Annotated in this window: 42 protein-coding genes; 21 read left to right on the top strand and 21 right to left on the bottom strand. The window is 61.0% G+C overall.

Features of this window, described 5'->3' with window-relative positions:
• Positions 1–161: 161 nt before the first annotated feature.
• The gene (gene tyrS / locus GIW02_RS18010; RefSeq protein ID WP_236410657.1) at positions 162–1,361 is read right to left on the bottom strand and encodes a tyrosine--tRNA ligase; all 1,200 of its coding nucleotides are present in this window, start codon (positions 1,359–1,361) and stop codon (positions 162–164) included.
• A gap of 209 nt (positions 1,362–1,570) precedes the next feature.
• Between tyrS and GIW02_RS18005 the strand changes: the two genes are divergently transcribed.
• Entirely contained in the window at positions 1,571–2,989 is a 1,419-nt protein-coding gene (locus GIW02_RS18005; RefSeq protein WP_236410658.1) for a peptidoglycan DD-metalloendopeptidase family protein, read from the top strand.
• Positions 2,990–2,992: 3 nt separating this feature from the next.
• A complete protein-coding gene (locus tag GIW02_RS18000) occupies positions 2,993–4,084 on the top strand; it encodes an anhydro-N-acetylmuramic acid kinase (protein ID WP_236410659.1) in 1,092 nt (363 codons plus the stop codon).
• A gap of 74 nt (positions 4,085–4,158) precedes the next feature.
• Here the strand turns inward: GIW02_RS18000 and erpA are convergent, their stop codons facing one another.
• Complete coding sequence (gene erpA, locus GIW02_RS17995; protein ID WP_003176443.1) at positions 4,159–4,509, bottom strand: iron-sulfur cluster insertion protein ErpA; 351 nt, start codon at positions 4,507–4,509, stop codon at positions 4,159–4,161.
• A 165-nt stretch (positions 4,510–4,674) separates the two neighbouring features.
• Positions 4,675–5,709 carry an N-acetyl-gamma-glutamyl-phosphate reductase gene (gene argC, locus GIW02_RS17990; protein ID WP_003210935.1) on the bottom strand — a complete coding sequence of 345 codons (1,035 nt, stop codon included), beginning with the start codon at positions 5,707–5,709 and terminating at the stop codon, positions 4,675–4,677.
• A 135-nt stretch (positions 5,710–5,844) separates the two neighbouring features.
• Here argC and hemJ point away from each other — a divergent pair, with 135 nt between their 5' ends.
• From hemJ to coq7, 6 genes are all read left to right on the top strand, one after another.
• Positions 5,845–6,273, top strand: a complete 429-nt coding sequence (hemJ, locus tag GIW02_RS17985) for a protoporphyrinogen oxidase HemJ (RefSeq protein WP_236410660.1) — start codon at positions 5,845–5,847, stop codon at positions 6,271–6,273.
• A 24-nt stretch (positions 6,274–6,297) separates the two neighbouring features.
• Positions 6,298–7,260: an NAD(P)H-dependent flavin oxidoreductase gene (locus tag GIW02_RS17980; RefSeq protein WP_236410661.1), complete on the top strand. Its 963-nt coding sequence runs from the start codon at positions 6,298–6,300 to the stop codon at positions 7,258–7,260.
• Between the two features lie 69 nt (positions 7,261–7,329).
• Positions 7,330–8,292: a DUF805 domain-containing protein gene (locus GIW02_RS17975; protein WP_236410662.1), complete on the top strand. Its 963-nt coding sequence runs from the start codon at positions 7,330–7,332 to the stop codon at positions 8,290–8,292.
• Positions 8,293–8,353: 61 nt separating this feature from the next.
• A complete protein-coding gene (locus GIW02_RS17970; protein WP_236410663.1) occupies positions 8,354–9,142 on the top strand; it encodes an SDR family NAD(P)-dependent oxidoreductase in 789 nt (262 codons plus the stop codon).
• A 46-nt stretch (positions 9,143–9,188) separates the two neighbouring features.
• On the top strand, positions 9,189–9,527 hold the full coding sequence (locus GIW02_RS17965) for a histidine triad nucleotide-binding protein (RefSeq protein WP_116626665.1): 339 nt from the start codon (positions 9,189–9,191) through the stop codon (positions 9,525–9,527).
• Positions 9,528–9,645: 118 nt separating this feature from the next.
• A complete protein-coding gene (gene coq7 / locus GIW02_RS17960; RefSeq protein WP_017739622.1) occupies positions 9,646–10,293 on the top strand; it encodes a 2-polyprenyl-3-methyl-6-methoxy-1,4-benzoquinone monooxygenase in 648 nt (215 codons plus the stop codon).
• Between the two features lie 56 nt (positions 10,294–10,349).
• On the opposite strand, the gene GIW02_RS17955 is transcribed toward coq7, so the two are convergent.
• Entirely contained in the window at positions 10,350–10,772 is a 423-nt protein-coding gene (locus GIW02_RS17955) for an OsmC family protein (protein ID WP_005792019.1), read from the bottom strand.
• A 246-nt stretch (positions 10,773–11,018) separates the two neighbouring features.
• On the opposite strand from GIW02_RS17955, the gene crp reads away from it, so the two are divergent.
• Positions 11,019–11,663, top strand: coding sequence for a cAMP-activated global transcriptional regulator CRP (gene crp, locus GIW02_RS17950; RefSeq protein WP_099585649.1), 645 nt, complete (start codon positions 11,019–11,021; stop codon positions 11,661–11,663).
• On the opposite strand, the gene GIW02_RS17945 is transcribed toward crp, so the two are convergent.
• From GIW02_RS17945 to GIW02_RS17880, 14 genes are all read right to left on the bottom strand, one after another.
• Entirely contained in the window at positions 11,660–12,355 is a 696-nt protein-coding gene (locus tag GIW02_RS17945) for a lipoyl protein ligase domain-containing protein (protein WP_236410664.1), read from the bottom strand. The genes crp and GIW02_RS17945 overlap by 4 nt on opposite strands.
• A gap of 889 nt (positions 12,356–13,244) precedes the next feature.
• The gene (gene trpC, locus GIW02_RS17940) at positions 13,245–14,081 is read right to left on the bottom strand and encodes an indole-3-glycerol phosphate synthase TrpC (protein WP_236410665.1); all 837 of its coding nucleotides are present in this window, start codon (positions 14,079–14,081) and stop codon (positions 13,245–13,247) included.
• Positions 14,078–15,127, bottom strand: a complete 1,050-nt coding sequence (gene trpD / locus GIW02_RS17935) for an anthranilate phosphoribosyltransferase (RefSeq protein ID WP_236410666.1) — start codon at positions 15,125–15,127, stop codon at positions 14,078–14,080. The genes trpC and trpD overlap by 4 nt, the downstream gene beginning before the upstream one ends.
• A gap of 9 nt (positions 15,128–15,136) precedes the next feature.
• Positions 15,137–15,730, bottom strand: coding sequence for an aminodeoxychorismate/anthranilate synthase component II (locus GIW02_RS17930; RefSeq protein ID WP_236410667.1), 594 nt, complete (start codon positions 15,728–15,730; stop codon positions 15,137–15,139).
• A gap of 10 nt (positions 15,731–15,740) precedes the next feature.
• Positions 15,741–17,222 (bottom strand): anthranilate synthase component I, encoded by a 1,482-nt coding sequence (gene trpE, locus GIW02_RS17925; RefSeq protein WP_236410668.1) that lies wholly within the window; start codon positions 17,220–17,222, stop codon positions 15,741–15,743.
• A gap of 70 nt (positions 17,223–17,292) precedes the next feature.
• Complete coding sequence (locus tag GIW02_RS17920; RefSeq protein ID WP_236410669.1) at positions 17,293–18,111, bottom strand: phosphoglycolate phosphatase; 819 nt, start codon at positions 18,109–18,111, stop codon at positions 17,293–17,295.
• Positions 18,108–18,782: a ribulose-phosphate 3-epimerase gene (gene rpe, locus GIW02_RS17915; RefSeq protein WP_236410670.1), complete on the bottom strand. Its 675-nt coding sequence runs from the start codon at positions 18,780–18,782 to the stop codon at positions 18,108–18,110. Before rpe ends, GIW02_RS17920 begins: the two co-directional genes overlap by 4 nt.
• Positions 18,783–18,865: 83 nt before the next feature.
• The gene (locus tag GIW02_RS17910) at positions 18,866–20,014 is read right to left on the bottom strand and encodes an iron-containing alcohol dehydrogenase (protein ID WP_236410671.1); all 1,149 of its coding nucleotides are present in this window, start codon (positions 20,012–20,014) and stop codon (positions 18,866–18,868) included.
• 201 nt (positions 20,015–20,215) lie between these two features.
• A complete protein-coding gene (locus GIW02_RS17905) occupies positions 20,216–21,040 on the bottom strand; it encodes an ABC transporter permease (RefSeq protein WP_017739612.1) in 825 nt (274 codons plus the stop codon).
• A 12-nt stretch (positions 21,041–21,052) separates the two neighbouring features.
• Positions 21,053–22,300 (bottom strand): ABC transporter permease, encoded by a 1,248-nt coding sequence (locus GIW02_RS17900; protein WP_236410672.1) that lies wholly within the window; start codon positions 22,298–22,300, stop codon positions 21,053–21,055.
• A 163-nt stretch (positions 22,301–22,463) separates the two neighbouring features.
• Positions 22,464–23,504, bottom strand: a complete 1,041-nt coding sequence (locus GIW02_RS17895) for an ABC transporter substrate-binding protein (RefSeq protein ID WP_236410673.1) — start codon at positions 23,502–23,504, stop codon at positions 22,464–22,466.
• 44 nt (positions 23,505–23,548) lie between these two features.
• The gene (locus GIW02_RS17890) at positions 23,549–24,661 is read right to left on the bottom strand and encodes an ABC transporter ATP-binding protein (RefSeq protein ID WP_101273252.1); all 1,113 of its coding nucleotides are present in this window, start codon (positions 24,659–24,661) and stop codon (positions 23,549–23,551) included.
• Between the two features lie 214 nt (positions 24,662–24,875).
• Positions 24,876–25,505 (bottom strand): response regulator, encoded by a 630-nt coding sequence (locus GIW02_RS17885; protein WP_032883847.1) that lies wholly within the window; start codon positions 25,503–25,505, stop codon positions 24,876–24,878.
• Positions 25,506–25,517: 12 nt separating this feature from the next.
• Complete coding sequence (locus tag GIW02_RS17880; protein ID WP_236410674.1) at positions 25,518–27,518, bottom strand: sensor histidine kinase; 2,001 nt, start codon at positions 27,516–27,518, stop codon at positions 25,518–25,520.
• A 77-nt stretch (positions 27,519–27,595) separates the two neighbouring features.
• Here GIW02_RS17880 and GIW02_RS17875 point away from each other — a divergent pair, with 77 nt between their 5' ends.
• Positions 27,596–28,570, top strand: a complete 975-nt coding sequence (locus tag GIW02_RS17875) for an alpha/beta hydrolase family protein (RefSeq protein WP_236410675.1) — start codon at positions 27,596–27,598, stop codon at positions 28,568–28,570.
• 144 nt (positions 28,571–28,714) lie between these two features.
• Here GIW02_RS17875 and GIW02_RS17870 read toward each other — a convergent pair whose 3' ends face one another.
• Genes GIW02_RS17870 through GIW02_RS17860 form a run of 3 tightly spaced genes read right to left on the bottom strand, consistent with a single transcriptional unit; the run spans position 28,715 to position 31,180 of the window.
• Positions 28,715–29,482: a TerB family tellurite resistance protein gene (locus GIW02_RS17870; protein ID WP_236410676.1), complete on the bottom strand. Its 768-nt coding sequence runs from the start codon at positions 29,480–29,482 to the stop codon at positions 28,715–28,717.
• A 1-nt stretch (position 29,483) separates the two neighbouring features.
• Positions 29,484–30,158, bottom strand: a complete 675-nt coding sequence (gene murU / locus GIW02_RS17865) for an N-acetylmuramate alpha-1-phosphate uridylyltransferase MurU (protein WP_236410677.1) — start codon at positions 30,156–30,158, stop codon at positions 29,484–29,486.
• Positions 30,155–31,180, bottom strand: a complete 1,026-nt coding sequence (locus GIW02_RS17860; RefSeq protein WP_236410678.1) for a phosphotransferase — start codon at positions 31,178–31,180, stop codon at positions 30,155–30,157. Before GIW02_RS17860 ends, murU begins: the two co-directional genes overlap by 4 nt.
• A 130-nt stretch (positions 31,181–31,310) precedes the next feature.
• Here GIW02_RS17860 and GIW02_RS17855 point away from each other — a divergent pair, with 130 nt between their 5' ends.
• The 11 genes from GIW02_RS17855 (at position 31,311) to GIW02_RS17805 (ending at position 45,314) form a co-directional block, all read left to right on the top strand.
• Positions 31,311–34,085 (top strand): LPS-assembly protein LptD, encoded by a 2,775-nt coding sequence (locus GIW02_RS17855; RefSeq protein ID WP_236410679.1) that lies wholly within the window; start codon positions 31,311–31,313, stop codon positions 34,083–34,085.
• Positions 34,060–35,400 (top strand): peptidylprolyl isomerase, encoded by a 1,341-nt coding sequence (locus GIW02_RS17850; RefSeq protein ID WP_236410680.1) that lies wholly within the window; start codon positions 34,060–34,062, stop codon positions 35,398–35,400. The genes GIW02_RS17855 and GIW02_RS17850 overlap by 26 nt, the downstream gene beginning before the upstream one ends.
• Positions 35,397–36,386: a 4-hydroxythreonine-4-phosphate dehydrogenase PdxA gene (pdxA, locus tag GIW02_RS17845; RefSeq protein ID WP_236410681.1), complete on the top strand. Its 990-nt coding sequence runs from the start codon at positions 35,397–35,399 to the stop codon at positions 36,384–36,386. The genes GIW02_RS17850 and pdxA overlap by 4 nt, the downstream gene beginning before the upstream one ends.
• Complete coding sequence (rsmA, locus tag GIW02_RS17840; protein WP_236410682.1) at positions 36,383–37,195, top strand: 16S rRNA (adenine(1518)-N(6)/adenine(1519)-N(6))-dimethyltransferase RsmA; 813 nt, start codon at positions 36,383–36,385, stop codon at positions 37,193–37,195. The genes pdxA and rsmA overlap by 4 nt, the downstream gene beginning before the upstream one ends.
• Positions 37,196–37,298: 103 nt before the next feature.
• Positions 37,299–37,679 (top strand): Co2+/Mg2+ efflux protein ApaG, encoded by a 381-nt coding sequence (apaG, locus tag GIW02_RS17835; RefSeq protein WP_236410683.1) that lies wholly within the window; start codon positions 37,299–37,301, stop codon positions 37,677–37,679.
• Positions 37,679–38,527 carry a symmetrical bis(5'-nucleosyl)-tetraphosphatase gene (locus GIW02_RS17830; RefSeq protein ID WP_236410684.1) on the top strand — a complete coding sequence of 283 codons (849 nt, stop codon included), beginning with the start codon at positions 37,679–37,681 and terminating at the stop codon, positions 38,525–38,527. Before apaG ends, GIW02_RS17830 begins: the two co-directional genes overlap by 1 nt.
• Positions 38,528–38,536: 9 nt before the next feature.
• Positions 38,537–38,866 (top strand): thiosulfate sulfurtransferase GlpE, encoded by a 330-nt coding sequence (gene glpE / locus GIW02_RS17825; RefSeq protein WP_236410685.1) that lies wholly within the window; start codon positions 38,537–38,539, stop codon positions 38,864–38,866.
• Positions 38,867–39,151: 285 nt separating this feature from the next.
• The gene (locus GIW02_RS17820; RefSeq protein ID WP_003194732.1) at positions 39,152–41,074 is read left to right on the top strand and encodes a PrkA family serine protein kinase; all 1,923 of its coding nucleotides are present in this window, start codon (positions 39,152–39,154) and stop codon (positions 41,072–41,074) included.
• A 113-nt stretch (positions 41,075–41,187) separates the two neighbouring features.
• Positions 41,188–42,459, top strand: coding sequence for a YeaH/YhbH family protein (locus GIW02_RS17815; protein WP_017138057.1), 1,272 nt, complete (start codon positions 41,188–41,190; stop codon positions 42,457–42,459).
• A complete protein-coding gene (locus GIW02_RS17810) occupies positions 42,456–44,021 on the top strand; it encodes a SpoVR family protein (protein ID WP_236410686.1) in 1,566 nt (521 codons plus the stop codon). The genes GIW02_RS17815 and GIW02_RS17810 overlap by 4 nt, the downstream gene beginning before the upstream one ends.
• Before the next feature lie 63 nt (positions 44,022–44,084).
• Positions 44,085–45,314 carry a multifunctional CCA addition/repair protein gene (locus tag GIW02_RS17805; RefSeq protein ID WP_236410687.1) on the top strand — a complete coding sequence of 410 codons (1,230 nt, stop codon included), beginning with the start codon at positions 44,085–44,087 and terminating at the stop codon, positions 45,312–45,314.
• Positions 45,315–45,431: the final 117 nt, after the last annotated feature.

Genomic DNA, 45,431 nt, shown 5'->3' with positions numbered 1-45,431 from the left:
CACCGCTCTACCAACTCCTTCTGGGCTTGAATGAACTCAAGCAACTCGCTGTCGAATCTCGCATAACTCTTTGTTTACCAAGGAGTTTTCCGTTTCGACTGCGCCGGAAGTGGGGCGAATTATAGACAGATATAAATCGCCGTCAACAGTTAATTTCAGGTTTATTCGGATTTGAGCGTAATACGCGCAAATGCCTTCTTGCCTGCCTGGCAAACGTGGGTAGCGCCCAGCTGGTATATAAAGGTGCGATCAACAACCTCACCATCTATACGCACACCGCCAGAACCCAGAAGGTCACGGGCAACTGCCGAGTTCTTCACCAGGCCCGCCTTATTAAGGACAGCAGCAATCGGCATTGCCTCAGCCGCTGTCAGCTCGATCTCCGGCAGGTCATCCGGCAACTCGCCATCCTTCATACGATTACCCGCTGCACGGTGAGCATTGGCTGCTGCCTCTTCACCATGGAAGCGCGCAACGATCTCTTCCGCCAGCTTGATCTTCACATCACGCGGGTTCGCACCCGCCTCGACGTCAGCCCGCAGTGCATTGATCTCATCCATCGAACGGAAGCTGAGCAGTTCAAAGTAGCGCCACATCAATGCATCTGGAATCGAAACCAGCTTGCCGTACATCACGCCCGGCGCTTCCTGGATACCGACATAGTTACCCAGGGACTTGGACATTTTCTTGACGCCATCCAACCCTTCCAGCAACGGCATGGTCAGGATGCACTGCGCTTCCTGCCCATAGGCACGCTGCAGTTCACGCCCCATCAGGAGGTTGAACTTCTGGTCAGTGCCGCCCAACTCGACGTCAGCACGCAACGCAACGGAGTCATACCCTTGAACCAGCGGGTACAGGAACTCATGAATTGCGATCGGCTGGTTGGTCGAATAGCGCTTGTCGAAGTCATCACGCTCAAGCATGCGTGCCACGGTGTACTGGGAAGTCAGGCGAATAAAGTCCGCAGGCCCCATCTGGTCCATCCAGGTGGAGTTGAAGGCCACCTCGGTTTTAGCCGGGTCGAGAATCTTGAACACCTGAGTCTTGTAGGTCTCGGCATTATCGAGGACTTGCTCACGAGTGAGCGGCGGGCGCGTTGCGCTCTTGCCGCTCGGATCCCCGATCATCCCCGTGAAGTCACCTATAAGGAAGATGACCTGATGCCCCAGCTCCTGGAACTGGCGCAGCTTATTAATAAGCACGGTATGACCCAGGTGCAGATCCGGCGCCGTCGGATCAAAGCCGGCCTTGATACGCAGGGGCTGGCCACGCTTGAGCTTTTCGATCAGCTCCGCCTCGACCAACAGTTCTTCCGCACCACGTTTTATCAGCGCTAGCTGCTCTTCAACCGACTTCATAACAGACCCGCAAGGCTCAGATTCAAAAGGGAACCAACCATACAAGATCAGGGACTAATTACAAGTTTTGCCCTGCGCACGGACACCGTTCAGCAAGCCCGGCATTCGCGAGCTTGCGCCACAGATGATTTGGTTATATTTTATACAGTTATTTCATCTTCATCATGTCATTCATCTTTTCCATTTCATCTTCAAAGTCAAAATTACTTATGACCACAGAACCGTCTAAAGCGCCGCCGCTTTACCCTAAGACCCACTTGCTTGCCGCAAGTGGTATCGCAGCCCTTCTCAGCCTGGCGCTCCTGGTATTCCCTTCCAGTGACGTAGAAGCCAAACGAACATCCCTGAGCCTTGACTTGGAAAGTCCGGTTGAACAACTGACACAAGATCAAGACGCTTCCGACGCTCAACAAGCCACAAATGCAACCGGCGAATCGCCGTTCGCTCAGATCGACAACAGCCCGGAAAACTCGCAGCAAGCCACTCAAACTCCACCAGCGCCTACTGTCGACGCGGCCAAGAACCCTCAGCACCGCGAAGTAATCGTGGCCAGAGGCGACACCCTGTCGACCCTGTTCGAGAAGGTCGGTCTCCCCGCCTCTACCGTTAACGACGTGCTGGCCAGCGACAAGCAAGCCAAGCAATTCACCCAGCTCAAACACGGCCAGAAGCTTGAATTCGAGTTCAGCCCCGACGGCCAGTTGAACAACCTGCACAGCAACCTCAACGACCTCGAAAGCATCACCCTGACCAAAGGCGCCAAAGGCTTTGCGTTCAACCGCATAACCACCAAGCCTGTGACGCGCTCCGCCTACGTGCATGGCGTGATCAACAGCTCGCTGTCGCAGTCCGCGGCTCGCGCTGGCCTGTCCCACAGCATGACCATGGACATGGCCAGCGTGTTTGGCTACGACATCGACTTCGCCCAGGACATCCGCCAGGGTGACGAATTCGACGTGATTTACGAACAGAAAATGGCCAACGGCAAGGTGGTCGGCACCGGCAATATTCTTTCCGCGCGTTTCACCAACCGCGGCAAGACCTACACCGCCGTGCGCTACACCAACAAGCAGGGCAACAGCAGCTACTACACGGCTGATGGCAATAGCATGCGCAAGGCGTTCATCCGTACCCCGGTTGACTTCGCTCGTATCAGCTCGCGCTTCTCCATGGGCCGCAAGCATCCCATCCTGAACAAGATTCGCGCCCACAAAGGCGTCGATTATGCCGCCCCGCGCGGTACGCCAATCAAGGCGGCCGGTGACGGCAAGGTACTGTTGGCCGGGCGTCGCGGCGGTTACGGCAACACCGTGATCATCCAGCATGGCAACACCTACCGTACGCTGTATGGCCACATGCAAGGCTTTGCCAAAGGCGTGCAGACTGGCGGCACTGTGAAGCAAGGCCAGGTGATCGGTTATATCGGCACAACAGGCCTGTCCACCGGGCCGCACTTGCACTACGAGTTCCAGGTCAACGGCGTACACGTTGATCCGCTGGGCCAGAAGCTGCCGATGGCCGACCCGATCGCCAAGGCCGAGCGTGCGCGCTTCATGCAACAGAGCCAGCCGCTCATGGCGCGTATGGATCAGGAGCGCTCCACCCTGCTCGCCTCGGCGAAGCGTTAAGGTATGCCGCTCTATATCGGTGTGATGTCCGGGACCAGCCTCGATGGCCTGGACATCGCCCTGATCGAGCAAGGCCCGGCGGTCAACCTGATCGCCACGCACTACATCCCCATGCCGCAAGCACTGCGCACCGAGCTGCTTGGCCTGTGCGCCAGCGGCCCGGACGAAATCGCACGCTCGGCAATTGCCCAGCAGAACTGGGTACAGCTTGCCGCACACGGCATTCACGCCTTGCTCGACCAGCAAAACCTCAAACCTCAGGACATTCGCGCGATTGGCAGCCACGGCCAGACCATCCGCCACGAACCTGCGCGCGGCTTTACCGTGCAGATCGGCAACCCGGCGCTACTTACCGAGTTGACCGGCATCACGGTGGTCAGTGATTTCCGCAGCCGCGACGTGGCTGCCGGTGGTCAAGGTGCTCCACTGGTGCCAGCGTTCCATGAAGCCTTGTTTGGTGAGCGCACCGGTAACCGCGCTGTATTGAACGTCGGAGGTTTCAGCAATCTCAGCCTGATCGAAACCGGCAAGCCTGTAGCCGGCTTCGACTGCGGGCCGGGCAATGTGTTGTTGGATGCCTGGATTCATCAACAACGCGGCGAACACTTTGACCGCGATGGCCAGTGGGCCGCCGGTGGCAAGGTAGTACCTCAGCTTCTCACCGCACTGCTGAGTGACCCGTTCTTCGTGACCCAAGGCCCGAAAAGCACCGGGCGTGAAGTGTTCAACCTGGAATGGTTGCAGCAACACCTTGGACGCTTACCCGCTTTCGAGCCCCAGGACGTACAGGCCACTTTGCTGGAACTGACCGCGCTGACCATCATCGAGTCCCTGCAAACCGCACAAGCCCACACCGAAACCCTGCTGGTGTGCGGCGGCGGCGCCCACAACGGCACACTGATGCGCCGCCTGGCCGCGCTGCTCCCTGCCACTCAGGTCAGCAGCACCGCCACTTACGGTGTGGACCCGGACTGGGTCGAGGCCATGGCCTTCGCTTGGCTGGCCCATTGCTGCCTGGAAGGCATCGCCGCCAACCGCCCGAGCGTCACCGGCGCACGCGGGCTGCGGGTACTGGGCGCAATCTACCCGGCCTGATCTGCTGAATCTGCAGACAGCAAAACGCCGCTTGGCCGATCAAAGCCAAGCGGCGTTCTTGTATCCGCTGTCGATCAGATCGAGAACGAAGACCCGCAACCACAGGTAGTCGTGGCGTTAGGGTTCTTGATCACGAAACGCGAACCCTCCAGACCTTCCTGGTAATCCACCTCGGCACCTGCCAGGTATTGGAAGCTCATCGGGTCCACGACCAGGCTTACGCCCTCGCGCTCAACGATGGTGTCATCGTCGGCCACATCTTCATCGAAGGTAAAACCGTACTGAAACCCTGAACAACCGCCGCCCGTAACGAATACGCGCAGCTTCAAGCGATCATTACCCTCTTCATCGACCAGGCTCTTCACCTTGTGCGCAGCACCGTGGGTGAATTGCAAAGCCGTGGGGGTGAAGGATTCAACGCTCATGCTGATAATCTCCCGGCGTAACGCCGCCATATGCGTAATGGGCGGCATTATCCGCTTCTCCTAGAAAAGCGGTCAACTATTGTTACGGTATATCAATCTGCACAGCCGCCATTAAAAACACAAAAGGCCCGATCAACGGGCCTTTTGCGCAACCGCCAAGCAGCGTTAAGGCAGCATGCCGGCGTGGGACAAGCCCAGCTTTTCATCCAGGCCAAACAGGATGTTCATGTTCTGTACCGCCTGGCCCGACGCGCCCTTGACCAGGTTATCGATCACCGACAGCACCACGACCAGGTCGCCATCCTGCGGACGGTGCACCGCAATGCGGCACACATTGGCGCCGCGCACGCTGCGGGTTTCCGGGTGGCTGCCGGCCGGCATTACATCGACGAACGGCTCGTTGGCATAGCGTTTTTCAAACAGCGCCTGCAGATCAACCGAACGATCCACCACGGTTGCGTACAACGTGGAGTGAATACCGCGAATCATCGGCGTCAGGTGCGGCACGAAGGTCAGGCCCACGTCCTTACCCGCTGCACGACGCAGCCCTTGGCGGATTTCCGGCAAGTGGCGATGCCCTTTTACCGCATAGGCCTTCATGCTTTCCGACGTCTCGGAATATAGCGAGCCGACCGCCGCGCCACGACCGGCGCCGCTCACACCCGACTTGCAGTCCGCGATCAGACGCGAGGCATCCGCCAGCCCGGCTTCGAGCAATGGCAGGAAACCCAGCTGCGTCGCAGTCGGATAGCAACCCGGCACGGCGATCAGGCGCGCTTGCTTGATCTGCTCACGATTGACTTCCGGCAGGCCATACACCGCCTCCTCCAGCAACTGCGGCGCACCGTGCGGCTGGCCGTACCACTTGGCCCACTCATCGGCATCCTGCAAGCGGAAGTCGGCCGAGAGGTCGATCACCTTGGTGCCGGCGGCCAGCAGCTCGCCGGCCAGCGCATGGGCCACACCGTGCGGGGTGGCAAAGAACACCACGTCACAGGCGCCCAGGGTCTTGATGTCCGGCACGCTGAACGCCAGGCCGTCGTAGTGGCCTCGCAGGTTCGGGTACATATCGGCCACGGCCAGCCCGGCCTCGGATCGAGAGGTGATGACCACCACCTCAGCTTGCGGATGCTGAGCCAACAGACGCAGCAATTCGACACCGGTGTAACCCGTGCCGCCGACGATACCGACCTTGACCATAAACCTGCCCTCAACGAACCCACTGGAAAGCCGTCGATAATAGGGGCCGTATCGTCCTGCGACAACCGTCAACGTGACGTACGGGCGCATGAGCCACTACTATCTTGGCTACCGTGAACCTGGGAATAACTAGAAATGCTCTATCTATGGATCAAAGCCTTCCACATCATCAGCATCGTCTGCTGGTTTGCCGGGCTGTTCTACCTGCCGCGCCTGTTCGTCTACCACGCCCAAAGCGAGGACACCGTCAGCAAGGAACGCTTCAGCCTCATGGAGCGCAAGTTGTACCGGGGCATCATGGGCCCGGCGATGATTGCCAGCCTGATATTCGGCGGCTGGCTGATCTACCTCAACCCCGCCATCTTCCAATCCGGCGCGTGGATCCACGCCAAGCTGACCCTGGTGGTGCTGCTGATCGGCTACCACCACATGTGCGGCGCGCAGGTAAAACGTTTCGCCCGTGGCGAAAACACCCGCAGCCATGTCTTTTATCGCTGGTTCAATGAGGTGCCCGTTCTGATATTGCTGGCTATCGTAATTTTGGTCGTGGTCAAACCGTTCTAATTTCAATTACTCGGGGTACCTCCAATGTCACTGCCCGCTTTGCTCGAACAACGTCTGCGCCTGCCCGTGGTGGCTGCGCCGATGTTTCTGATTTCCAACCCGCAACTGGTCCTGGCCTGCTGTCGCAATGGGGTGGTCGGCAGCTTCCCGGCGCTCAACCAGCGCGAGAGCAGTGGCTTCAAGGCCTGGCTGGAAGAGATCGAAGCGGGCCTGGCGCAGCTGGACAACCCCGCGCCGTATGCCGTCAACCTGATCGTGCACAACAGCAACCCGCGGCTCGAAGCCGACCTGGCGATCTGCGTCGAGCACAAAGTGCCGATCGTCATCACCAGCCTGGGCGCGGTCAAGGAACTGGTGGATGCCGTGCACAGCTATGGTGGCCTGGTGTTCCACGACGTGACCACACGGCGCCACGCCGAGAAAGCCGCTGAAGCCGGCGTGGATGGCCTGATTGCCGTGGCCGCCGGCGCAGGTGGCCATGCTGGCACCTGGAGCCCGTTTTCGCTGATCGCCGAGATTCGTCAGTTCTTCGACAAAACCCTGCTGCTGGCCGGTTGCCTCAACCATGGTCATGAGATACTCGCCGCCCAACTGCTGGGCGCCGACCTGGCCTATTTCGGCACGCGCTTTATCGGCACCACCGAAAGCCACGCCCCGGATGCCTATAAAGAGATGCTGCTCACATCGCGCGCCGCCGACATCGTGCACACTCCCGCTGTCTCCGGTGTGCCCGCAAGCTTCATGCGCCAGAGCCTGGAGAACGCCGGGTTTGACCTCGCCGCGCTGCAAGGCAAAGGCGAAGTCAACGTTGGTTCCAAGCTCAAACCGCTGAGCGACGAAGCCAAGGCTTGGAAGACCGTATGGTCGGCCGGCCAGGGCGTCGGCGAAATTGATGATTTGCCCAGCGTCGATGAACTCGTTGCGCGCCTGGATGCCGAATACCGCAAGGCGCGCGAGCAGGCGGCACAGCTGCGCTGGCCACGTTGACCCAACCGCACGGCCCGCCGTTTGAGCAGGCCTGCACAACCCTCCTGAATAAGTGACAAGGATGCCTGCATGAGCGACAACCGTTTCAAGATTGTGTTTGATGGGGCCTTGCTCCCAGGCGTCGAGAGCACCACTGCCAAACTCAATCTGGCTGAGCTGTTCAAGAGCGATGTCGAGGCCATCGAGAAGCTCTTCACCGGCCGCCCGGTCGCACTGAAACGCGACTTGTCCCGCCCCGATGCCGACACCTATCTCACTGCGCTGAAAAACGCCGGGATCGACGCACGTATCGAAGCCGAACAACCCGTGGCCTTCAGCCTTGCCGAAACCCACGAGACGGAATCCGCGGCCTCTGACTTCTCCCGCCCGGCCGCCTCACCCTATGCACCGCCGCGTGCAGCCGTGGGCGATGACCTGCCCGAGTACGCCGCCCTCAAGGTGTTCACTATTCACGGGCGCATCGGCCGCCTGCGCTACCTGGCCTGGACGCTGGTTTTGACCCTGGCCATGCTCGTTGCCGGCGGCATCATCAGTACCGTGAGCTTCGCCGTGGCAACCGCTTCCCCAACTGCAGGCACCATCCTTGGCGTGCTGCTGGGTCTGGCGCTGTTTGTGGCGCTGGTCTGGGTCAGTGTGCAAATCGGTGTGCAGCGCCTGCACGACCTGGGCTGGTCAGGCTGGCTGTACTTCCTCAACCTTGTACCGCTGGTGAACAGTGTTTTCCCGATCCTGCTGCTGGTATTGCCGGGCAATGCAGGCGCCAACCAGTACGGCGCGCCACCACCGCGCAACTCCACCGCCGTCAAAGTGCTGGCCACCCTGTGGCTGGCGTTTATTCCGGTGATGCTGGCCATCGTGGTCACGCTGGGGATGAACGGTTACCTGGACCAGCTCGAAGCCAATATGGACAGCGGCTACGAAAACAGCTCCATCACCTCCGATGAAGACTACGACCAAGGCGCCACAGTCGAGGAAGACGAAGCGCAAAGTGCTGACGAAGCGGCCGAACCTGTAGACTCTGCGCAACAGTGAGAAACGCCCGCCGCCTGTGATGCCCCATCACAGGCCCGGCGGCGTTGCGATGGAGAAAGGCATGACCCGTTACGCTCTGATCACCGGTGCCTCCAGCGGCATCGGCCTGGCCTTGGCCGAAGCACTGGCCCGGCGTGGCCGCAGCTTGATTCTGGTGGCCCGCCAGCGTGATCAGTTGGAAAACATTGCAATCGAATTGACCCAACGGTTTGGCGTCGAGGTGCTGTTTCGGGCCTGCGACTTGGGCGAACCGCTGCGCTTGTCCGGGTTCCTGCTGGAACTTGAAGAAGGCGAACGGCAGATCGACCTGCTGGTGAACTGCGCCGGCATCGGCACCAGCGGGCCCTTCCTGGCCCAGGACTGGATGACCGAGCAAGACCTGATCGAAGTCAACGTCCTGGCCCTGACTCGCATGTGTCATGCCCTCGGTAATGCCATGGCGCTGCATGGCGGTGGGCAGATCCTCAATGTGGCGTCGGTGGCGGCGTTCCAGCCCGGCCCGTGGATGAGCAGCTACTACGCCAGCAAAGCCTACGTGCTGCACTTTTCCGAAGGCCTGCGTGAAGAACTCAAGAGCTGTGGCATCAAGGTGTCGGTGCTGTGCCCCGGCCCTACGCGCACTGCATTCTTCGGCACCGCGCAGATGGACACCGCCAAGCTCGAGCGCAGTGACGCACTGATGAGCCCTGAAGAGGTGGCGCTTTACACGGTGCGCGCGCTGGAAAAAAACAAAGCCATCATCATTCCCGGTCGGCGCAATCGCTGGCTGGCCTTCAGCCCACGCCTGAGCCCACGCTGGCTGACGCGCAAGATCGCCGGGGCCATCAACAAGGCCTATTGCCCGCGCTGACCGGCTGAGTACACTGACCCTGCACTTTCATAATGGAGAAACAGCTGTGGATACTCTGTTCACCAAGATCATCAACAGAGAAATACCCGCGGATATCATCTACGAAGATGATCAAGTCCTGGCCTTCAAGGACATCGCTCCGGCGGCGCCTGTGCATTTCCTGGTCATCCCCAAGAAACACATCCGCACCCTCAATGACCTGACCGAGGAAGACAAAGCCCTGGCCGGTCATATCCTGTTCACCGCCCAGCGCCTGGCCGTGGAACAAGGCTGCGAGGAAGGCTTCCGCGTGGTGATGAACTGCAACCCCAAAGGCGGGCAGACCGTTTATCACATCCATATGCATGTGCTGGGTCAGCGCCAGATGAACTGGCCGCCGGGCTGATACCCACGTGCAGGGTCGCCGCCAAACCCGGCATGCGACCCTATGGCCTTGACTCAGCGCAAACGCTTGGCCCTCTCTTGCGGTAAACTGGCCGCCGAGATTCTTCCCGGAGGTCAGCATGACTACCCAACGTCACTACTCGCCGATTGACCGTCTGTTGCTGCAAGCCGACATGGCCATGCGCACGCTGCTGCCGTTCAGCGGCCAGCCGTATCGCCCGTCGCCCGCCATCGTGCAGCCCGACGCACAGATGAGCGAGACCGATACCCGCCACGTCGCCGGCCTGATGCGTATCAACCATACCGGCGAAGTCTGTGCCCAGGCGCTGTACCAGGGCCAGGCCCTGACCGCCAAGCTGCCGCAGGTGCGCGCGGCGATGGAGCATGCAGCCGAGGAAGAGATCGACCACCTGGCCTGGTGCGAACAACGTATCCGCCAACTCGGCAGCCACCCGAGCGTGCTGAACCCACTGTTTTATGGTTTGTCGTTTGGTATCGGTGCCGCTGCCGGCTTGATCAGCGACAAAGTCAGCCTCGGTTTTGTCGCCGCCACCGAACACCAGGTGTGCAAGCACCTGGATGAGCACCTGGAGCAACTGCCGGCCGAAGACGAAAAGTCCCGGGCGATTCTTGAGCAGATGCGCATCGACGAAGAACACCACGCGGAAAGCGCACTGGATGCCGGCGGGTTCCGCTTCCCCGCACCGGTGCGGTTTGGCATGAGCCTTTTGGCCAAGGTCATGACCAAAAGCACGTATCGAATCTGAGCCACAAAAAAGGGCGCTTTCAACGCGCCCTTTCTTTTTGCCTGCCGCCCCTGGGATCAACCCAGCTCGATGATTTCGTAATCATGGGTGATGGCCACACCGGCCGCACCCAGCATGATCGATGCCGAGCAGTACTTCTCGGCCGACAGCTCGATGGCGCGCTTTACCTGAGCTTCTTTCAGCGCCCGGCCCTTGACCACGAAATGCATGTGGATCTTGGTGAACACCTTGGGGTCTTCAGTGGCGCGCTCGGCTTCCAGGAAGGCTTCGCAGCTTTCCACGGCCTGGCGGGATTTCTTCAGGATGCTGACCACGTCGAAATTGCTGCAACCGCCTACACCAAGCAGGAGCATTTCCATCGGGCGTACGCCCAGGTTACGGCCACCGGCTTCCGGCGGGCCGTCCATGACCACAACATGGCCACTGCCCGACTCACCGAGGAACATGGCTTCGCCCGCCCATTGGATGCGTGCCTTCATCGCCCAGACTCCACTGCTAAAAAAGGGTCGCCAGCTTAGCACAGGGCCTGGCCACGGCAGCGTTTCCCATGAAAGCGACCAATAACGCCGCTCGCCCAGTAAATTGGCTAATCGAGACAGAATGTGTCTGTTAAGCTGGCGCCAAATCGATGGCGTATTGCCACCCTTTATACAACGTGTATCAATGCCGATACCGATGAATACAAAAACTCAAACCACTTCGCGCTGCCTTTTCGGGATACAACCATGGTTGCTCTTACTCCCATACCCAAGATCAAGAATCTCGACAAGCTGCTGATGCACTGCCAGCGCCGCCGCTATCCGGCCAAGCACAACATCATCTGCGCGGGCGAGCGCTCCGAAACACTGTTCTTCATTATCAAAGGCTCGGTCACCATCCTGATCGAGGACGAAGACGGCCGCGAAATGATCATCGCCTACCTCAACACCGGGGATTTCTTTGGGGAGCTGGGCCTGTTTGAACAAGCCGGCAAAGAACAGGAACGCAGCGCCTGGGTACGCGCCAAGGTCGAGTGCGAAGTGGCCGAGATCAGCTACACGAAGTTTCGCGAACTGGCCCAGCACGACCCCGACATCCTCTACGCCCTGAGCGGCCAGATCGCCCAACGCCTGCGGGACACGACGCGCAAGGTCGGCGACCTGGCGTTCTTCGACGTTACCGGTCGCGTTGCCCGCTGCCTGCTGGAGCTGTGCAAGCAGCCCGACGCCATGACCCACCCCGATGGCATGCAGATCAAAGTCACCCGCCAGGAAATCGGGCGCATCGTCGGCTGCTCACGGGAGATGGTCGGCCGCGTGCTCAAAGATCTCGAAGAGCGCAACCTGGTGCACGTCAAAGGCAAGACGATGGTGGTATTCGGCACCCGTTAAACCGGCAGGAAGCTGGCCAGCATTTGACGGTAGAGGCTGTCCAGCCTGCTGATGGCGTCTGGCGCGGGGAACGCTTCGTGCAGGGCGATATGGCTGTCGGCGCGCACCCGCTGCTCAAGACCGCAGGCTTCATTGAAGCGGTTGACCGCCGCAATCAATTCCTCACGGTCGTTTTCCAGCAACAACGCACCGTGTACCAACCCCACCGGGCGGCCACCGCTCTGCCGCCAGCGCTGAGCGGTGCCGACCATCTTGCGGCCATTGAGGTTGACGTTATAGCGACCGTCGCAGAAAGCCCCGTCGATCTCGCCGACGGAAGCATCGCCGCCCAGCTCGAGCAGAAAATCGCAGATCGGCTGGCATAGGCGCTGGTAACCGGTTTCGATACGGCCCTGATCGCCTTCACTGCGCGGGGGCGCGTAGACCAAGGCGATATTGACCGTGGCATTCGACTGCGGCACCGGTTCGCCGCCGGTTTCGCGCAGCAACACTGGCCAACCGGCGTCGGCGGAGACTTGGCTGGCAGTTTCGAACGCCGGTAGGCGGCTCAAACGACGCGGCATGACCAGGGCTTGATCGCTGGGTTGCCAGAAGAGCAGGCCGAATTCCCTCTCACCGGCGCAAACGGCGGCCAGCAGGTCTTGCTCGGCGGCAAGGCCTGCTTCGACAGTCATCAGTACCGGCTGAGTCATCTACACATACCTCTCTGGATAAACACAAAAACCAAATGTGGGAGGGGGCTTGCCCCCGATGGCAGTGTGTCAGGTTCAAATGTGTTAATTGACCCTCCGCTATCGGGGGCAAGCCCCCTCCCACATTTTGACTGCATTTCAAATGTTGACCGTGTTTCCGATCAATCGAGAGACCGGCGCGAACGGCGGCCAGCAAGTCCTGCTCGGCGGCAGCCCTGCTTCGACAGTCATCATTACCGGCTGAGTCATCTACACATACCTCTCTGGATAAACACAAAAACCAAATGTGGGAGGGGGCTTGCCCCCGATGGCAGTGTGTCAGGTTCAAATGTGTTAACTGACCCTCCGCTATCGGGGGCAAGCCCCCTCCCACATTTTGACTGCATTTCAAATGTTGACCGTGTTTCCGATCAATCGAGAGACCGGCGCAAACGGCGGCCAGCAAGTCCTGCTCGGCGGCAGCCCTGCTTCGACAGTCATCATTACTGGCTGAGTCATCTACACATACCTCTCTGGATAAACACAGAACCAAATGTGGGAGGGGGCTTGCCCCCGATGGCAGTGTGTCAGGTTCAAATGTGTTAACTGACCCACCGCTATCGGGGGCAAGCCCCCTCCCACATTTTGACTGCATTTCAAATGTTGACCGTGTTTCCGATCAATCGAGAGACCGGCACAAACGGCGGCCAGCAAGTCCTGCTCGGCGGCAGCCCTGCTTCGACAGTCATCATTACTGGCTGAGTCATCTACACATACCTCTCTGGATACACACAGAACCAAATGTGGGAGGGGGCTTGCCCCCGATGGCAGTGTGTCAGGTTCAAATGTGTTAACTGACCCACCGCTATCGGGGGGCAAGCCCCCTCCCACATTTTGATCGCATTTCACATCAATCGAGAGTGGAACCACTCACAGCCACACCACGCTCCGGGAAAAACAGACGCTGCAACTCCGCACCCGGGTTCTCGGCGCGCATGAAGGTTTCGCCGACCAGGAACGAATACACGCCGCTGATTTCCATCAACTCCACATCGGCACGGTTGACGATGCCACTCTCGGTGATCACCAGGCGGTCGCGCGGGATACGCGGCAGCAGGTCGAGGGTGTTTTCCAGGCTGACTTCGAAGGTGTGCAGGTTACGGTTGTTAACCCCCACCAGCGGTGTGTCGAGGGTTTTTAGTGCACGCTCCAGCTCATCGCCGTCGTGCACTTCGACCAGCACGTCCAGGCCAACGCTTTTGGCCACGGCCGCCAGCTCAGCCATCTTCACATCATCCAGTGCGGAGACGATCAGCAGCACACAATCGGCGCCCAAGGCGCGGGCTTCGACGATCTGGTACGGGTCAACCATGAAATCCTTGCGGATCACCGGCAACTTGCACGCAGCGCGGGCCTGCTGCAGGAACAGGTCGGAACCCTGGAAGTAGTCGATATCGGTCAGCACCGACAGACACGTCGCCCCGCCCTTCTCATAGCTCTTGGCAATGTCTTCGGGGATGAAGATCTCGCGAATCACGCCCTTGCTCGGCGAAGCCTTCTTGATTTCAGCAATAACGGCCGGCTGCTTGAGCTTGGCCTGGGCGATCAACGCGTTGGCAAAACCACGTGGTGCATCAGCCAGCTTCGCCTGGTTTTCCAGCTCAGCGAGGCTCACGCGGGCACGGCGCTCGGCGACTTCTTCGGCTTTGCGGGCCAGAATCTTTTCCAGAACGGTCGGGACACTCATCCTTCATTCTCCATCTTGAATACTGCGGTGAATGCTCCCAGCTCTTCGAGCTTTTCGCGAGCCAGCCCGGTGTGCAGCGCATCGTGGGCCAACGCGACACCTTCCTTGAGACTATAGGCATGGTCGGCTGCGTAAAGTGCCGCGCCAGCATTCAAAACAATCATTTCCGCAGCTTTTTGACCGTTCTCGGTCTTGCGACGCCCCAAGGCATCGCGAATCAGCTCCAGCGAGGCGGCCGGGCTTTCCACCGCCAGACCGTGCAGGCTCTGGCTCTTCATGCCCAGGTCTTCTGGCTCGACCCAGTATTCGCTGATCTGGTCGTTCTTGAGCTCCGCCACGAAGGTCGGTGCCGCCAGGCTGAATTCGTCCAGGCCGTCTTTGGAATGCACCACCAGCACATGTTTGCTGCCCAGGCGTTGCAGCACTTCGGCCAACGGGCGGCACAGTGCCTGGCTGAACACGCCGACCACCTGGTGTTTCACACCGGCCGGATTCGTAAGCGGGCCGAGCATGTTGAACAGGGTACGCAGGCCAAGGTCCTTGCGCGGGCCGGCGGCGTGCTTCATCGCACCGTGGTGGGATTGGGCAAACATAAAGCCGATGCCGACACTGTCGATGCAGCGCGCCACTTGTACCGCCGTCAGGTTCAGGTAGATGCCGGCCGCCTCCAGCAAGTCGGCGCTGCCGCTCTTGCCGGACACCGCACGGTTACCGTGCTTGGCCACGGTGCAACCCGCCGCCGCCACCACAAAGGACGAAGCCGTCGACACGTTGAAAATATTCGCGCCGTCACCGCCGGTGCCGACCACATCGACCACGCCGTCGAGGGTCTTGAGCTCAACCTTGTCCGCCAACTCACGCATCACCGAGACGGCGCCGACGATTTCGTCGATGCTCTCGCTCTTCATGCGCATGGCCATCATGAACGCGCCAATCTGCGCGTCCGTGCATTGGCCGGTCATGATTTCGCGCATCACATCGCTCATTTCAGCGGTGCTCAGGTCCAGATGGCCGACGATACGGCTCAGGGCAGTCTTGATATCCATGGAAAGTCCTTAGCGCGTGCCGCCGCTCTGCTTGAGAAAGTTGGCGAACAGCTCGTAGCCCTGCTCGGTCAGGATCGACTCGGGGTGAAACTGCACCCCTTCGATATTCAGTGTCTTGTGGCGCAGGCCCATGATCTCATCGACCGAGCCGTCTTCCAGCTGGGTCCAGGCGGTCAGCTCCAGGCAGTCCGGCAGGGTGTCGCGCTTGACCACCAACGAATGGTAGCGGGTCACGGTCACCGGCAGGTTCAGGCCATGGAACACACCCAAATCCTTATGGAACACCGGGCTGGTCTTGCCGTGCATCACTTGGCGCGCGCGCACCACGTCACCGCCAAAGGCCTGGCCGATGGATTGGTGGCCGAGGCACACGCCCAGGATCGGCAGTTTGCCGGCGAAATATTTAATCGCTTCGAGGGAAATGCCCGCCTCGGTCGGCGTGCACGGGCCCGGCGAAACCACGATGCGCTCAGGGTTCAGCGCGGCGATTTCGGCCACGGTCAGTTCGTCGTTGCGCACCACCTTGACCTCGGCACCCAGTTCGCCCAGGTACTGCACCACGTTGTAGGTAAAGGAGTCGTAGTTATCAATCATCAGCAACATGGGGGAAACCTCAAGAATTGGGGGTCTGTTCAGCCAGCGCAACGGCGCGGAACATCGCGCGGCGCTTGTTCAGGGTTTCTTCCCATTCGAGGGCCGGCACCGAGTCGGCGACGATCCCGCCACCGGCCTGCACGTGCAGCTCCCCGTCCTTGATCACCGCCGTACGAATTGCAATGGCGGTGTCCATGTTGCCGTTCCAGGCGAAATACCCCACGGCGCCGCCGTAGACGCCACGCTTGACCGGCTCCAGCTCGTCGATAATTTCCATCGCGCGAATTTTCGGCGCGCCCGACAAGGTGCCCGCCGGCAAAATCGCGCGCAGTGCGTCCATCGCGGTCAACCCGGCTTTCAGCTCGCCGGTGACGTTGGACACGATGTGCATCACGTTGGAATAGCGCTCGATCACCATCTTCTCGGTGAGTTTCACCGAACCGATTTCCGAGACGCGCCCGGTGTCGTTACGGCCCAGGTCGATCAGCATCAAGTGTTCGGCGATCTCTTTGTCGTCGCTGAGCAGGTCTTCTTCCAGCGCCAAATCCGCTTCTTCGGTCGCGCCACGCGGGCGGGTACCGGCAATCGGGCGCACGGTGATCAGGTTGTCTTCGACGCGTACCAGCACTTCCGGCGAACTGCCTACTACGTGGAAGTCGCCAAAGTTGAAGAAGTACATGTATGGCGTCGGGTTAAAGCAACGCAACGCGCGGTACAGGTCGATTGGCGCGGCCTTGAAGTCGATGGACATGCGTTGCGACGGCACCACCTGCATGCAGTCACCGGCAAGGATGTATTCCTTGATGGTATCGACTGCGCGCTCGTAGTCATCCTGGGTAAAGCTTGAACGAAAGATCGGGTCGGCAGCGGGCGGACGGCTGAGGTCCAGGCCGCGACGCGGGGTGATCGGCTGGCGCAGTTTTTCCAGCAACGCTTCGAGGCCGGCCTGGCCGTGCTCAAAGGCGTCGGCCTGGGACGGGTCGGCGAGCACGATGGCGTGCATCTTGCCGGCAAGGTTGTCGAACACTACCACCGCATCGGAGACCATCAGCAGAATATCCGGCACACCCAGCGGGTCCGGGTTCGGGCATTTGCCCAGGCGTTTTTCCACGTAGCGCACGCAGTCGTAGCCGAAATACCCGACCAGGCCGCCGTTGAAACGCGGCAAGCCAGGAATGGTCGGCACGTTGTAGCGCGCCTTGAAGGTTTCGACGAAGGCCAGCGGGTCTTCTACGTCATGGCTTTCGATCTCGACGCCGTCATGGGTGATGCTCACATGATGGTCGTGTACCCGCAGCACGGTGCGGCACGGCAGGCCGATGATCGAGTAACGGCCCCACTTCTCGCCGCCCTGTACCGACTCCAGCAGGTAGGAGTTGGGCTCGTCGGCCAGTTTCAGGTAGATCGACAGCGGCGTATCGAAGTCGGCCAGGGTTTCGCAGGCCAGGGGAATGCGGTTATAGCCGGCAGCGGCCAAACGCAGGAATTCTTCGCGGGTCATGATGTGCCTCGTGGCGTGAGGGTCTAACAGTCAGGTATGCAAACGTGCCGCAGGGCGCGGCCAGGATCAGTCAGGCGCGCCAACGCCAGCGGGCCAGGGCCTTGATGACTTTCATCCAGAGTTTGCGAGTGACCACCACGATGGAATTTCCAGAAGGGGACGGATCGGTATCGGGCAACGTTATCTCAGCGCCCGCTCCCAAGCAACCGGGGATTAACAGGCGCAGGTCATCAATCACCAGCGCCGGCGACTCTTCGGCGATTGGCCGGCCATGGTTGTAGCCGTAACTCAAGGCCACGCACTGCACGCCAGCCGCCTTCGCCGCCTGCACATCGCTGCGCGAATCGCCGACAAACAACGATTGGGACGCCGGGATATTGGCCATTTTCATCACGAAAAACAGCGCCGCCGGGTCGGGCTTCTTCTGCGCCAGGGTGTCGCCGCCGATGATCCAGCGGAAATACCGACCGATTTTCATCTGGTCCAACAGCGGCGCGACAAAGCGCTCCGGCTTGTTGGTGATCAGGGCCATTTCCACGCCCTGCTTGCTCAGCCATTTGAGGGTGTCACGCACGCCGGGGTACACCACGGTGAGTTCGTGGCCGTCTTCATAGGCAGCGTTGAACAGCTCCAGCGCACGCTCGGCCTCCACCTCATCGACACCGTTGGCGTCGATATCGTTGGCCAGGGCGCGGCGCACCAGCATCTGCACGCCATTGCCGACCCAGGTGCGTACCGACTCGATCCCCGCCGCCGGCCGACCAAGCTTGAGCAGCATGTCGTCCACCGCCGCCGCCAGGTCAGGCACCGAATCGATCAACGTACCGTCCAGATCGAACATCACCAGCCGTGGCAGTTTGCCGGGGAACAGCTGCTCGAAGCCGCTCATGGACGCGCCAGCGCCAGTTCTGCACGCATCTTGTCGATGACTTCCTGATAGTCCGGGGCGTTGAAGATCGCCGAGCCGGCCACAAAAGTGTCAGCACCGGCGGCGGCGATTTCACGGATATTGTTGACGTTGACCCCACCGTCGATTTCCAGGCGGATATCGCGGCCGGAGGCGTCGATCAATGCGCGGGCTTCGCGCAGCTTGTCGAGGGTGCCGGGGATGAACTTCTGCCCACCGAAACCCGGGTTGACGCTCATCAGCAACACCATGTCGACCTTGTCCATCACGTACTTGAGCACGTCCAGCGGAGTGGCCGGGTTGAACACCAGGCCCGCCTTGCAGCCGCCTTCGCGGATCAGTTGCAGGGTACGGTCAACGTGCAGCGAGGCTTCCGGGTGGAAGGTGATGTAGGTCGCGCCGGCGTCAACGAAATCGCCGATGATGCGATCCACCGGGCTGACCATCAGGTGCGCATCGATCGGCGCGGTGATGCCGTACTTGCGCAGTGCCGCGCAAACCATCGGGCCGATGGTCAGGTTGGGCACGTAATGATTGTCCATGACATCGAAGTGCACGAAGTCGGCGCCGGCGGCCAACACCTTGTCCACTTCCTCACCCAGGCGGGCGAAATCGGCGGAGAGAATCGATGGAGCGATAACGAAGGGCTGCATGACGCACCTTTTTGAGCTAAATCACGATGGCGCGCATTGTATACCTCATGCTTTGCTGCGCGCACCGTGACCTGGCTCAATGGCTAATAAGCTGCCCGGTAGATTTTCTCGATATCCGCCGCACTGAGCTTGCGCGGGTTGTTACGCATCAGGCGCTCGATACCCGCCGCCTCCGTGGCCATGCCGGCGATTGCGTCCTCGGGAACCCCGAAGCTGCGCAGCCCTGCCGGGATCTCGACTGCGGCGCAGAGTCGCGTCATCGCCTCGACCGCCTGATCGGCGGCATCGTTGACACTCAGCCCAGTCACATTCACGCCCATGGCCTGCGCAATGTCCTGCATGCGCTCCACACAGGCCAACTTGTTCCAGTGCATCACATACGGCAGCAGCAGCGCGTTGCTCACCCCATGGGCGATGTTGAACCGCCCGCCCAGCGGGTAAGCCAAGGCATGCACCGCCCCCACCCCGGCATTGCCGAACGCCATGCCGGCCATCAGGCTGGCGGTGGCCATGTCATCGCGCGCCTGCAGGTTGGCCGGGTTGGCGTAGGCCTTGGGCAGCGCGTTGGCAATCAGCTTGATCGCGCCAATGGCCAGAGCGTCGGTGATCGGCGAGGCATTCAGCGACAGGTAGGATTCGATGGCATGCACCAGCGCATCCACACCACTGGCGGCGGTCACACTGCGCGGGCAAGTCAGGGTCATTTGCGGGCTGATCAGCGCCACATCCGGCAGCAGGTAATCGCTGACGATGCCTTTTTTCAGCTGCGCAGCCTTGTCGGAGAGAATCGCCACATTCGTCACCTCCGAGCCGGTGCCCGCCGTGGTGGGGATCGCGATCAACGGCGGGCCCTTGCGCGGCACCTGGTCAACGCCAAACAAATCCGCCAGGGCGCCGTGGTAACCCGCATAGGCCGCCACGCTCTTGGCGATATCGATGGCGCTGCCGCCGCCCACGCCGATCAGGCCGTCATGCCCACCTTCGCGGTACACGCGCATGCAATCTTCGACAATCGCGATTTCGGGGTCGGGCAGTACGCGGTCGAAAATCTCGCAGGTGCGATCGCCCAAGTGTTCGAGCGCCAACGCCACGGTGCCGGACTTGACCAGCGCGGCATCGGTGACGATCAGCGGGTTATCCACATCCAGGCGCGTGAGTTCGGCAGCCAGTTGCTCGATGGCACCGGCGCCGGTCAACAGTTTGTGGGCGATCTTGAATGAGGAAGTACTCATGTGCGCGGCCTCTTATGGGTGGTGGGCTGGCACAAGAGTAGCTGACTGAAGCTGGTTGTCTTGCATTCACCCACTGAATGGACACAGAACCAATGTGGGAGCGGGCTTGCTCGCGAATGCGGTGGGTCAGCCGCTCATTGTTTGACTGACAGTCCGCATTCGCGAGCAAGCCCGCTCCCACATTTTGATCTCTGTTGGGCTTTAGACTTGCGCAGTTCGCAGCTTCTCGCTGCGCCCACGCAGCCATTCCAGGGTCAGCAACAGCAGCACCGAGAAGGCAATCAGCAAGGTCGCTGCTGCAGCAATTGTCGGGCTGAGGTTTTCGCGGATACCGCTGAACATCTGGCGTGGCAGGGTCGCTTGCTCGGGGCCGGCGAGGAACAGCGTCACCACCACTTCATCAAACGAGGTGGCAAAGGCGAACAACGCCCCGGAAATTACCCCCGGTGCGATCAGCGGCAAGGTCACCCGGCGAAACGCGGTCAACGGCGATGCCCCCAGGCTGGCCGCCGCCCGCACCAGGTTATGGTTGAACCCCTGCAAGGTCGCCGACACCGTGATGATCACAAACGGCACGCCGAGCACCGCATGCACCACGATCAGCGAGAAAAAGCTGTTGCCCAGGCCCAACGGCGCAAAGAACAGGTAGCTGGCCACGCCGATGATCACCACCGGCACCACCATCGGCGAAATCACCAGGGCCATCACCAGCGCCTTGCCGGGGAAATTGCCGCGGGTCAGGCCGATGGCCGCCAGGGTGCCAAACACCATGGCCAGCACCGTGGCCGCCGGGGCGACGATGATGCTGTTCTTGAGCGCACGCATCCATTCGGCCGAGGCGAAGAAATCCTGATACCAGTGCAGCGAGAAGCCCTGCAGCGGGTACACCAGGAAACTGCCGCTGTTGAACGACAGCGGAATGATCACCAGCACCGGCAAGATCAGGAACAGCAGAATCAACCCGCAGAGAATCCGCAAGCTGTAGAACCACACCCGCTCAACGGGCGACATATAAGGGCTCAGCATCGCAAGGTCTCCTCAGCTCAGGCGCAGGCGGCTGGCGCCCACCAGCCGGTTGTAGATCAGGTACAGCACCACGGTCGCCAGCAGCAGCAAGCCGCCCAACGCCGTCGCCATGCCCCAGTTGATGCTGGTGTTGGTGTAGAACGCCACGAAGTAACTGACCATCTGGTCGTTCGGGCTGCCCAGCAGTGCCGGGGTGATGTAGTAACCAATCGCCAGGATGAACACCAGCAAACAGCCGGCGCCGACACCGGCGTAAGTCTGCGGGAAGTACACGCGCCAGAAACTCGCGAACGGGTGGCAACCCAGGGAAATCGCCGCGCGCATATAAGTGGGCGAGATACCCTTCATCACGCTGTAGATCGGCAGAATCATGAACGGCAGCAGGATATGCACCATGGAGATGTACACACCGGTGCGGTTGAACACCAACTCCAGCGGCGTATCGATCAGCCCCAGGCCCATCAAGGCGCTGTTGATCAAACCACCGGACTGCAGCAACACGATCCACGCGGCCACCCGCACCAGGATCGAGGTCCAGAAAGGCAGCAGCACGAGGATCATCAGCAGGTTGCTTTTGCGTGCCGGCAGGTTGGCCAGCAGGTACGCCAGCGGATACGCCAGCACCAGGCAGATGGCGGTGATCACCAGGCCCATCCAGAAGGTACGGGCAAAAATGTCCAGGTAGATCGCCTGGTCCGGCGTGGCCGGGGCCACTTCGCCGAGGTCGTCGATGCGGTGATCGACGGCCGCCAGCAGGTAGAACGGCGTCAGGCTGCTAGTATTGCGCCGGATCGCCTGCCAGTACGCCGGGTCGCCCCAGCGTTCGTCGAGGGTTTCCAGCGCTTCTTTATAGGAGGCGGGCGTTTCGGTAAACGGCAGCGCCCGCGCGGTTTTGGTCAGCAGGCTGCGGTAACCCGCCAGTTCCATGTTCAAGCGCTTGGACAAATCGCCCAGGGTCTGGTTTTTGCGCGCCTCGCCCAGGTCCTCACTGAGGGCCTGGTACACCGGCTCGCCCGGCAGGCCACGACCGTCCCAGGCCGTGACCGCCACCACGGTGCGCGGCAGACCGCCCACCACTTCCGGGTTGCCGACGCTCTTGAACAGCAGCGCGACGATAGGCACCAGGAACACCAGCAGCAAAAACAGCACCAGCGGCGCAATCAAGGCCTGGGCCTTCCAGCGGTTGAGCCGCTCGGCACGCACCAGGCGCTGCTTGAGGGTGGGGCTGTTGACCTCGTTCGAGGGAACGGCGATGGCCATGGCTGACTCCGGATCTTGAAGATAAATGCAGGTCCCTTGTGGGAGGGGCGGTGCGACGATTCGACTTGCCCCCGATGGCGGTGGGTCAGTCAAACATGTATCAACTGAACCACTGCAATCGGGGGCAAGCCCCCTCCCACAGGGATTACATGGGTTGCATCAGTTACTTGGCCGCCCAGGAATTGAAGCGCTGCTCCAGCTGCTCACCGTTATCCGCCCAGAAGCTCACATCGATCTGCACCTGGTTGGCGATGTTTTCCGGGGTGGTCGGCATGTCCTTGAGCACATCCTTGGCCAGCAACGGCACGGCTTGGGTGTTGGCCGGGCCGTAGGCGATGTTTTCCGAGTAGGTCTTCTGCTGCTGCGGTGCGACCGAGAAGGCGATGAATTTCTTCGCCGCTTCGGCACGGTCCTTGGCCAGGCCTTTTGGAATGGCCCACGCGTCGAAGTCGTAGATGCCGCCGTTCCACACCACTTTCAGGTTGCTTTCTTTTTGTACGGCAGCGATGCGGCCGTTGTAGGCCGAGCTCATTACCACGTCACCCGAGGCCAGGTACTGCGGCGGTTGTGCGCCGGCTTCCCACCACTGGATCGACGGCTTGAGTTCGTCGAGTTTCTTGAACGCACGGTCCTGGCCGTCTTTGCCGGCCAGCACTTTGTACACGTCTTTCGGCGCCACGCCGTCAGCCATCAGTGCGAATTCCAGGGTGTACTTGGCGCCTTTACGCAGGCCGCGCTTGCCCGGGAATTTCTTGGTGTCCCAGAAATCCGCCCAGCTGGTCGGCGCGCTGCTCAGCTTGTCGGCGTTATAGGCCAGCACCGTCGACCACACGAAGAAACCCACGCCGCATGGCTGGATGGCGCCTTTGACGTAATCGGCGCTGTTGCCGAACAGTTTCGGGTCCAGCGGCTCGAACATGTCTTCGTCACAGCCACGGGACAGTTCTGGCGACTCCACCTCCACCAGGTCCCAGGACACGCTCTTGGTGTCGACCATGGCTTTGACCTTGGCCATCTCACCGTTGTATTCGCCGGCGACGATCTTGCCGTTGCCCGCACTTTCCCACGGTGCATAGAAGGCCTTGACCTGGGCCGCCTTGTTCGCGCCGCCAAACGATACGACGGTCAGGTCCGGGCCGGCCATGGCCTGTGTCGCGCCCATCAAGCTCAATGCCAGAACGGAATACTTCAAGGAACTCAACATTGTTGTTCTCTCCACGTGCAGGGTTGGTGAAGCCATGGGGGCGATTAGTTCGCCTCTAGAAGTGGGTCGAGTGCGCGAACGTGCTCGACTTGCCATCCAATCGGTACCACGTCGCCGACCGCCAGGGCCGGGTCCAGCTCGGCAATCGGTTGTTTCACAAAAAAATCGGCCTTGCCGCAGACTTCCAGGCGCACACGCACGTGGTCGCCCAGGTAGATGAATTCCGCGACCCGCCCGGAGAAACGGTTGACGCAACTCTCGCTGGAACCATTGAGGCTCACGCGTTCCGGGCGCACCGACAACGTCACCGGGCCGCCGACCTGGCCGACGTTCACCGCCAACGCCTCGACCTTCTCACCGCGCGCCAACTCGACCACGCAGCGGTCGCCGGTGTGGCTGTGCAGGCGGCCATTGAGGCGGTTGTTTTCGCCGATGAAGTTGGCGACGAAGGTATTTTTGGGTTCTTCGTACAAGGTGCGCGGCGCGGCGATCTGCTGGATCTCGCCCTGGTGGAACACCGCCACCCGGTCGGACATGGTCAGCGCTTCGCCCTGATCGTGGGTCACGTACACCACGGTCACGCCGAGGCGCTGGTGCAGGTGCTTGATCTCCATCTGCATGTGTTCGCGCAGTTGTTTGTCGAGGGCGCCCAGGGGTTCGTCCATCAGCACCAGTTGCGGCTCGAACACCAGCGCCCGGGCCAAGGCCACGCGCTGTTGCTGGCCGCCGGAGAGTTGCGCCGGGTAGCGCTGGGCGAAGGCGTCGAGCTGGACCATGCTCAGCACGCGTTTGACCCGCTCGCTGATATCGGTCTTGCTCAAACCACGCACCGACAGCGGGAACGCCAGGTTCTCGGCGACGGTCATGTGCGGGAACAACGCGTAGTTCTGGAACACCATGCCGATGTCACGCTTGTGCGGCGGCACGTTGTTGATCGACCGCCCGGCCAGCTGGATTTCCCCGGCGGTCGGCGTTTCGAAACCGGCGAGCATCATCAGGCTGGTGGTCTTGCCTGAACCGGACGGCCCGAGCAGGGTCAGGAACTCGCCCTTGCGAATCTCCAGGTTGAGGTCTTTGACGATCAGGTTCTCGCCGTCGTAGCTCTTCTGCACGCCACGAAAGCTGACCAGCACATCATTTGAATCCACCTCGCTCATACCCGCACCTTTGTGTTTTGGACTGCTGTGACACAAGCGTAGTCCAGGCGCGAGGCCCCGGAAATCGGGGGCCAGGAGAGAATCACATCAGCCGGATGGAAGGTTGGGGGTAGGGATCGCCCTACACGGATGGCGGGAATGGAACAGTGCCGGGGCGCCGCGCGCCGGGAATCGGCGCAGTGCCGCTCAGAGGGCGTCGCAAACAGGCATGTCGCTACAAAAGCTTGTGTTCCATGGCGTACTTCACCAGTTCCGCCAGCGAGGTGATATTGAGCTTTTGCATCAGCCGCGCCTTGTGGGTGCTGATGGTCTTGCTGCTCAGCGCCAGTTGCTGGGCGATGTCATTGACGTTGGCACCCTGGGCCAGGCGCTCGAATACCGAAAATTCACGTTCGGACAGTAATGAATGCAACGGGCGGGCATCGGTAAGGCCGACTTCGAAGACCATGCGGTCGGCCAGGTCCGGGTCGATATAGCGCCCGCCGGCCGCCACCTTGCGAATCGCCGTGAGCAGCAGCGCCGGGTCACTGTCCTTGGTTGCATAACCGGCGGCACCCACCTTCAACGCACGCGCGGCCATTTGGGCCTCGTCGTGCATCGACAACACCAGGATCGCTGGCGGGTTGCTCAACGCGCGAATCCGCGCAATCGCTTCCAGGCCGTTGACGCCGGGCATCGAGATGTCCAGCAACACCACCTCGCACGGCACGTGGCGCAGTGTTTCCAGCAACTGCTCGCCATTGCTCGCCTCGCCCACCACCAGCAGGTCTTTGGCCAGGCCGATCAATTGCTTGATGCCTTCTCGAACAATGGTGTGGTCTTCGGCTACCAGTACGCGAATCACAAGGCTTTCCTCTTATCGTTTTGCATCCAGCGGCACCGTGACACTCAGGGTGGTGCCCTCGCCCAGCTCGCTGTCCACGCTCAACTGCCCGCCCATGATCAGCACCCGCTCGCGCATGCCCACCAGGCCGAACGACACCGGCCGGCCTTGGGGCTGGACGAAGCCGACCCCGTCGTCGCTGATAGTCAGCCGCAGGTCCGTGCCTTCCACCGCCAGGGTCAGCTCGACAGTATGCGCCTGGGCATGGCGCATCACATTGGTCAGCGCTTCCTGCAGGATGCGGAACAGGCCGATGGCCTTGGCGTCACTCAGGGCCGGCAGGTTATCCGGAACCTGCACCAGACAGGGGATTTGCGTGCGCGCTTCGAAACGCCGCGCCTGCCACTCGATGGCCGAGGCGATCCCGGCGTCGAGAATCGGCGGGCGCAGCGCGGTTGCCACGTCCCGCACCAACTGGAACAGCTGGGCGATCAGGCGCTTCATGCTGTTCAAACGCTCGTACAGGCCAGGGTCCAGCTGCGCGTAAGCCAGTTCGCACATGGAGGTTTCCAGTTTGAGCACGGTGAGCATCTGCCCGAGTTCGTCGTGGACCTCGCGGGCGATGCGCGCTTTCTCTTCTTCGCGCACGGTTTCCAGGTGGGCCGACAGCTCGCGCAGTTGCGCCTCACTTTGCAGCAAGGCGGCCAGGGTGCGACGCAGTTCGGTGACGTCGTTGAGGTAGACCACCAGGTACTCAGCCTCGGCAAAGCGCAGAAAACTCAGCGACACGTTGGCTGGCAGGATGCTGCCATCGGCGCGGCGGCAATCGGTGGCGAAATTCTGCGGGCCGTCTTCGCTGGCGCGCGCGCGCTTCCACAGGTTGAGCCAGCGGTCCATGTCCAGGCTCGGGTCGAGGTCGACCAGGGGTCGCTCGATCAACGCGCCGGGGCCATAGCCGAGCATGCTTTCAGCCGCGCGGTTGGCGTAGCGCACATGGCTGTCCCAGTTGACCCAGAGGATGCCGACAGTGCTTTGGTCGATGGAAAACTGCGTCAGCCGCAACGCCTCGGCCCCTGCGGCACGCGCTGCGCTTTCTTCGCGGGCGGCCAGCAGGTCATGCTCCAACCCGCGCTGCTGGCGGCGCTGCCAGAACACAACAGCCAGGCTGGCGAGCAACAGCAGGCTCAGCAACAGGCTGAGGTTTTGCCACAGGCCCGGGGACTCCGATAGCCGTGGGTATTTGGGCTGCAGCCAGCGACTGTGCAGTTGGTCCAGGTCGCGGGCGGGGATGGCGCGCAGGGCACTTTCCATGATGCCGGCCAGCTCCGGCCATTCCCGGCGCGTGGCCACCCGCAGCAACTGCGGCAAACCGATATCGCCCACCACTGCCAGCCCAGCGAACTCCGCCTCGCCGGACAAGCGGCTCAACTGCGCTTCATCCACCACCGCGTACCGCGCCTGCTGGCTGACCAGCAACTGCAGGGCCTGGCGTTCCATGGGCACGCCTTGCAGGTTGAGCGCCGGGTAAGTGCTGCGCAGGTAATCGGCCACGGCACTGGGCATGCGCACGGCGACGCGGGATTGGTCATCGAGTTTTTCCAGCTCCACCGTCCCGGCGCCGTCGCGGATGCCAACTATATGCTGGGGCACGCGCATATAAGGGTCAGTGAATAACCACAGGCGCAAACCGGCGGGGGTCTGCTGCAGGCCGGGGGCGATGTCCACCTCGCCTTCGCGCACGGCCGCTTCAAGCTGTTCCTGATTGGGAAAATTGCGCCAGGACACGTCGATATTCAGCGCCTTGGCCAGCCACTGCATCAACTCGACATTGGCCCCGGACAAGCGCTGCAAGCGCCGGTCGTATTGCGCGAACGGCGCCTGCAACACCAGGCCCACCCGCAGCTCCGGGTGCCGGGCGAGCCATTCGCGCTGCTGCGCAGTGAGCTGCGCCTGTGGGGCAACAGGCACAGGGGCGGCCTTTGCCATCAAGGCAAAGCACAAACAGCCGATAACCAGCAGACAGCGAAAACCCATGATCCACGTCTCACATCACTGACAAATACTGACCAACCCATTAGGCTGCTGGAATCACTTCTGGCCGGAAATTCACGATGCCACTTCGAAACCGTTCGGCACTGCCAGCATTGTGCCTGTCACTCCTCTTTACCAGTGCCTTTTCTGTGCAAGCCGCAGAGGCGCCTGCGCCGGCCGAGGAAAAACCCGTCGAGCGCCAGCCCCTGCCTGAGCGTAGCCTGGAAGAGGCCAGCGCCCTGGAGCGCAAAATCCCGCAACAGGAACAGCAGCAGTTGCAGGCTGGCAGCGATTCATTCCTCGCCTTGTGGAAACCGGCCAATAGCGCCGAGCCGGAAGGCGTGGTGATTATCGTACCGGGCGCCGGCGAAAATGCTGACTGGCCGCAAGCAATCGGCCCGTTGCGCAGCAAATTGCCGGCGGCCAATTGGGGCACGCTCAGCCTCTCGCTGCCGGACATCAGCGTGGACACCCTGCCTCCGCGCGTTGCGCAAGCGCCTGCGGCCACCGTTGATACCAGTAGCAAAGAGGCGAGCACCGCCGACAACCCGATCGAGCAGGCCGCCAGCGCCGAAGCCGAAGGCACCGACCCGGCGGTGGTCCCCGGTGCCGACGAGCAAGACAAAACCGACGCCTCGCGCATCTTCGCGCGCATCGATGCCGCCGTGGCCTTCGCCCAGACCCAGGGCGCCCGCAGCGTGGTGCTCGCCGGCCACGGCACCGGTGCCTGGTGGGCTGCGCGGTACTTGAGCGAGAAGCAACCGTCCCAGGTGCAGAAATTCGTCATGATCGCCGGCAAAACACCGGCGGCGCGCAAGCCGGACCTGCAGCAACTGGCACCGACCTTGAAGGTGCCGACGGCGGACGTGTTCTACCAGGACGCTGCCCAGGATCGCAAAAACGCACAAGAGCGCGCCCAGGCCGCTAAGCGCGGTAAAAATGACGGCTATAAACAGGTGTCGCTCAAGACCCTGCCCGGCAACAGTGCTGCCGAGCAGGAGCATCTGTATCGCCGGGTTCGTGGGTGGTTGAGTCCGCAGGCAACTGCCGACTGAACGCCTATTCCAACTCCGCAGCAGATCACCTGTGGGAGCGGGCTTGCTCGCGAATGCAGTCTGTCAGTTGATGAATGAGTCGACTGACACTGCGCATTCGCGAGCAAGCCCGCTCCCACATTGGATTGGGTTATCACATAACTTTCAGCGGAAATCCCGGCGCTCGCGAATCAACGCATAGGCATTGTGCAGTTCGCGGGTGCGCTCGGTGGCCTCGCGCACTTGTGTGGGGGAAGCGCCACTGCCGGCCACCTTGTCCGGGTGGTGGCGGCTGAGCAGGCGGCGATAAGCGCGCTTGATTGCCGATGGCTCGGTGGTGGCCGTCACGCCGAGCAGGCGCAACGCATCCTGATAACTGCCCCCCCGATTGACCAGCGGCTTGCGTTCCGGCGTGTAGTCAGCGGCCAGCGCCTGCAGCTGTTGCGGCGTCCAGCCCAGCCACTTGCCCCAGAGGTCGATCAGGTCGCGCTCGGCGTCGTCCGCCTTGCCGTCCGCCCAGACCATCCGCCAGCACGCACGCAACACACCTTCCGCTGCATGGGGTTGGGTCTTGAGCGCACGCAGGTAGCTGCGCACCCGGTCGGTGCCGGACTTGCCACGGTTGAACGCCGCAATTGCACGGCGCTGGGCCGACTCGGTCATGTCCAGCGCGCGCATTTCTTGCCGCGCCTGCTGAATATGCCCATCCACCACGCGCCCGCCGCTCTTGGCCAGGCGCCCCAGCAGCACAAACAACAGTTCATCGTTGCGCAACGCCGTGCGCCCGCCGAGGCGTTCGCGTAATTGCGCCCAACTCTGCAGTTGCATGCGGCGGTCCAGCGCCTGCCCCAACAGCGCACCCAGCAAGGCCCCCGGAATACTGGCGATAGCAAAGCCAGCCCCGGCGCCGATCAGCGTCCCTGGCCACAACATGCTACTGGCCCGCTGTCAGCAGGGTCTCGACTTGCGCCAGGCGCTCCAGCGTGCCGACATCAATCCAGCGTCCCGCCATGTGTTCCCCCGTTACCAAACCTTTCGCCATGGCCGCACGCAACAGCGGCGCCAGCTTGAAGGCACCGGCGCTGCAACCCGCGAACAACGCGGGGTCGAGCACTGAAATGCCACTGAAGGTCAGGTTATCGGCACCGGGCGCCGCATCATGAAGCAAACCCTGATCAAGGTAGAAATCCCCGCCCGAAGGGTGATGCGCCGGGTTGTCGACCATCACCAGGTGGGCCAGCCCCTGGAGCGGTTGGCGCAAACGGGTGAAGTCGTAATCGGTCCAGATGTCGCCATTGACCACCAGGAACGGCTCATCCCCCAACAGCGGCAAGGCCTGGAAAATCCCGCCGCCGGTTTCCAGCGGCTCGCCCTCCGGGGAGTAGCGGATGCGCAAGCCAAACTGCGCACCATCGCCCAAGTAGCTTTCGATCTGCTGACCCAGCCAGGCATGGTTGATCACGATATCGGTGAAGCCAGCCTTGGCCAGCGCCTCCAGGTGATACTCGATCAGCCGCTTGCCGCCGGCCTGCACCAGCGGCTTGGGCGTGTGCAGGGTGAGCGGGCGCATCCGCTCGCCCTTGCCCGCCGCCAGGATCATCGCCTTCATAGGCTGGCCTCGGTCGGTTGGCGCAGGCTGGTCAGCAGTTCAGCCAATTCGCTCAACTCCGGACGTTCGGCCAGCACTGCTTCTATATAAGCAAAGAAGCGCGGCACGTCGGCCAGGTAGCGCGGCTTGCCGTCGCGATGGCAGATACGCGCGAAGATGCCGATGACCTTGAGGTGGCGCTGCACGCCCATCAAGTCGCTGGCACGCAGGAAGTCGTCGAAATCGGCCTGCACGGGAATCCCGGCCTGCACCGCACGCTCCCAGTAACCGCGCTGCCATTCGCGCACGCGGGCCTGGGGCCAGCTGAGGAAGGCGTCCTTGAACAGGCAGGTGATGTCGTAGGTCACCGGGCCGTACACCGCGTCCTGAAAATCCAGCACGCCGGGGTTCGGCTCGCTGATCATCAGGTTGCGCGGCATATAGTCGCGATGCACCAGCACTTTCGGCTGCGCCAGGGCACTGTCGATCAACTGGTCACTGGCACGCTGCCAAAGCGCTTGTTGCTGTGTATCCAACTCGATACCCAGGTGCCGGCGCACGTACCACTCCGGGAACAATTCCAGCTCGCGGCGCAGCAAGGCCACGTCATAACTGGGCAGCGGCGCGTCCATCGGCAATTGCTGAAAAGCCAGTAAGGCATCGATGGCATCGGCAAACAATTGATCGGCGTTTTGCGCGTCAATCACGTCCAGATAGGTCTTTGTGCCCAGGTCATTGAGCAAAAGAAAGCCTCGCGACAAATCTTCTGCATAAATTTTTGGAACATTTATGCCTGACTTTGCCAATAAATCGGCGATATCGACGAAAGGTTTGCAGTTTTCCTGGGGGGGTGGGGCGTCCATTACCACGAAGGTACGACCGCCGCCCTCCCACCGGAAATAGCGCCTGAAACTCGCGTCGCTGCTGGCCGCGGTCAATGTGGCCGGGGGTACGACACCCCAGCCTTGAGCGTTGAAAAGGATCGGCAACTGCTCATCCAGCCAGACTTCCAGCTGTTGTAAACGTAGATCTTGCTCGGGCATTACAAGGGTCTCCGACGGCGCTAGCCGTCAAGCGGGTCATGCTTTATTATCACGCATCTTTTTCAGACCATCGAGAGGCGTGCGGCCCACACCGCGGGCAGATGGCACGCAGGAAGCCCGGACTAATAAGATGGCATTGAAATCCCCCGCGTTTCGTAGAAAATTTCCGTTGCTGGTAACCGGCAGTCTGCTGGCCATGCAACCCTTCGCCACCTCATTCGTGGTCGCCGCGGAACAGTATGACTGCTCAGTCTCTGCTTCGGGTGCCTGGGATTGCGCGCCAAAAACCGCCGCAGCCCCACTGCCACCGCGCCCGGTGCATGATGGCGCAGCCATCAGCTCGGCCAACAGCACGGCGCAAGCCGACACTGGTGGCAAAGCCGAGGCCGTGCCGCAGACCGCATTGGTCACCGACGCCAAGGGCCGAGGCCTGCGTTCGCGCAGTGCCGACTACAGCCACTTGGACTGGGTACCTCGTGAAAAGTTGACCGCAGCCCAGTTGGCCGAAACCGGCCCTTACTGCAGCGGCGCGTACATCGAGCCGATTCGTCCTGGCATGAACGACAAGACGAACAAGAGCGATGCGCCAACCTTCATCGGTGCCAAGGCCTCTCGTTACGAGCAGGAACAGCAAGTCGCAACCCTGGCCGGTGACGTCGTCATGCGCCAGGGCAGCATGCAGCTTGAAGCCGAAGAAGCCAGCCTGTACCAGGCCGAGAACCGTGGCGAGCTGAACGGCAATGTCCGTATGCGCGACAACGGTGCCTTGATCGTCGGCGACCACGCCGAGGTCCAGCTGGACACCGGCGCGGCTCAGGTCGACAACGCCGAATACGTGCTGCACAAGTCGCGCATCCGCGGTAACGCGCTGTACGCCAAACGCGCCGAAAACGCGATCATCCGTCTCAAGGACGGTACGTACACCACCTGCGAGCCGGACAGCAATGCCTGGCAGCTCAAGGGCAACAACATCACGTTGAACCCGGCCACCGGTTTCGGTACGGCCACCAACGCGACGTTGCGGATCAAGAACATCCCGATCCTGTACACGCCTTACATCTATTTCCCGATCGACGACCGTCGTCAGTCCGGCTTCCTGCCTCCGAGCTTCAGCAGCGGCAGCGAAACCGGCTTTACTCTGGTTACGCCGTACTACTTCAACCTGGCGCCAAACTACGACGCCACGTTGTACCCGCAATACATGACCAAGCGCGGCATGATGATGGAAGGCGAATTCCGCTACCTCACCAAGTCCAGCGAAGGCCAGTTCGGCGGCGCGTACCTGAACGACGACAACGACGAGCGCAAGCGTCAGACCGATTACGAAAAAACCCGCTACATGCTCAACTGGCAACACCAGGGCGGGTTGGATTCGCGTGTACTGACCCAGGTCGACTACACCACGATCAGCGACCCTTACTACTTCCAGGACCTCAAGTCCTACCAGGAAGGCGTCGAGAGCCAGGACTACGTCAACCAGCAGGGTTCCGTGACTTATCGCGGCGACACCTTCAAGGCACGTCTGAACCTGCAGGCCTACCAGCTGGCAACGATTTCCCAGGTCACCCCGTATGACCGCCTGCCGCAGATCACCTTCAACGGTGCCCTGCCGTACCATCCGGGTGGTTTGAACTTCAGCTACGAGACTGAAGCCGTACGCTTCGACCGTGACCTGGAGAACGGCACCTTCACCAATGAAGATGGCGAAGTCGAGCGTCGCCTGGACACCTACGTACGCGGCCTGACCCGTGCGAACGGTACCCGCTTGAACGTCGCACCAGCCGTCGAATACCCGATGAACTGGAGCTACGGTTTTGTAACGCCCAAGCTCAAGTACGTGTACACCAAGTACGACCTGGACCTCGACTCCATTGGCAAGAATACGCTGGCGGCGGGAGACAAGTTCAAAAGCTCCCAAGACCGTGCGGTACCGATTGCCAGCGTCGACAGCGGCCTGTACTTCGATCGCAACACCAACTGGTTCGGCACCAACTATCGCCAGACCCTCGAACCGCGCGCGTTCTACCTGTACGTACCGGACAAGGACCAGAGCGACATCCCGGTCTTTGATACCAGCGAGTACTCGTTCAGCTACGCGTCGCTGTTCCGTGACAACCGCTTCAGCGGCTCCGACCGTATCGGCGACGAAAACAAGCTGTCCCTGGGCTTGACCAGCCGCTGGATCGAAGACAACGGCTTCGAGCGTCAACGCGTATCCGTGGGCCAGGCGCTGTACTTCAAGGATCGTGAAGTTCAACTGCCGGGTATCCTGGCGTCCCAGCGTGACGACGCACGTTCCGACGTGTCGCCAGTCGCCCTGGACTACGAGTTCCGCTTCAACCGCGACTGGCGCGCCACTGCCGACTACAACTGGGATACCGAGAACCACAGTCCTCGTTCCGGCAGCGCGATGCTTCACTACCAGCCGGAAGACAACCCGAACAAGATCATCAACGTCGGTTACCGCTATCGTAACGACCAGGTCGTCTACAACCAGCTGACCGGCAAATGGCAGTTCGGTGGCGATTATGGCCAGCCAGGCGACGAGAACTACGTGAAGGATTACTACAAAATCCAGCAACACGACTTCTCGATGATGTGGCCGATCATTCCACAATGGAACCTGATCACCCGCTGGCAGTATGACTACGCTCGCAACCGTACCCTGGAAGCCTTCGGTGGTTTCGAGTACGACAACTGCTGCTGGAAACTGCGCCTGATCAACCGTTACTGGGTTTCCAACGACGAATACAGCCAGATCGCCCCGCTTAACGAAAAGGGTGACCACGGGCTCTTCCTGCAGATCGTCCTTAAAGGACTCGGCGGCCTGACCGGCGCCAAGGTAGAGAGCTTCCTCGACAAAGGCATTGAAGGTTATCGTGAACGTGAAGACCAAGCTTTCTGATTGTCTGCGCCCGCTAGTGCTGGGCGCGCTGTTCCTGGGTACCGCATCGGCGCACGCTGCGGTTCAAGAACTGGATAAGGTAGTGGCCATCGTCGATAACGACGTGATCATGCAGAGCCAACTGGACCAACGCGTCAAGGAAGTTCAGCAAACCATCGCCAAGCGTGGCGGTGGTGTGCCACCGACCAGCGTCCTGGACCAGCAGGTGCTGGAGCGCCTGATCGTCGAAAACCTGCAACTGCAGATTGGCGATCGTTCCGGCATCCGTATTTCGGACGAAGAACTGAACCAGGCCGTAGGCACCATTGCCCAGCGCAACAACATGAGCATTGACCAGTTCCGCGCCGCCCTGGCCCACGACGGTTTGTCCTATGAGGACGCCCGTGACCAGATCCGCCGTGAAATGATCATCAGCCGTGTGCGTCAGCGCCGTGTGGCCGAGCGGGTTCAAGTGTCCGAACAGGAAGTGAAGAACTTCCTGGCCTCGGACCTGGGCAAGATGCAGCTTTCCGAAGAACTGCACCTGGCCAACATCCTGATCCCGACCCCGGACAGCGCAAACTCCGAGCAACTCAATGCGGCGGCGGCAAAAACCCAGGCTGTCTATGATCGCCTCAAGGCGGGTGCCGACTTTGCCCAGACGGCTATCGCCGTGTCCGGCAGCGACAACGCCCTCGAAGGCGGTGACATGGGCTGGCGTAAAGCCGCTCAACTGCCACCTCCGTTCGACCGCGAGCTGAGCGCCATGGAAGTCGGTGGCATCACTCAGCCAGCGCGCACCCCAGGCGGCTTCATCATTCTCAAGTTGCTGGAGCGCCGTGGCGGCGAGACCTCGCTGAAAGACGAAGTGCATGTTCGTCATATCCTGGTCAAACCAAGCGAAATCCGCACCGAAGCACAAACCAAGGAACTGGCCCAGAAGATCTACGACCGCATCGAAAGCGGTGAAGACTTTGCCACCCTGGCCAAGAGCTTCTCGGAAGATCCAGGTTCTGCCCTCAACGGCGGCGACCTCAACTGGATCGACCCGAAAGCCCTGGTGCCGGAGTTCCAGCAGGTGATGGCCGATACCCCACAAGGCGTATTGTCCAAGCCGTTCAAGACCCAATATGGCTGGCACGTGCTGGAAGTCCTTGGCCGTCGCGCCACCGACAACACCAGCCAGGCCCGCGAGCAACAAGCACTGAACGTGCTGCGTAACCGCAAGTACGACGAAGAGCTGCAAACCTGGTTGCGTCAGATCCGTGACGAAGCCTACGTAGAGAACAAGCTGCCAGGCGCCGAGCAAACAGGCACCGACCAGGCCACCCAGTGAAACCCCAGCGTTTCGCGGTGACACCCGGCGAGCCGGCCGGCATAGGTCCAGACCTGTGCCTGCTGCTCGCCTCGCAACTCCAGCCACACCCCCTGATTGCCATTACCAGCCGCGACCTGCTCCTTGAGCGGGCCGCGCAGCTGGGTGTGGCTGTCGACTTGCTGGACGTGGCACCGGGCAACTGGCCCGACCTGCCAGCCCCCGCCGGCAGTTTGTACGTGTGGGACACCCCGCTGGCGACCCCGGTGGTTGCCGGGCAACTGGACACAGCCAACGCCGCGTTCGTCCTGCAAACCCTGACCCGCGCAGGCCTTGGCTGCCTCAACGGCGACTTCGCCGGCATGATCACCGCCCCGGTGCACAAGGGCGTGATCAACGAATCCGGTATCGCCTTTTCCGGCCATACCGAATTCCTCGCAGAACTGACCCATACCGAACAAGTCGTGATGATGCTGGCCACACGCGGCCTGCGCGTCGCGCTGGTGACCACTCACCTGCCGCTGCGCGATATCGCTGACGCCATCACCGTCGAGCGCCTGGAGCGCGTCACGCGCATCCTGCATGCCGACCTGCAACACAAATTCGGCATTGCCCAACCGCGCATCCTGGTCTGCGGGCTCAACCCGCACGCCGGTGAAGGCGGCCACTTGGGCCATGAAGAAATCGACATCATCGAACCAACCCTGGAGCGTCTGCGCCAAGAAGGCATGGACCTGCGCGGCCCACTGCCTGCGGACACTCTGTTTACCCCCAAATATCTGGAGCACTGCGACGCAGTGCTGGCGATGTACCATGACCAGGGGCTGCCGGTGCTGAAATACAAAGGCTTCGGCGCCGCCGTCAACGTGACACTGGGCCTGCCGATCATCCGTACCTCCGTCGACCATGGCACTGCCCTGGACCTGGCGGGCAGCGGCAAGATCGATACCGGCAGCCTGCACGTGGCCCTGGAAACCGCCTATCAGATGGCCGAGACCCGTATATGACCGAGCATTACCAACACCGGGCGCGCAAGCGCTTCGGGCAAAACTTCCTGCACGACGCTGGCGTGATCGACCGCATCCTGCGCTCCATCCATGCCAAGCCCGAAGACCGCCTGCTGGAAATCGGCCCGGGCCAGGGCGCGCTGACCCAAGGCCTGTTGGCCAGTGGCGGACAACTGGACGTAGTAGAGCTGGACAAGGACCTGATCCCGATCCTCAACCAGCAGTTCGCCGGCAAGCCCAATTTCAACCTGCACCAGGGCGATGCGCTGAAGTTCGACTTCAACAGCCTCAACGCCGCGCCTAACAGCCTGCGTGTGGTCGGCAACCTGCCGTATAACATCTCCACGCCGCTGATTTTTCACCTGCTGAACAACGCAGGAATCATCCGCGACATGCACTTCATGCTGCAAAAAGAAGTGGTAGAGCGCCTGGCCGCAGGCCCAGGTGGCGGCGACTGGGGTCGCCTGTCGATCATGGTTCAGTACCACTGCCGCGTCGAACACCTGTTCAACGTCGGCCCTGGCGCGTTCAACCCGCCGCCCAAAGTCGACTCGGCCATCGTGCGCCTGGTGCCTCACGCGGTACTCCCGCACCCGGCCAAGGATCACAAACTGCTCGAGCGTGTAGTACGCGAAGCGTTCAACCAGCGCCGCAAGACCCTTCGCAACACGCTCAAGGCGCTGTTGAGCAACGCCGAGATCGAAGCGGCTGGCGTCGACGGCAGCCTGCGCCCCGAGCAACTGGACCTGGCCGCCTTCGTGCGCCTGGCCGACCAGCTTGCCATCCAGCCAGCGCCAGTCGCCGACTGAGGCACCCAGGCACGGCCAGACACATGTCTGGCCTACTGCCCACCTCTTGGCCTAGACTGATCCGCATCTGCTGTCCTCCGCTTTTGCTTTTAAGGCCTCTTGCATGTCCGATCCTCGCTATCAGATTGACGTCAGCGTCGTGACCCGCTTCCTGGCGGACCAATCGCAACCTGAACAGAACCGCTTTGCCTTTGCGTACACCATCACGGTGAAAAACAACGGGTCGGTGCCGGCCAAGCTGCTCTCACGCCACTGGGTGATCACCGACGGTGACGGCCAGGTCGAAGAGGTTCGCGGCGCAGGCGTAGTCGGTCAGCAACCGTTGATCGACATTGGCGCCAGCCACACCTATAGCAGCGGCACGGTCATGACCTCCAAGGTCGGCACCATGCAAGGCTCCTATCAGATGAAAGCCACCGACGGCCAACTGTTCGACGCCGTGATTGCGCCCTTCCGTCTCGCCGTGCCGGGAGCCCTGCACTGATGGCGACCTACGCGGTCGGTGACCTGCAAGGCTGCCTGGAACCCCTCAAGTGCCTGCTTGAGCGTGTAGCATTCAACCCGCTCAACGATCGCCTGTGGTTAGTGGGTGACCTGGTCAACCGTGGCCCCGCGTCCCTGGAAACCCTGCGTTATCTCTATAGCCTGCGTGATTCACTGGTGTGCGTGCTGGGCAACCACGACCTGCACCTGTTGGCCGCCGGCAATAACATCGAGCGCTTGAAGAAAGGCGACACCCTGCGCGAAATCCTCGAAGCGCCCGACCGCGCCGAGCTGCTGGATTGGCTACGCCGACAAAAAATCATGCATTACGACGAGCGCCGCAACATGGCGCTGGTGCACGCAGGCATCCCGCCTCAGTGGACGCTGAAAAAAGCCCTCAAGTGCGCCGCCGAAGTCGAGAGCACCCTGGCCGACGACAACCTGTACACCCGCTACCTCGACGGTATGTACGGCAACGAACCGGTGAAGTGGGACAACGACCTGACCGGCGTCGCACGCTTGCGAGTGATCACCAACTACTTCACGCGCATGCGCTTCTGCACCGCCGACGGCAAGCTCGACCTCAAGAGCAAGGAAGGCGCCGACACCGCCTTGCCCGGCTACAAGCCCTGGTTCGCGCACAAAGAACGCAAGACCCGTGACACGAAGATCGTCTTCGGCCACTGGGCAGCCCTCGAAGGCCAATGCAACGAACCCGGCGTATTCGCCCTCGACACCGGTTGCGTGTGGGGCGGCGCCATGACCCTGATGAACATCGACACCGGCGAGCGCCATCGCTGCCAGTGCGAATCCTCACTCCCCGTTACACTGCCGGCCGCCAAGCCATAGGAGCCCGCCATGAGCGAATTCAAACGTATCTCTCCCGAACAAGCCCAGGCCCTGCGCGAGCAAGGCGCCGTGGTGGTGGATATCCGCGACCAACCGACGTATGCGGCCGCCCACATCAACGGCGCCAAGCACTTGGACAACGTCAATATCGCTGATTTCATCCGCGCCGCCGACCTCGACGCGCCGCTGATCGTGGCCTGCTACCACGGCAACTCCAGCCAGAGCGCAGCCGCCTACCTGATCAGCCAGGGCTTCAGCGACGTCTATAGCCTGGACGGCGGCTTTGAGCTGTGGCGTACGACCTATCCTGAGGAAATTGCCGCGGGCGATTCGCAATAATTTTTTTCACACCCCGCTACCCCGCGTGACGCTTGGGCTCGCGCCGTTTCTGACGAACGGCGCAGCCAAACTAATTACGCATCGCGCCTTGACCTCCCCGATTCCAGACTATCCTTAATTGCAGGCCATCCGAATCAGGGGAGAGCCGGTACACCGGCGTGCGGGTCATCGGTAGCGTTTCAGGGTGTTCTGGGGGGAAAACGGCCATTGGCGTTCGCCACTGTCTGCCAGCATCGACTGATTGATCCGGCGTCGGCTCCACGTATCGAGCGAGGTGACGACGTCATGAGTATCTTTAGCCACTTCCAACAACGCTTCGCGTCCACGCAGCAGGAAGAACTCACGCTTCAAGAGTATCTCGAACTGTGCAAGCAGGACCGCAGCACCTACGCGTCTGCCGCCGAACGTCTGCTATTGGCGATTGGTGAGCCGGAGCTGGTGGAAACCGCCAATAATTCGCGCCTGTCGCGAATCTTTTCCAACAAGGTGATCCGCCGCTACCCGGCCTTTGAAGACTTCCACGGAATGGAAGAATGCATTGACCAGATCGTCTCCTACTTCCGCCATGCCGCCCAAGGCCTGGAAGAGAAGAAACAGATCCTCTACCTGCTCGGCCCTGTCGGCGGCGGCAAGTCGTCCCTGGCGGAAAAACTCAAACAACTGATCGAGAAGGTGCCCTTCTACGCCATCAAGGGTTCACCGGTCTTCGAGTCGCCCCTGGGCTTGTTCAACGCCACCGAAGATGGCGCGATCCTCGAGGAAGACTTCGGCATCCCAAGGCGCTATCTCAATACCATCATGTCGCCCTGGGCCACCAAACGCCTGGCCGAGTTTGGGGGTGATATCAGCCAGTTCCGCGTGGTCAAACTCTACCCTTCGATCCTCAACCAGATCGGCGTGGCCAAGACCGAACCGGGGGATGAGAACAACCAGGACATCTCGGCGCTGGTGGGCAAGGTCGATATCCGTAAGCTGGAAGAATTCCCGCAGAACGACGCCGATGCCTACAGCTACTCGGGCGCACTGTGCCGGGCCAACCAGGGCCTGATGGAGTTCGTGGAGATGTTCAAAGCGCCGATCAAGGTGCTGCACCCACTGCTCACCGCTACCCAGGAAGGCAACTACAACAGTACCGAAGGCCTGGGCGCGATTCCGTTCACCGGGATCCTGCTGGCTCACTCCAACGAATCGGAATGGCACACCTTCCGCAACAACAAGAACAACGAAGCCTTCATCGACCGGATTTACATCGTCAAGGTACCGTACTGCCTGCGGGTCAGCGACGAGATCAAGATCTACGACAAGCTGCTGTTCAACAGCTCCCTGGCCAAGGCCCATTGCGCGCCCGACACCCTCAAGATGCTCGCGCAGTTCACCGTGCTGTCGCGTCTCAAGGAGCCGGAAAACTCGAATATCTATTCGAAGATGCGCGTGTACGACGGCGAAAACCTCAAAGACACCGATCCCAAGGCCAAGTCGATCCAGGAGTACCGCGACACGGCGGGTGTGGATGAGGGCATGAACGGTCTGTCGACGCGCTTCGCGTTCAAGATCCTGTCCAAGGTCTTCAACTTCGACCCCCATGAGATCGCCGCCAACCCGGTGCACCTGCTCTATGTACTGGAGCAACAGATCGAACAGGAGCAATTCCAGGCCGAAACCCGCGAACGCTACCTGCGCTTCCTCAAGGAGTACCTGGCGCCGCGCTACATCGAGTTCATTGGCAAGGAAATCCAGACCGCCTACCTGGAGTCCTACAGCGAGTACGGCCAGAACATCTTCGACCGCTACGTGCTGTACGCAGACTTCTGGATCCAGGATCAGGAATACCGCGACCCGGAAACCGGCGAAATCCTCAACCGCGTGGCCCTCAACGAGGAGCTGGAAAAGATCGAAAAACCGGCGGGCATCAGCAATCCCAAGGATTTCCGCAACGAAATCGTCAACTTCGTGCTGCGCGCCCGTGCCAACAACAATGGCAAAAACCCCACTTGGCTCAGCTACGAAAAACTGCGGGTGGTCATCGAGAAGAAAATGTTCTCCAACACCGAGGACCTGCTGCCGGTCATCAGCTTCAATGCCAAGGCCAGCAAGGAGGATCAGCAAAAACACAACGACTTCGTCACACGAATGGTCGAGCGTGGCTACACCGACAAACAGGTACGGCTGCTCTCCGAGTGGTATCTGCGGGTTCGTAAATCGCAGTAAGGCAGCGACAAGCGCGGGCTGCCGGGCCATTGGCCTGGCGGCTGACCGCTTGTCTCTAAGCTTCCAGCTCGCGGCTTGAAGCTTGTAACGTGAAGCTGCCCGGAGGGCTCCCCATGAGCTATGTGATCGACCGACGCCTCAATGGCAAGAACAAGAGCACGGTAAACCGCCAGCGTTTCCTGCGGCGTTACCGTGACCACATCAAAAAGGCCGTTGAAGAGGCCGTCAGCCGCCGCTCTATTACCGACATGGAGCATGGCGAGCAAATCAGCATTCCCGGACGCGACATCGACGAACCGGTGCTGCACCACGGCCGCGGTGGCAAACAGACCGTCGTGCACCCAGGCAACAAGGAGTTCACCACCGGCGAACATATCCAGCGCCCCCAAGGCGGTGGCGGCGGTAAAGGGCCGGGCAAAGCGGGCAATTCCGGCGAAGGCATGGATGAGTTCGTGTTCCAGATCACCCAGGAAGAATTCCTCGAATTCATGTTCGAAGACCTCGAGCTGCCCAACCTGGTCAAGCGCAACCTGACCGGCACCGACACCTTCAAGACCGTGCGTGCCGGGATCAGCAACGAGGGCAACCCGTCCCGCATCAACATCATCCGCACCCTGCGCTCAGCCCATGCGCGGCGTATCGCCCTGTCGGGCAGCAGCCGCGCCAAGCTCAAGGAGGCCAAGGAAGAGTTGGCGCGCTTAAAACGCGAAGAACCGGACAACTTCGGCGATATCCAGCAGATCGAGGCAGAAATCGAGAAACTCAGCGCGCGCATTCACCGCGTGCCGTTCCTCGACACCTTTGACCTCAAGTACAACCTGCTGGTCAAGCAACCGAACCCCAGTTCCAAGGCCGTGATGTTCTGCCTGATGGACGTGTCCGGCTCGATGACCCAGGCGACCAAGGACATTGCCAAGCGCTTCTTTATCCTGCTGTACCTGTTCCTCAAGCGGAACTACGACAAGATCGACGTCGTCTTCATCCGCCATCACACCAGCGCCCGCGAAGTGGACGAAGAAGAGTTTTTCTACTCACGGGAAACCGGCGGCACCATCGTGTCCAGCGCGCTGAAGCTGATGCAGGAGATCATGGCTGAACGCTACCCGGCCAACGAATGGAATATCTACGCCGCCCAGGCGTCCGACGGCGATAACTGGAACGATGATTCACCGATCTGCCGCGACATCCTGATCAACCAGATCATGCCGTTTGTGCAGTACTACACCTACGTCGAAATCACTCCCCGTGAGCATCAAGCGCTGTGGTTTGAATATGAGCGCATCGGCGAAGCCTTTGCCGATACGTTCGCCCAGCAGCAACTGGTCTCGGCCGGCGATATCTACCCGGTCTTCCGTGAACTCTTCCAGCGCAGGTTAGTGACATGACCGCCAAAAAAGAGAATAAACGCCAACCCATTTCAACGGGCTCCGAATGGACCTTTGAACTGATCCAGGCCTACGACCGGGAAATCAGCCGCATCGCGGCCGGATATGCCCTGGACACCTACCCCAACCAGATCGAAGTGATCACCGCCGAGCAGATGATGGACGCCTACGCGTCCGTCGGCATGCCCTTGGGTTATCACCATTGGTCCTACGGCAAACACTTCCTCAGCACCGAGAAGTCCTACACCCGTGGCCAGATGGGCCTCGCCTACGAGATCGTGATCAATTCCGACCCCTGCATCGCCTATCTGATGGAAGAAAACACCATCTGCATGCAGGCACTGGTGGTGGCCCATGCCTGCTATGGGCATAACAGCTTCTTCAAGGGCAACTACCTGTTCCGCACCTGGACCGATGCCAGCTCGATCATCGACTACCTGGTGTTCGCCAAGCAGTACATCATGCAGTGCGAGGAGCGCCACGGTATCGACGCTGTGGAAGACTTGCTCGACTCCTGCCACGCCCTGATGAACTACGGGGTGGACCGCTACAAACGCCCGTATCCGATTTCCGCCGAGGAAGAACGCCTGCGCCAGAAGGAGCGCGAGGAGCACCTGCAGAAGCAGATCAACGACCTGTGGCGCACCATTCCTAAAAAAGCGGGTAAAAACAGCGACAAGGACAATGCTCGCTTCCCCGCCGAACCTCAGGAAAACATCCTGTACTTCCTCGAAAAGCACGCGCCGCTGCTTGAGCCGTGGCAGCGGGAAATCGTGCGCATCGTGCGCAAGATTGCCCAGTACTTTTACCCACAGCGCCAGACCCAGGTGATGAACGAAGGCTGGGCGACGTTCTGGCATTACACGCTGATGAATGACCTGTACGACGAGGGCCTCGTCACCGACGGCTTTATGATGGAATTCCTCACCTCACATACCAGCGTGGTGTTCCAGCCAGGCTTCGACAGCCCGTATTACAACGGCATAAACCCTTACGCGCTGGGCTTTGCCATGTACCGCGACATTCGGCGCATGTGCGAACACCCTACCGAGGAAGATCGCCGCTGGTTCCCGGAAATCGCCGGCAGCGATTGGCTGTCGACCATCAAGTTCGCCATGAGCAGCTTCAAGGACGAGAGCTTTATCCTGCAATACCTGTCGCCCCAAGTGATTCGCGACCTCAAGCTGTTCAGCATCCTCGACGACGACCTCAAGGACGACCTGCTGGTGCCAGCCATCCACGACGAGCCCGGCTACCGCACCATCCGCGAAACCCTGGCCGCGCAATACAACCTGGGCAACCGTGAGCCCAACGTGCAGATCTACAGCATTGACGTACGCGGCGATCGCTCGCTGACCCTGCGCCACCAGCAACACGACCGTAAACCCTTGGGCGAATCCACCGAGGAAGTGCTCAAGCACCTGCACCGGCTGTGGGGCTTCGATATCCACCTGGAGACCCTGCAAGGCGACCAGGTGATGAAAACCCACCATGTACCTCCACGCAGTGATCACAGCGATAACGACTACGGCCGCCTGGACCTGGCCGTCGTCCACCTCTGAAACAGCAAAGCCTCCATTGGTCAGGCACAGGCGGTATCCTGTGCCGCTAATGGAGGCTTTTTCATGAAAATCTATCAAGTCGGCGGGGCCGTACGTGACCGCCTGCTGGGCATCGAAGTTACCGACATTGACCGTGTCGTCGTCGGCGCCACCGCAGAAGAAATGCTCGCCAAGGGCTACAAGCCGGTAGGCGCTGATTTCCCGGTGTTCCTGGACCCGAAAAACGGCGACGAATACGCCCTCGCCCGCACCGAGCGCAAGAGCGGCCGGGGCTACGGCGGCTTTGTGTTTCACGCCAGCCCCGAGGTCACGCTGGAAGAAGACCTGACCCGCCGCGACCTGACCATTAACGCCATGGCGGAGGACGATGACGGCAACCTGACCGACCCTCATCATGGCCAGCATGATCTTGAAGCGCGCATTTTACGCCACGTATCGCCCGCTTTCGCCGAAGATCCTCTGCGCGTACTGCGCGTTGCGCGTTTTGCCGCGCGCTATGCGCATCTGGGTTTCACCGTAGCTGCAGAGACCTTGGAGCTGATGCGTCAGCTCAGTGAATCCGGTGAGCTGGAAGCCCTGACGCCTGAGCGCAGCTGGAAAGAAATATCCCGCGCATTGATGGAAGATCAGCCGCAGGTGTTTATCCAAATACTGCGCGACTGTCACGCGCTGAAAACCTTGATGCCGGAAGTGGATGCGCTGTTCGGCGTGCCACAGCCCGAAGCTCATCACCCCGAAATCGATACCGGCGTGCACACCTTGAGCGTGCTGGAACAGGCCGCCTTGCACAAACAGCCGCTGACGGTGCGCTGGGCCTGCCTGCTGCATGACCTGGGCAAGGGCCTGACGCCTGTGGATAAGTTGCCGCAGCATATTGCTCACGAACACACAGGTTTAAAACTGATCAAGGCGGTCAATGAGCGCTTCAAAGTGCCCAAGGACTGCCAGGAACTGGCGCTGCTGGTGGGCCAATATCATACCCATGGCCATCGCGCGCTGGAGCTGAAAGCCACGACGCTGCTGGAGTTGCTGCAGAGTTTTGACGTGTATCGCCGACCGCAGCGCTTTGAGGAATTTGTGGTGAGCTGCGAAATGGATGCGCGCGGCCGCAAAGGGCTGGAGCAAAGAAGTTATCCACAAGCAGAGTATTTACGCGGTGCAGCCAGGGTTGCGCGCGAAGTGGCGGTGGCACCGCTGCTGGAAAAGGGCTTCAAAGGCCCCGAGCTGGGCGAAGCGCTCAAGCGCGAACGGCTCAAAGCGCTGAAGGCCTACAAAGAACACCACAGCCGCTAGAAACCCGCCTTTTGTGGCGAGGGGGGGTTCTCCCCCTTGGGGGGGCGCCGCCCCCCCAAAACTCCCGCCGCCCGCCCCCCTGCCCGGGGAGACAACCCCCCCCCCCAAAAAAACACG

Source organism: Pseudomonas syringae (genome assembly GCF_021606685.1).
Taxonomy (GTDB): Bacteria; Pseudomonadota; Gammaproteobacteria; order Pseudomonadales; family Pseudomonadaceae; genus Aquipseudomonas; species Aquipseudomonas syringae_R.
This window is presented reverse-complemented; position numbering and strand designations above follow the sequence as displayed.

Excerpts from the sequence above, each read along its gene's own strand:
- tyrS (WP_236410657.1), bottom strand. The coding sequence starts at position 1,361 with ATGAAGTCGGTTGAAGAGCAGCTAGCGCTGATAAAACGTGGTGCGGAA.
- GIW02_RS18005 (WP_236410658.1), top strand. The coding sequence starts at position 1,571 with ATGACCACAGAACCGTCTAAAGCGCCGCCGCTTTACCCTAAGACCCAC.
- GIW02_RS18000 (WP_236410659.1), top strand. The coding sequence starts at position 2,993 with ATGCCGCTCTATATCGGTGTGATGTCCGGGACCAGCCTCGATGGCCTG.
- erpA (WP_003176443.1), bottom strand. The coding sequence starts at position 4,509 with ATGAGCGTTGAATCCTTCACCCCCACGGCTTTGCAATTCACCCACGGT.
- argC (WP_003210935.1), bottom strand. The coding sequence starts at position 5,709 with ATGGTCAAGGTCGGTATCGTCGGCGGCACGGGTTACACCGGTGTCGAA.
- hemJ (WP_236410660.1), top strand. The coding sequence starts at position 5,845 with ATGCTCTATCTATGGATCAAAGCCTTCCACATCATCAGCATCGTCTGC.
- GIW02_RS17980 (WP_236410661.1), top strand. The coding sequence starts at position 6,298 with ATGTCACTGCCCGCTTTGCTCGAACAACGTCTGCGCCTGCCCGTGGTG.
- GIW02_RS17975 (WP_236410662.1), top strand. The coding sequence starts at position 7,330 with ATGAGCGACAACCGTTTCAAGATTGTGTTTGATGGGGCCTTGCTCCCA.
- GIW02_RS17970 (WP_236410663.1), top strand. The coding sequence starts at position 8,354 with ATGACCCGTTACGCTCTGATCACCGGTGCCTCCAGCGGCATCGGCCTG.
- coq7 (WP_017739622.1), top strand. The coding sequence starts at position 9,646 with ATGACTACCCAACGTCACTACTCGCCGATTGACCGTCTGTTGCTGCAA.
- GIW02_RS17955 (WP_005792019.1), bottom strand. The coding sequence starts at position 10,772 with ATGAAGGCACGCATCCAATGGGCGGGCGAAGCCATGTTCCTCGGTGAG.
- crp (WP_099585649.1), top strand. The coding sequence starts at position 11,019 with ATGGTTGCTCTTACTCCCATACCCAAGATCAAGAATCTCGACAAGCTG.
- GIW02_RS17945 (WP_236410664.1), bottom strand. The coding sequence starts at position 12,355 with ATGACTCAGCCGGTACTGATGACTGTCGAAGCAGGCCTTGCCGCCGAG.
- trpC (WP_236410665.1), bottom strand. The coding sequence starts at position 14,081 with ATGAGTGTCCCGACCGTTCTGGAAAAGATTCTGGCCCGCAAAGCCGAA.
- trpD (WP_236410666.1), bottom strand. The coding sequence starts at position 15,127 with ATGGATATCAAGACTGCCCTGAGCCGTATCGTCGGCCATCTGGACCTG.
- GIW02_RS17930 (WP_236410667.1), bottom strand. The coding sequence starts at position 15,730 with ATGTTGCTGATGATTGATAACTACGACTCCTTTACCTACAACGTGGTG.
- trpE (WP_236410668.1), bottom strand. The coding sequence starts at position 17,222 with ATGACCCGCGAAGAATTCCTGCGTTTGGCCGCTGCCGGCTATAACCGC.
- GIW02_RS17920 (WP_236410669.1), bottom strand. The coding sequence starts at position 18,111 with ATGAGCGGCTTCGAGCAGCTGTTCCCCGGCAAACTGCCACGGCTGGTG.
- rpe (WP_236410670.1), bottom strand. The coding sequence starts at position 18,782 with ATGCAGCCCTTCGTTATCGCTCCATCGATTCTCTCCGCCGATTTCGCC.
- GIW02_RS17910 (WP_236410671.1), bottom strand. The coding sequence starts at position 20,014 with ATGAGTACTTCCTCATTCAAGATCGCCCACAAACTGTTGACCGGCGCC.
- GIW02_RS17905 (WP_017739612.1), bottom strand. The coding sequence starts at position 21,040 with ATGCTGAGCCCTTATATGTCGCCCGTTGAGCGGGTGTGGTTCTACAGC.
- GIW02_RS17900 (WP_236410672.1), bottom strand. The coding sequence starts at position 22,300 with ATGGCCATCGCCGTTCCCTCGAACGAGGTCAACAGCCCCACCCTCAAG.
- GIW02_RS17895 (WP_236410673.1), bottom strand. The coding sequence starts at position 23,504 with ATGTTGAGTTCCTTGAAGTATTCCGTTCTGGCATTGAGCTTGATGGGC.
- GIW02_RS17890 (WP_101273252.1), bottom strand. The coding sequence starts at position 24,661 with ATGAGCGAGGTGGATTCAAATGATGTGCTGGTCAGCTTTCGTGGCGTG.
- GIW02_RS17880 (WP_236410674.1), bottom strand. The coding sequence starts at position 27,518 with ATGGGTTTTCGCTGTCTGCTGGTTATCGGCTGTTTGTGCTTTGCCTTG.
- GIW02_RS17875 (WP_236410675.1), top strand. The coding sequence starts at position 27,596 with ATGCCACTTCGAAACCGTTCGGCACTGCCAGCATTGTGCCTGTCACTC.
- GIW02_RS17870 (WP_236410676.1), bottom strand. The coding sequence starts at position 29,482 with ATGTTGTGGCCAGGGACGCTGATCGGCGCCGGGGCTGGCTTTGCTATC.
- murU (WP_236410677.1), bottom strand. The coding sequence starts at position 30,158 with ATGAAGGCGATGATCCTGGCGGCGGGCAAGGGCGAGCGGATGCGCCCG.
- GIW02_RS17860 (WP_236410678.1), bottom strand. The coding sequence starts at position 31,180 with ATGCCCGAGCAAGATCTACGTTTACAACAGCTGGAAGTCTGGCTGGAT.
- GIW02_RS17855 (WP_236410679.1), top strand. The coding sequence starts at position 31,311 with ATGGCATTGAAATCCCCCGCGTTTCGTAGAAAATTTCCGTTGCTGGTA.
- rsmA (WP_236410682.1), top strand. The coding sequence starts at position 36,383 with ATGACCGAGCATTACCAACACCGGGCGCGCAAGCGCTTCGGGCAAAAC.
- apaG (WP_236410683.1), top strand. The coding sequence starts at position 37,299 with ATGTCCGATCCTCGCTATCAGATTGACGTCAGCGTCGTGACCCGCTTC.
- GIW02_RS17830 (WP_236410684.1), top strand. The coding sequence starts at position 37,679 with ATGGCGACCTACGCGGTCGGTGACCTGCAAGGCTGCCTGGAACCCCTC.
- glpE (WP_236410685.1), top strand. The coding sequence starts at position 38,537 with ATGAGCGAATTCAAACGTATCTCTCCCGAACAAGCCCAGGCCCTGCGC.
- GIW02_RS17820 (WP_003194732.1), top strand. The coding sequence starts at position 39,152 with ATGAGTATCTTTAGCCACTTCCAACAACGCTTCGCGTCCACGCAGCAG.
- GIW02_RS17815 (WP_017138057.1), top strand. The coding sequence starts at position 41,188 with ATGAGCTATGTGATCGACCGACGCCTCAATGGCAAGAACAAGAGCACG.
- GIW02_RS17810 (WP_236410686.1), top strand. The coding sequence starts at position 42,456 with ATGACCGCCAAAAAAGAGAATAAACGCCAACCCATTTCAACGGGCTCC.
- GIW02_RS17805 (WP_236410687.1), top strand. The coding sequence starts at position 44,085 with ATGAAAATCTATCAAGTCGGCGGGGCCGTACGTGACCGCCTGCTGGGC.